The following is a 55,719-nucleotide window of genomic DNA, read 5'->3' on the forward strand; positions in this document are numbered from 1 at the left end:
GATGCACAACACGCTGGCTGCCAGCGATTACGGCCTGCTCGACGAAACAACGTTCCGGCCGCGGCCGAGCTATTGGGCCGCGCTGCTCTGGCGCCGGCTGATGGGAACGATCGTGCTCGACGCAGGCAAACCTGCTGCGCGCGATCTCCATCTTTACGCGCATTGCCACCCAGCCACGACAGGCGCGGTGTCGCTGCTCGCAATCAACACCTCGCGCGGCACATCGCGCACGCTATCGCTGCCGGATTCCGCCGAGCGGTACACGCTGCACGCAGCGCAGTTGCAGGGTACGATTGTGCAGTTGAACGGCAAGAGGCTCACGCTGACCCCTGAGGGCCAGCTGCCCCGGCTCGAGGCACGCGCAGCACCGCCGGGAGCAGTCAGGCTTGCGCCGACGACCATCACCTTCCTGGTGTTTCCGAACGCTGCAAGTCCGGCTTGCTTGTCCCGACGCTCAGGATCTTAGCGGGCCCCGCGCCGTCTCCGGCGCCAGCAGCGTCGCGACGATCGTGATGACCGACAGCGCGACGATGTAGACCGACACCGCCCAGTAGGAGCCGGCCCAAGCCAGCAGCGCAGCCGCGATCAGCGGCGAGAAGCCGCCGCTGAGCGCCGCCGCGACGTTGGCGCCGAGCGAGGCACCGCTGTAGCGCACCTGGGTGCGAAACAGCTCCGGCATGAACGCGGCCTTCGGCCCGAACAGCAGCGCATGGGTGAGCGTCATCGTGACGACGAGCGCAAGCGTGATCAGCGCCGGCTCCCTGGTATCGAGGAACCAGAACAGCGGAAACGCCAACGCCACCGAGAACACGCCGCCGGCCAGATACAGCGCCTTGCGTCCGAAGATGTCGGACAGCCAGCCGGCAAGCGGCAGCGTCGCGAACTCGACGATCGCGGCATAGACCACCGCATCCAGGATCACCTGCCGGGGCAGGCCGAGCTTGGTCGTCGCGTAAACCACCGTGAACACGGTGAGGAGATAAGCGAGCCCGACCTCCGATACCGTGATGCCGATCGCGAGCAGAAAGCTGCGCCAGTCGCGGCGCAGCACTTCGAGGGCCGGCTGCGCCAGCACCTCCTTGCGCTCGACGATCTCCTTGAAGTGAGGCGTCTCGGCGAGCTTGAGCCGCACGATGAAGCCGACGCCGACCAGCAGAATGCTGATCAGGAACGGCACGCGCCAGCCCCAGCTGAGGAAGTCCGCCTCGGGCAGCTTCGTCATCAGGGCGAAGATGCCGGTGGAGGCGGCGACGCCGACGGGAAAGCCGACCTGCACCAGGCTGCCGTAGAAGCCGCGGCGATTGCCGGCGTGCTCGATCACCATCACGACCGCGCCGCTCCACTCGCCCCCGAGCCCGATGCCCTGAACGAAACGAAGGATCACGAGCAGGATCGGGGCCCAGACGCCGATCTGATCGTAGGTCGGCAGGCAGCCGATCAGGAAGGTGCCGAGCCCCATCGCGATCATGGTCGCAACCAGCATGGTCTTGCGGCCGAGCCGGTCGCCGTAATGCCCGATGATGGCGCCGCCGATCGGCCGCGCGACGAAACCGACCGCATAGGTCGAGAATGCCGCCAGCGTGCCGACAAAGGGATCGAAGCTCGGGAAGAACAGCTTGTTGAAGACCAGCGCCGCCGCCGTGCCGTAGATCAGGAAATCGTACCACTCGATCGCGGTGCCGAGCGCACTCGCCCACACCACATGCGCCGTCGTCGATCTTTCCGCGGAAGCGGAGACCCCCGTTGCTGTCGTCATGCCCTGCCCTAAAAGGATTCCGGACGGCATCATGGCCAAACCTTGTGACGGCTGCAATCTGTGGAGGTGTTGCCTCCCACAGGATTACGGCGCGGGATTTGTGCGCAGGTCGCGCACCACCCGTCATTGCGAGGAGCCCTTGCGACGAAGCAATCCAGACCGCCTCCGCGGAAAGACTCTGGATTGCTTCGCTTCGCTCGCAATGACGGGTGTTGAGGCAGGAGCGCTCCTTAAGGGGCATCACCCGGCCATCGTGGAACCGGCCCGACAGCCGTTATTCGCCATTGACAAACTAATTCTCCATTATCTAATTTCCCTCCACAACGACCCTGCCGCACCAAGCGGCCAAAAAGAGAGGAAACGATAATGAGAGGGCTTCTGGCCTGCGCCGTGCTCGCGGCCATGACTTCGGCTGCCATGACCACAGGTGCCAGCGCGCAAGTGTCCGACGACGCGGTGCGGATCGGCGTGCTGACGGACCTGTCGAGCTGGGGCCGCGACAACTCTGGGCCGGGCTCGGTCGAGGCCGCAAAGATGGCCGTGGAGGAATTCGGGCCGACCGTGCTCGGCAAGCCGATCGAGATCATCAGCGCCGACCACCAGATGAAGACGGACGTCGGCGTTCAGATCGTCCGCGGCTGGTTCGACAACGGCAAGGTCGACGCCGTCGTCGACATCCCCAATTCCGGCATCGCGATCGCCGTGCACAACATGGTGCGCGAGCGCGGCAAAGTCGCCCTGCTCTCCGGCCCCGGCGCGAGCTCGCTGACCGACGAGCTGTGCAGCCCGAACACCGTACATTTCACCTACGACACCTATGCGCTCTCGAAGGTGACGGCTTCCGCCGTGATCAAGGAAGGCGGCAAGTCCTGGTACTTCATCACCGCGGATTATGCCTTCGGCCATCAACTCGAGAAGGACGCCACGCGCTTCGTCAACGAGATGGGCGGCAAGGTGCTCGGCGGCGTCAGGCATCCGACCAACACCGCCGACTTCTCCTCCTTCGCGCTCCAGGCGCAGAGTTCGAAATCCGACGTGGTCGCCTTCGCCAACGCCGGCCAGGACACCGACAACGCCATCAAGCAGTCCGGCGAGTTCGGCCTCGTCCAGGGTGGACAGAAGCTGGTCGGCCTGTTGATGTTCGACACCGACGTGCACGCGATCGGCCTGAAGGCCGCGCAGGGCACCTACATGACCACGGCGTCCTACTGGGCCATGGACGAGGCCACGCGCGCCTGGTCGAAGAAGTTCTACGAGCGCACCAAGGTGATGCCGACCATGATTCAGACCGGCGTCTACGGCGCGGTGCTGCACTATCTCAAGGCGATCAAGGCGGCCAGCACCGACGATTCCGCCAAGGCGATGGCGAAGATGCGCGAGCTGCCGATCGAGGATATCTTCGTCCATGGCGGCAAGTTGCGCGAGGACGGCCGCGTCATCCGCGACATGTATCTCGCCAAGGTGAAGACCCCCGCGCAGTCCAAGGAGCCGTGGGATTATCTGGACATCGTCAAGACCGTGAAGGGCGATGACGCCTTCCGTCCGGTCTCCGAGTCCAAATGTCCGCTCCTGAAGAAGTGAGGCCCGATATGGCTGGCAACGAGCATGGCACCATGGAGACGTACGAGTGCGACGTGCTCGTGGCCGGATCGGGTTGCTCCGGCATATCGGCCGCGATCACCGCGCGTTATCGCGGGCTCGACGTGCTGATCGTCGAGAAGGAGCAGCGCTTCGGCGGCACCACCGCCCGCTCCGGCGGCTGGCTGTGGATTCCCGGCACGTCGCTGGCAAAGGCATATGGCATCGAGGAGACGCCGGAGCAGGCCCGCACGTATTTGCGGCATGAGGCGGGCAACAATTACGACGCAGCACGCGTCGATGCCTTTCTGAGCGCCGGCCCCGAGGCGGTCGATTTCTTCACCACCAAGACGGCGCTGCGCTTCGACATGCCGCTGGTGTTTCCCGATTATCACGCGGAAGCGCCCGGCGGTGCCCAGGGCGGCCGCTCCATGGTGACGCGCCCGTTCGACGGCCGCGAGCTCGGCATTCTCATCAAATCGCTCGGCATGCCGCTGCCCGAGCTCACCGTGTTCGGCATGATGTTGGGAAGCGGCAAGGAGATCATCCACTTCATGCGGGTGACGAAGTCGCTGACCTCGGCGGTCTATGTCGCGAAGCGCCTGACGCGGCATTTCATGGACGTGCTGCGCTATGGCCGCGGCATGACGCTCACCAACGGCAATGCGCTCGCAGGCCGCCTCGCAAAGTCAGCGCTCGACCTGAAGATTCCGATGTGGCTGTCCTCGCCGGTGCGCGAGCTGACGGTCGAGAACGGCGCCGTGACCGGCGCCATCGTCTCGCGCGAGGGACGCGAGGTGCGCGTTCGTGCACGACAGGGCGTTGTGCTCGCCTGCGGCGGCTTTCCGCATGACGTCGGGCGGCGCAGGAAGATGTTCCCGCATGCGCCGACCGGCGTTGAGCATTATTCGCCCGGGCCTACGGGCAATACCGGCGACGGCTTGCGCCTTGCAGAAGGCGCCGGCGGCCGCATCGAGGACCGCCTGCCGAACGCGGCGGCCTGGGTGCCGGTATCGCTGACCACGCGCAAGGACGGCTCCAAGGGAGTGATGCCGCACTTCATCGATCGCGCCAAGCCCGGCGTGATCGCGGTGATGCGCGACGGCAGGCGTTTCGCCAATGAGGGCAATTCCTATCACGACTTCGTCCAGGCCATGATCAAGGCCGCCAAGCCCGGCGAGGAGATCGCCGCATTTCTCGTCTGCGATCACAAGACGCTGCGGAAATACGGCCTCGGCTGCGTGCCGCCGTTTCCGATGCCGCTGGGTCATCATTTGAAGACCGGCTATCTCATGCGCGGCGACACGTTGGAAGCGCTGGCGGCGAAAGCCGGGATCGATTCCAAGGCGTTCGCCGAGACGGTCAGGCAGTTCAATGAGACGGCGCCGCTGGGACGCGACGCCGCTTTCGGCAAGGGCTCGAAGGCCTATAACCGCTACCAGGGCGATGCGTTGCACGGCCCCAACCCCTGCGTCGCACCGATCGAGAACGGACCGTTCTACGCCATCAAGATGGTGATCGGCGATCTCGGCACCTATGCCGGCATCGTCACCGACGCGAACGCACGGGCGCTCGATGCCGAAGGACGGGTGATTCCCGGTCTCTATGCCGCCGGCAACGACATGGCGAGCATCATGGGCGGCAATTATCCGGGCGCCGGCATCACGCTTGGGCCGGCGCTGACCTTCGGCTACATTGCCGGCAGACATCTTGCCGACAGCGCCGCCAAGCGCGACGCGGCGTAGAGCATGATCCGGAAAAGTGTGCAGCGGTTTTCCGAAGAGACCATGCTCAAACAACGACCGAGGCGCATCGGAGGCGCATGAAGAGAGAGAGCCGCGGCATTCAGTCGATCGAGGTCGGCGGCGAATTGCTCCGCGCGCTCGCCCGCAGCGGCGAGCCGATGATGCTGCGCGATCTCGCCCGCGAGGCCGGCATGACACCGGCCAAGGCGCATCCCTATCTCGCCAGCTTCTCCCGCATCGGCCTGATCGAGCAGGACGAGAGCACCGGCCGTTACGAGATCGGCGCGCTGGCGCTGGAGCTCGGCCTGATCAGCCTGCGCCGCCTCTCCGGCGTGCGCATCGCGCGGCCCAAGATCGCAGGCCTTGCGAGCCAGATCGGCCACGCCGTCTCGCTCGCGGTCTGGGGCACGCACGGCCCGACCGTGGTGCAGCTCGAAGAGCCGGCCCAGCCGGTGCACATCGTGATGCGCGTCGGCTCGGTGATGGCGCTGCTGGAGACCGCGACCGGCCGCGCGTTCGCAGCCTTCCTGCCGGAAAAGACGATCAGCGCCGCGCTCGATAGCGGCCTCGATCGCCATGGTGTCGGCTACAACCCGAAGCGCGCTGTGAAAGGCACGAAGGTCGCCGAGATGCTGACCGAGGTGCGCAAGCACGGCCTCGCCCGTGCGCTCGGCGATCCCCTGCCTGGCGTCAACGCGTTCTCCGCGCCGGTGTTCGATCATTCCGGCCACGTCGCGCTGGTCATCACCGCGATGGGCCCGGAAGGCACTTTTGATGCCCGCTGGGACAGCCCGATCGCGCACGCGCTGCGCGACTGCGCGGGGGGCATCTCGAAGCGGCTGGGTTACGGGTTGACGGTCGCGGCGGAGTGAGGGCAGACTGCCCGCCTCACGACGACTGTCATTCCCCGCGAAGGCGGGGAATCCAGTACGCCGCGGCCCATCGATTCAATCACGACCGCCTCGGAATACTGGATCGCCCGGTCAAGCCGGGCGATGACAGCGAGAGTGGGGCGACAACGCCCCTACTTCTCCTTCACCGGCACCGTGTAGTTCAGGACCAGTCGGCCGCCGTCCGGATAGATCGTCTGCCCAGTGATATAGGACGCATCGTCGCTGGCAAGGAAGGCCACGACGGAGGCCACCTCGCTCGGCTCGCCGCCGCGGCCCGCCGGCGTGCGCGACAGCACGGTCTTGCGCGCATCCTCGGACGTGTAGATCGCGGAAGCCACCATGTCGGTCAGGATCGTGCCCGGCCCGACCGCGACGACACGAATGTTGTGCGGGGCCAGCGCGACGGCGGCGACCGATGTCAGCTGCTTCATGCCGCCCTTGGACATGGCGTAGGTCGCCAGCGCCGGGATCGCCAGTAGCGCGTTCACCGAGGACATGTTGATGATGACCCCGCCGCCGCCTTGCGCGATCATTTGCCTCGCCGCCGCCTGCACGCCGAAGAACGCGCCCTTCAAATTGATGCCGATGATCTCGTCGAATTCCTGCTCGGTGATATCGAGGATATCCCGGTTGCGGGCGACCCCGGCATTGTTGACCATGATGTCGAGCCGGCCGAACTCCTTCACCGCGGTCGCGACCAGCTGATCGACATCGGCACGCCTGGCGACGTTGCCCACGACGGTACGCAACGCATCCGGCCGCCCGAGCTCGGCGGCCGTCGCAGCCAAGCCTTCGGCATCGACGTCGGAGATGACGACCTTGACGCCGTCGTCCAAAAATCTCTTCGCGCAGGCCTTGCCGATGCCGCGCGCCGCGCCGGTGATGGCGGCGACCTTGCCGGATAGTTTCATGGGTTCACTCCTGGACTTGAGACAATCTCACGCAAAGACGCGCGGGCGCAGCCCGGCATGAAACCAGGTAATCATGGAATAGATGTCGTAGACCGGCAGCCCCACCTCGGCCTGAAGTGCTGCGGCATAAGGCGGCATGTTGGTGCATTCGAGCACGATGGCGCCGACATCCGGATGCTTGGCAACGAGCTCCTTGCCGGCCTCGACCACGTCGCGCTCGGCTTGCGCGATATCCATGTCGTCCTTCTCGGCCTTGATCAGGACGCGGAAGAACTCCTTGCCGCTCTCGGTGCCGACCAGCGGCGTGTCGAGCGGCACGCCGGCGCCTTCGAGATGGGCCGGTGTCAAGGTCGAGCCCGACACCGTGACGAGGCCGACGCGCTTGCCGGGCGGCAGGGTCGCCTGCACCCACGGCACCTGCATCAGCGAGGAGGTCGCGACGGGAACGCCGACGGCCGCCGCGATCTCCTTCTGGAACAGCGAGAGGAAGCCGCAATTGGTGGTGATGGCCTCCGCTCCCAGCCGCACCAGATCCTTGGCCGCATCGATGAAGTCGGGCAAGAGGCCGGCCGCGCCCTTCAGCACGACCTTTTCCGGCGAGGCGCCGCTCACCACGCGATAGAGCACCGGGAATGGCCAGGTCGTGCCGTTGCCCATGTCGCCGGGAATGCGGGGAAAGCGCGCCTCCAGCATCAGGATGCCGAGCGGCGCGCCGTAGATGGCCTTGCCGCCACGGGCGATGCGGGAGGACGAGCTGGCTGAGGTGGTCATGGGTAGGCTCTCAGAGGAAACGATCGGGCGCGAACGGCGCGAGCGGAATTTCCGGCGCCTTGCCGCTCACGAGCTGGGCGACGAGACGGCCGGTGCGGGCCGAGCCAACCAGGCCGACATGGCCGTGGCCGAAAGCATAGACGATATCGCGCGAGGCGCGCGAATAGCCGATGCAGGGCCGTCCGTCCGGCATGCTCGGGCGATGGCCGAACCACGTCTTGACGCGCGAGGCCGGAATGTCCTTCGGCAGTTTCGGAAACATGCTGACGAGGTGGTTGCGCAGGATCTCGGCGCGCTTCCAGTTCGGAGCGGCCTCGAGGCCGGCGATCTCGACCGTGCCGGCGGCACGCAGGCCCTTGTTGGTCCAGTTCACCACCAGCTTGGCGTCGGAGGCCATCATCGAGCTGCGCGGACCTGTTTCCGGATTCTCGATCACGACATGATAGCCGCGCTCGGTCTCGAGCGGCAGCGGATCGCCGACCGACGCGGCGAGCTGCTTCGAGCGGGCACCGGCCGCGACTACCGCGGCATCGCAGGCAATCTCGCCGGTCTCGGTGACGACGGCGACGAGCTTATCGCCGTTGAGCTTCAACCCGGTCGCCTTGGCGCGCACGTGCTTGGCGCCGCTGGCAATCGCATAATTGGCGAGCGCAGCAACATAAGCGCCGGGATCGCGGCAGCGTCCGGCCTCCTCCACCACGACGCCAAAGGTGTAGCGCGGATCCAGGTCCGGCTCACGCTGGCGCATTTCGTCGGCATTGAGCTCCAGCCATTCGACGCCGACCTTCTTGCGCAGGCGCCAGCCGAGATCATTGTCGAAATTGCCGCGCGAGGTGAACACGTGCATCACGCCGTTGCGCTCGATCAGGTCGGGGACGCCGGCTTCTTCCGCGAGCTTCCTGTGCAGCAGCGGCGCGTCCTTCAGGAGATCGCGCAGCGCGAACGCCGTCGTCTCGACCCGCGCCGCGGTCCAGCCCGACAGCAGATACTTGATCAACCAGGGCAGCGCCTTCGGCAGGTACGACCAGCGGATCGCGAGCGGGCCGAGCGGGTCCAAGAGATAGCCCGGCACCTTTTTCCAGACGCCCGGCTCCGCCGGCGGGATCACCGAATGCGACGACAGCCAGCCGGCATTGCCATAGCTCGCCGCCTGTTCGCCGCCAGGCTCGCCGGGATCGATCAGCGTGACGCGATGGCCCTCGCGCAGCGCCTCGATGGCGCTGATCACACCGATCGCGCCGGCTCCGATGATGGCGACGTGGCGGCCTTCAGGCATCGCCCTAAGCCTTCACCGCCGAGACAAAATCCTTGCCGACCGAGATCGCCCTGGGATCGATGATGCAATGGAGGATCGACGGCTTGCCCGAGGCGAGCGCGCGCTCGAACGCGGGGGCGAACTCCTCGGTGCGCTCGACGCGCTCGCCATGGCCGCCGAACGCCTTGGCATACATCGCAAAGTCCGGGTTCTTGAGTTGGGTGCCGACGACGCGGCCCGGATAGTCGCGCTCCTGGTGCATGCGGATGGTGCCGTATTGCGCATTGTCGATGATGATGACGATCAGCGGCGCATCGTACTGCACGGCGGTGGCGAATTCCTGGCCGTTCATCAGGAAGCAGCCGTCGCCCGCAAACGCGACGACGACGCGATCCGGGTATTGCCGCTTGGCCAGCACGCCCGCCGGCACGCCGTAACCCATCGAGCCCGAGGTCGGCGCGAGCTGGGCGGCAAAGCTGTGGAAGCGGTGATGGCGGTGGATCCAGCCGGCATAGTTGCCGGCGCCGTTGCAGACTATCGCGTCCTTCGGCAGGCGGTCACGCAGCCAGGTCATCACCTCGCCGTACTGGAACCTGCCCGGCAGCTCGCGCGCCTTCCCGGTCCAGGCCAGATAATCGGCGTGCGCCTTGGCGGCCTCGCCCTTCCAGGCCACCGCGCCCGAAGGTTTCAGCGTCTCGACGGCGGCTGCGAAGGCGGCCGGCGTCGCCTGGATCGCCAGATCAGGCTGATAGATGCGGCCGAGCTCTTCGGAGCCCGGATGGACATGGACCAGCTTCTGCTTCGGATTGGGAATGTCGAGCAGCGTGTAGGACGAGGACGGCATCTCCGACATGCGGCCGCCGATCAGCAGGAGCACGTCGGCATTGTCGATGCGCGCCTTCAGGCCGGGGCTCGGCCCGATGCCGAGGTCGCCGGCATAATGCGAATGGTCGGCGTCGATCAGCGAGGCCCGACGGAACGAGGTCGCGACCGGCAGGTCGAACCGCTCGGCGAAGCGCGCGATGCTCTTGGCCGCCTCGTCGGTCCAGCGCGAGCCGCCGAGAATGACGAGCGGCGCCTTGGCGCCGGCCAGCATGGCGCCGAGCTTTTCGATATCGGCCGGCGCCGGCCAGCTCACGGCAGGCTCGATGCGCATGGCATCGGCGACGGCCGCGGTCTCGGTCAGCATATTCTCCGGCAGCGCGATCACGACGGGGCCGGGGCGGCCCTGCATGGCGACGCGGAAGGCACGCGCCACCAGCTCCGGAATGCGGTCGGGGCGATCGATCTCGACCGCCCATTTCGCCATCGAGCCGAACACCGCCTTGTAGTCGAGCTCCTGGAACGCCTCGCGCTCGCGCATGCCGGTGTCGACCTGGCCGACGAACAGGATCATCGGGGTCGAATCCTGCATCGCGATGTGGACGCCGTGGCTGGCATTGGTGGCACCGGGGCCGCGGGTGACGAAGCAGACGCCCGGCCGCCCCGTGAGCTTGCCATAGGCTTCCGCCATCATCGCCGCGCCGCCTTCGGCGCGGCAGATCACGACGTCGATCGGGCTGTCATGCAGCGCATCGAGCGCCGCCAGATAGCTCTCGCCCGGCACGCAGGTGACGCGCTCGACGCCCTGGGCGACGAGCTGATCGATCAGGATCTGGCCCCCGGTGCGGGTGTTGCGAATGGTCATGTCGGCTCCCTCAGGACTTCGGCGATGCGCACTTGTTCGGGAACTGGCCTAGGACAGGCCGAGAGCGTGCGCAAGATCGAAAGGCTTCGAGCAGCCTGCGCAGGCGTCATGCCCGTCCCTGCCGTTTGCACTACAGGCTCTACCATGATGGCGAGGGTCGAAATCTTCGTCTACGATCCGGCCGAACCAAATCGTCGGGAGCACCGAATGCAAACCATTGGCCTGATCGGCGGCATGAGCTGGGAGAGCACCGCGCTGTACTACAAGCTCGTCAACGAGCGGGTCCGCGACCGCATGGGCAAGCTGCATTCGGCCCCGCTTCTGATGTATTCCTACGATTTCGAGCAGATCAAGCAGATGCAATATGCCGGCCGCTGGCAGGAGGCGGCGGCGAGCCTGGCGGAGGTCGCGCGGCTGCTCGAAAGTGCCGGCGCGCGGGCGATCGTGCTGTGCACCAACACGATGCATAAATTGGCGCCGGAGATCATCTCCAGCGTCAACGTTCCGTTCATCCACATCGGCGATGCGACGGCCGAGCGGATTCGCGCCAAAGGATATCGGCGGGTCGGTTTGCTCGGCACCAAGTTCACGATGGAGGAAGATTTCTACATCGACCGATTGCGCGCGCACGGTCTCGACGTCCTGGTCCCTCCCGCGGACGAGCGCGCCGAGGTGAACCGCATCATCTACGACGAGCTGTGCCTCGGGCACGTCGCCGTGCCCTCGCGCCAGCGCTACCAGGAGGTGATGGCGGCGCTCGTCGCCGGCGGCGCCGAGTGCATCATCCTCGGCTGCACCGAGATCACCATGCTGGTCGGCCCTGATGACACGTCGGTCGAGACATTCGACACCACCGCCATTCACGCCGAGACGGCCGCCGATTTCGCGATCGGGTGATTTGATCTCCTCAGCTTCAGCCCGTCCGGGATCGGGGTCCCTGGGGACGTGGGCTGTCCTCACCCGCTCCGCTTCTGTCGCGCGCTCGCCAGCAGCACCAGCATGAATGAGGCCGCCGTCATCAAGGTCGAAATCGCGGCGATGGTCGGATCGATCTCGTCGCGCAGCGCGGTGAACATGCGCTTGGTCAACGGCTGATACTGGCCGCCGGAAATGAACAGCGCGACGATGGTCTCGTCCATCGCCGAGATGAAGGCGAAGATTCCGCCCGCAACCACGCTGGACTTGATCTGCGGCAGCGTCACCGCGAAGAAGCTGCGCAGGCGGTTCATGCCGAGGCTGCGCGCCACCATCTCCTGCGCCGGATCGAAACTCTGCAGGCCCGCGAGCACCGAGATGACGACATAGGGCAGGCCCAGCATCACGTTCGCCAGCACGAGGCCGGGCATGGTCGCGACCAGACCGACTTTGGCATAGACGAAGAAGATGCCGACGGCGGTGATGATGATCGGCACCACCAGCGGCAACAGAAGCGCCAAGTGGATCAGCCTCATGATGCGTAGCTTCGACTGGCTGATGGCATAGGCAGCGGCCACCCCGAACGGGGTCGCGATCACGACGGTGAGGAGGGCGACCGTCAGCGTCACCCGCGTCGCCTGCATCCAGGCGGGATTTGAGAAATATTGCTGGTACCAGCGCAGCGAAAAGGACGGTGGCGGAAAGGTGAGAAAGCGCGCGCTGGAGAACGAGATCGGCGCGATAATCAGAACGGGGAGGATCAGATAGACCAGCACCAGCGCGCTGACCACGTAGAGGGCGATCCGTGCGGGCGAGGCGCGCATCATTTCTGCCCCAACACGCGGTCGAGCGAGATGAAGCGGCTGACGACGAAGAAGATCACGAGCACACTGATGAGCAGCACCACCGCGACCGCGCTCGCCGCCCCGAACTGGTTGTAGAGCTCGACATTGCGGCTCACCAGCATCGACACCATCACGGTGCGGCCGCCGCCGAGTAGCTCCGGCGTGATGTAGAAGCCGAGACAGAGCACGAACACCATGGTGCAGCCGGCGAGCACGCCCGGCAGCGACAGCGGCAGGAACACGCGCATGAAGGTGAGCGACGGGCTCGCGCCCAGGCTGGCGCCGGCCTGCATGAGATCGTTGGGAATCTTCTGCATGGTGGCGTAGAGCGGCAACACCATGAAGGGCAGCAGGATGTGCACGGTCGCAACCACCGTGCCAAAGGTGTTGTGGACCAGCGCGAGCGGCTCGGAGATCACATCGAGATAGCGCAGGAACTGGTTGATCACGCCGGTGCGCTGCAGCAGCGCCAGCCAGGCATAGGCGCGGACCAGCACGCTGGTCCAGAACGGCAGCACGACCAGCGAGAGGATGAGGATGCTCCACCCTTTCGGCACCGAATTGGCAAGGTAGGCCACGGGATAGCCGAGCAGCAGCGCGATTGCCGTGACCGCGAGGCTGATCTCGAAGGTCAGCGCAAAGCTGCGCCAGTAGACGTCTTCGGTGAAGACGCGGCGATAATTCTCCAGCGTGAAGCCGTCATGGTAGATCGACTGCCAGGCCAGCCAGCCCACCGGCAGCACGATCAGAGCCAGGATCACCAGCAGCGCCGGCGAGACCAGTGCCAGCATCAGGCCGTGCTCACGGCGCTGATGTTTTTGGGAGGGATCTGGCATTGAAGTCGTCAACGTTGCCTCGCTCACTTCTGCATGAAGGACGCCCAGCGCTTCTCGGCGGCTTCGCCCGCCGGCGAGGACCACCAGGCGTAGGACATCAGCGCCTGCTTGGCCGCATTGGCCGGCTCGCTCGGCAATTGCGCGGCGCGCTCGGGCTTGATCACGCTGGTCTCGAACGCCTTCGGGTTGCCCGGACCATAGTCGATGTGCAGTGGCAGATTGGCCTGGTGCACGGGATCGACGGCCTCGTTGAGGAATTTTATCGCGGTGGCGAGATTCGGCGCGCCCTTGAGGATGCAGAGCGAGGTACTCTGCAGGATGCCCTGGTTGTAGGTGAAGGCGACCTTCGCGCCTTCCTTGGCGACGGCACTGACGCGGCCATTCCAGGCCATCTCCATGTCGACCTCGCCGTCATTGAGCAACTGCGCCGACTGCGCGCCCGAGGTCCACCACACCGTGATGTGCGGTTTGATCTCTTCCAGCTTCTTGAAGGCGCGGTCGACGTCGAGCGGATAAAGCTTGTCCGGTGCGACGCCGTCGGCCATCAGCGCCGCCTCCAACGTTGCAAACGGATGGTTGCGCAGCGCGCGGCGGCCGGGGAATTTCTTCACGTCCCAGAAATCGGCCCAGCTGTTCGGCGCGTCCTTCGGGAATTTCTTCTGGCTGTAGGCAAGTACGCTCGAATAGAACTCGTAGGACACTGAATAGGGGCTGCGATAGGCCTCCGGCATCGCCGCGCCGTTTGGAATCTTCGAGAAGTCGAGCTTCTCCATCAGCCCCTGTTCGCCGCCGCGCAGGCAGTTACCGGTCGGGGTGTCGACGACGTCCCAGATCGGCTTGCCGCTGCCGACCTGCGTCTTGATCGCGGGCCAGGCATCGGGAATGGAGTCCTGGTTGATGGTGATGCCGAGCTTCTTGGCGGAGGGATCGAGGATCGCCACCGTCTGCGCCTGCTGATAGGCGCCGCCCTGCGAGACGAAGGTGATCTGCTCGGCGGCATCAGCCGCGCTGGTCAGTCCGATTGCGCCCAGCAGCGCGCAGCCCAATCCAAATTTCTGCTTCATCGTCATCCTCACCTCCTCCAAATGATCTCACTGACCGATCGCATCGAGAAACTGGTACCAGCCGGCGACCACGCGCACGGCGGGCTCCCGCAGCGGATAGAACGGAATCGCCTTCATGCGCCGGGCGTCGAGCAGGCCGACGTCGGGCGCCTCGCCGCGCACGAAGGCGGCGAGATAGCTGCCCATCAGGCTCGACATCGCAACGCCTGCGCCGTTGTAGCCGACCGAGAAGAGCGTGCGGTCATCGAGCCGGCCGATATGTGGGACCGAGTCCAGCGTCATCGCGACGAGGCCCGACCATTTGTATGCGAGCGGGACATCGGCGAGATCGGGGAAGATGCCGACCATCGCCTTGCGCAAGGCGTCGAATGCGGCCTGCGAATCCTGCTTGCCGAAGGCGCCGCGGCCGCCGAAGATGACGCGGTTGTCGACCATGCGGAACCAGCGCATCATGCGCTTGGTCTCGGTGTAGGTGCGCCCCGTCGGCATCAGTTTTCCCGCGAGATTGCCGGGAAGCCGCTCGGTTGCGACCATGGCGCTGCGGAACGGGATCAGCGTGCGCTGCAGATGCGCGGTGGCACCGGTCAGATCCGAATAGCTGTTGGTGGCAATGATCGCCTGCCTGGCGCGCACCGCGCCTTGCGGTGTCTCGGCAACGATGCCGTCCTTCTCGCGCCGGAGCTTGACGACCGGCGACTCCTGGAAAATCGGAACGCCGCGGCTTGCAACGCCATTTGCGAGGCCGCGCAGATAGTTCAGCGGATGGATCCCGCCCGAGCCGGGATTGAGCACACCGCCGACAAAGATCTCGGAGCCGGTCTCCTCACGCACCTGTCCCTTGTCGAGAATGCGGACCGCGGCGGAGCCCATCTCGCGCGTCATCCAGTTGGCTTCGTCGATCGCGGCCTTGAGCGTCGTCTCATTGTGCGCGGCCTTGACCTGGCCGGTGCGCACAAGGTTCGCGCTGGTGATGCCGAATTCGGAGACGAGCTCCTCGACCATGTCGGTCGATTCATGCGCGATCTCGTACATGCGCCGCGCCATGGCGCGGCCGTGTGCGGCATCGATCTCACGGAACGAGAGGCGGAATTTTGCGGTGATCACGCCGCCATTGCGCCCGCTCGCGCCCCAGCCGGGACGGTTGGCCTCGAGCACGACGGGGCTGAGCCCGCTCCTGGCAATGTGGTGCGCGGCGGAGAGGCCAGTGTAGCCTGCGCCGATGATCACCACATCCGCCTGTTGCTCGCCCGACAGCACGGGAAACGCGCGCGCCGGCTCCGCCGTGGCTTCCCACAGCGAATTGACGGAAGGCAGCGCGCGCCAGTCCCGTGTCATGCCACAGCTCTCCGTTACGTCGCCGGCCCGATGGCCGCGTCGGCAAGCGCCTTCAACGTCGGATAATGGAAGTCCGGCTTGGTCAGCGTCTCCACCGCCGGCGTGCCGCCGAATCCGGCGATGCCCTGGCGGCGCTCGATCCAGCACACCTTGTAGCCGAGCTTCCGCGCGATCCCGATGTCGTGATATTGGCTCTGCGCGACGTGCAGGATGTCGGACTGCTTGTACCCGAAGGCGGACTGGCGGCCCTTGTTGTAGGCGAAGAATTCCGGGTTCGGTTTTGCAACGCCGGTGTCGTCGGCGCAGACGGTGTCATCGAAGGGATTACCGAGCGCATGCGCGTAGCATGAGAGTGCCACGCGGTCGGCATTGGTCATCGCGACCAGGCGGAATTTTGTGCGCAGGCGCTTCAGCGCCTCGACCGAGTCCGAGAACGGCCCCCAGCGCAGCACGGCAAGCTGGAAGACGTCACAGGAGGCATCGTCCGCCGGCAGCCCGAGCTCCTTGGCGAGATAGCGGTAGACGTAGAACATCACCTCGCTGGAGCGCTCATAATGCTTGTCGCGGCCTCGCTTGTAGGATTCGAAGATCTGCTCGTCGCTGAGCTCGGCCGCCTTCTTGCCTCCGATCTTGCGCACCGCTTCAAGTACGCCGGTCTCGAAATCGATCAGGGTGCCGACGACGTCGAAGGTGAGGACCTTGAAATTGCTGAACGCGGCTTGGGTCGACATATCGCTTCTTCTCTCGGTTGAACAAGGCTGGATTCAGTCCACCCTGGGCACGACAATGGTGTCCTCGGGGTGGAGCGTAACGGTGAGGCTGCCGCCGAGCGGCGGGATGCGGTGATAGGCCTGGTGATAGCTCGGTTGGCGCAGGCTGAGCGCGATGCCATCGGCGAGCGCGAGGAAAATGCGCAGGCTCTCGCCCTGATAGACGATGTCGGTGACGGTCCCGGTCAGCCGGTTGCAAGCGGCATCCTGCGCGCCATCATCGATCAGCAGCTTCTCGCTGTGCACGGCCAGCATCAGGGCATCGCCATCGGGAATGGCGCGCGCGCTGCGCAGCAAGACGTTGCCGAGCGCGACGCTGGCGGCATCGACGCGGCGAACCGGCAGCATCGTGGCTTCGCCGATGAAGCTGGCGACGAAGGAATCGACGGGATGGTCATGCAGCCGCGCCGGCTCGTCGATCTGAACCAGCCGGCCGTCCTTCATGACGGCGACGCGGTCGCTCATGGTCAGCGCCTCGCGCTGGTCATGGGTGACGTAGATGATGGTCGCGCCGATCCGCTTGTGCAACGCGCGCAGCTCGATCTGCATGGATTCGCGCAGCTGCTTGTCGAGCGCGGAAAGCGGCTCGTCCATCAGGATCAGGCGCGGCTCGAAGATCATGGCGCGCGCCAACGCCACGCGCTGGCGCTGACCGCCGGAGAGCTGCGCGATGCCGCGCTCTTCATAGCCGGCAAGCCCGACCATGCTGAGCGCTGCGCGCACCATGTCCGGCCAGATGGATTTCGGCAGGCGTCGCGCGCGCAAGGGAAAGGCGACGTTCTCGCCGACGCTCATGTGCGGAAACAGCGCGTAATTCTGGAACACCACGCCGATGTCGCGCTTGTGCGGCGGCATGTAGGTGACGTCACGGCCTCCGAATAGAATCGTGCCTGAGGTCGGCAGGATGAAGCCGCCCAAAATGCCGAGCAGCGTGGTCTTGCCGGAGCCGGACGGGCCAAGCAGTGAGACGAATTCACCGGCGCTTACATTGAGCGAAACGTCGTCGAGGGCGCGAACGGCGCCATAGGCCTTGCTGGCGGACCTGATCTCGACGCTCTCCGCGCGCTTGTCCAACGATCGACCTCGCGATGTCCCTCAGCCGGCGTGCCTCACTGCGCGCCATAAGCCTGCTTTATAGACAGGGATTTGGAGCACTCACGGCAAAGCGTGCGCTGCACCAAATCCTCTCTCGAAGGGCCTGTCTTTAAGCTGTCATGCTGATGACACCAGACTTGGCAAAATCCGGCAATTGCCAAATTCTCACCGCGCCCATAACATGACGTTATGCCAGAGCTCCGTCGCATGCTGCCGTCCAGCAACGCCCTGTTCGTCTTCGACGCGGCGGCGCGCAATGGCAGCTTCACGGCTGCGGCCGCCGAGCTGAACGTCACGCAGCCGGCGGTGAGCCGGATGCTCGGCCAGTTCGAGGAGCATCTCGGCGTTCGCCTGTTCGATCGCAAGGCGGGCCGCGCGGTGCTCACCGAAGAAGGCGAGCTGCTCTATCGCCGCGTGCTCGAAGGCTTTCGCAGCATCGAGAGCGGGCTCGTCGAGATCGAGCGGCGGCGCAAGGGCACCGAGACGGTGACGCTGTCGGTCTCCTCCGCCTTCACCACGCACTGGCTGATGCCGCGCATCGACAAGCTGCAGAAGCAGTTTCCGCAAGTCGATCTGCGCTTCCAGTTGATTTCCGGCGCGCTGCGCGGGCCGGTGGAGAATGTCGATCTCGGCATGCGCTTCCGCGATCGCGACGAGCCGCCCTCCGGCGGCACGCTGGTGATGAAGGAAGTGATGCTGCCGATGTGCAGCCCCACCTATCTCGGCGAGACCGATCCCACCGAGGGCAACACCATCATTCGCCTCGCCGAGACGCCGGGCGACTGGGCCGCGGATTATGCTTCGCTCCTCACCGGCCGCCGCGGCGCGGCCAAGGCGCTGAGCTTCACCGACTATGCCGTCGTGGTGCAGGCCGCGCTGCTCGGCCAGGGCATTGCGCTCGGCTGGCTGACGGTCGCCTCGCACTGGCTGCTCACCGGCGCGCTGGTGCCGGCCTCCGACCGGCTCACCACCACGCGCCGCATCTGCGAATTCCTGCCGCCGCGCAACCGCCCGATGCGCCCGATCGCCGCCGAGATCCGCGACTGGATCATCGCGCAGATGAAAAGCGAGATCGCCGCGATCGACCGGCTCTATCCGAAGCTCGGCGCCATGGCGGCGTGCTATTGAGCCTGGAGCGAGCTTCACAAGAAGCCGTCATGCCCGGGCTTGTCCCGGGCATCCACGTTCGCCGTGCCACGTGGTAAGGCGTGGATGGCCGGGACAAGCCCGGCCATGACGCTGTGGAGGCGTCGCCCCCCTCTCTCCACGTCATTGCGAGCGCAGCGAAGCAATCCAGAATCTTTCCGCGGAGGGATTCTGGATTGCTTCGTCGCAAGAGCTCCTCGCAATGACAGTGTGGAGAGAGGTTTGCCCGCTACCGATGCTCGATCGCCCTGATGGCACCGCGCAACTCTGCGAGGCCGCGCAGGCGGCCGATGGCGGTGTAGCCGGGATTGGTGCGCTTGGTGGCGGCGAGATCGTCGAGCATGCGGTGGCCGTGATCGGGACGGAACACGATTCTCTTGTCCGGTGCGCGCCGCGCGTTCTCCTTCAACAGCGCCTTGAGCACCGCGATCATGTCGACGTCACCGTCGAGATGATCGGACTCGTAGAACGACAGGCCGTCCGCCTCGCGCTTGGTCGCGCGCAGATGGGCGAACGCGATGCGCGGGCCGAAGCGCTCGGCCATATCAGGCAGATTGTTCTCCGCGCGCACGCCGAGCGAGCCGGTGCAGAAGCAGATGCCGTTGGCCTTGGACGGCACGGCATCGAACAGCGCCTGATAATCGTCGGCGCTGGAAGCAATGCGCGGCAGGCCGAACAGCGGCCGCGGCGGATCGTCCGGATGCAGCGTCAAGGAGACATCGAGTTGCTCGGCCACCGGCGTCACGCGCGCGAGGAATTCCGCGAGATGCTGCCGCAATATCTTTGGCGTGATGTCGCGATATGTGTCCAGCCGATCGCGGAATTGCGGGATCGTCATCGGCTCGGTGGTCGAGCCCGGCAGCGCGCTGGCAATGACCATGACGAGATAGTCGATATCCGCCTGGCTCAACTGCTCGAACAGCTTTTTAGCGCGCGCCTGCTGCTCGGGGGTATACTCTTGAGCAGCCGCCGGGCGCTTCAGGATGTGCAGCTCGAATGCCGCAAAGCGGTCTTGGTCGAAGCGCATGGCACGGGCGCCGTTCGGCAGCTCCCATTCCAGATCGGTGCGGCACCAGTCCACCACGGGCATGAAGTTATAGCAGATGATCTTGATGCCGGACGCGGCGACCGCCTCCAGGCTCGCGATCCACGCCTCGATCGACTTGGTCGCTTTTCCGCCGAGGCGCTTGACGTCGTCAGGGATCGGAATCGATTCCACCACCGACCAGGTCAGCTGCGAGCGGCCGGGCTGGCCGTTCTCGATGAAGTTCTTGCGCTCCTCGACCGCCTTGCGCGTCCAGGCCTCTCCGATCGGCACCTGATGCAGCGCCGAGACGATCTGGCTCGCCCCGGCCTGCCTGACATCATCGAGCGAGACCGGATCATCCGGCCCGTACCAGCGCCATCCCTCCAGCATCATGTGCTGCCTCCCAAAGCATTTTCGAGCGAAGTGGGTACCGGTTCGCGTGAAGAAAACGCGTCAAAACAAAAGTCAGTTCGCGGTCAACACGACCTTGACGCTCTGCGAACGGTCGAGCGCCAGCCGCAGCGCGTCGGGCGCGGTCGAGAGCGGCCGCTCGGCGGTGACCAGCGACAGCACATCGACGCTGCCGTTGCCGATCAGTTCCACCGCATTCATGAACTCGAAGCCGAAGCGGAACGAGCCGCGCAGGTCGATCTCCTTGGCCATCACCGCATTCGACGGCGTCGGGATCTGGCCGCCCGGCAGGTTGCCGATCTGCACCACGACGCCGCCGCGCCTGACGATGCCGATCGCGCTGGCAAGGCCGGCAGCCGTGCCCGAGACCTCGAACGCGACGTCATAGGGGCGCGACGCAGCCTGCGCCTTCAACCCTTCCTCGCCGGCCGAGACATTCTCGACATGGGAGGCGCCGAGCTTGGTCGCAAAGGCCAGCGGCGCCGGAGCGATGTCGGCCACGGTGATGTCAGCCATGCCGGCGCGGTGCGCCGCGAGCATGGTCAAGAGCCCGATCGGGCCGGCACCGAAGATGATGCCGCGCTTGCCGTCGATCTTGCCGGCGCGCCCCACCGCGTGCAGGCACACCGCGAGCGGCTCGGCCAGCGCCGCGGCCTGGTACGAGACGTGGTCCGGGATCTTCACGCACTGCGCCGGGATCGCATCGAAACAATTGGCGAAGCCGCCCTGCATGTGCGGCGTCTTCGAAGCCGAGCCCATGAAATAGATGTTCTCGCACAGGTTCGGCCGGCCCTCGCGGCAGGCGACGCAATGGCCGCACCAGCGCGACGGGTTGACGGCGACGCGGTCGCCGACCTTCAGGTTCGCAGCCGCGCCGGAGATCTCCACGACCTCGCCCGAGATCTCGTGTCCCAGCACCAGCGGCGACTTCACCACGAAGTCTCCGGTGCGGGCATGACGAAAATAGTGCATGTCCGAGCCGCAGATGCCGCCGGCGCCGAAGCGGATGCGCACCATGCCGTCAGCGAGCCTGTCGAGCGGATGCTCGATCATGCGCAGGTCTTCGGGGCCGAACAGGGTCGCGGCGAGAGCGGTCGAGGTCATTTGGAGAGTCCCATGTATTTTGGCAGCCAGAGGGTCAGTTCGGGAATGAAGGTGATCGCGATCAGCGCCAGCATCAGCGGCACCAGCCAGGGCAGGATCGCCACCGTCGTGCGCTCGACGGAGAGCTTTGCCACGCGGGCGAGCACGAACAGCACCATGCCGAGCGGCGGATGCAGCAGGCCGATCATCAGGTTCAGCGTCATGATCAGGCCGAAATGAATGGGGTCGATGCCGAGCTTGAGCACGATCGGGAGCAGGATCGGCACCAGGATGGTGATCGCCGCCGTGGTGTCGATGAAGCATCCGACAAACAGAATCAGCACGTTGGCGAGCGCCAGGAACACCCATTTGTTCTGGGTGATGCTGAGCATCCAGTCCGAGAGCATCTGCGCCGCCTGCGACACAGTGAGCAGCCAGGCGAAGATCGAGGCCGCCGTGACAATGAACAGCACCGAGGCCGTGGTCTCGATGGTGTCGAAGGTCGCCTTGGCGACGGTCTGGAACGTCATGGTGCGGTAGCGCACGAGGCCGAGGAACAGCGACCAGATCACCGCGGCGACCGCAGCTTCCGTCGGCGTGAACCAGCCCAGCGTCATGCCGCCGATCAGGATCACCGGCGCCATCAACGCCATCACCGCCGAGAAGTCGAAATACCAGTCGATCAGGAGCAGCGTGCCGAGGCCGATGACGACGGCCATGTTGACCGAGAGGCCGGCGAGGACCATCAGCCAGATCGCCATCGGGAACGACAGCACGATCAATATTTCGAGCCCGGCCGAGCCGAGCTGCGGCCAAGAGAACGGCGTGTCGCTGCCCCATTTGTTCTTGTGCGCGAAATAGGTGACCGTCACCATCATGAACAGCGTCAGCACGACGCCGGGAATGACGCCGCCCAGGAACAGCGCGCCGATCGAGACGTTCGCCATCATGCCGTAGATCACGAACGGCAGCGACGGCGGGATGATCGGCCCGAGCGTGGCCGAGGCCGCGGTGACGCCGACCGAGAACTCGGTGGAGTAGCCGTGGTCCTTCATCGCCTTGATCTCGATGGTGCCGAGACCGGCGGCATCCGCGATCGCGGTGCCGGACATGCCGGAGAAGATCACCGAGCCGATGATGTTGACGTGGCCGAGGCCGCCGCGCATCCACCCCACCAGCGCGACGGCGAATTTGTAGATGCGCCCGGTCACGCCGGCGATGTTCATGAGATTGCCGGCCAGGATGAAGAACGGCACGGCGAGCAGCGGGAAGCTCTCGACGCCGGCGATCATGCGCTGCGCCAGCGTGACGTCGGGCGTCACCCCGCTGACCAGGATGTAGAGCAGCGACGACACGGCCATGGCGATCGCCACGGGGACGCCGAGCAGCATGAGGACGAGAAAGCCTCCGAGCAACAGCAGCATGGTCTTATCCTTCCGATCCGTCGTAGGCACCGGGACGTTCGAGGACCGAGTAGCCCTGCCGCCAGTTCTGGATTGCCACCTGCACGGAGCGTGCGAACATCAGCACGAAGCCGAGCAGCACGGCGTAATAGACGTAGTCCTTGGGAAGATTGATCGTGGTCATCTGCTCGTCGCCGATGATCTGGATGTAGACCCAGACCAGCTTGATGGCGTAGCCGAAGAAGGCGATCCGGATCAGGTCGATCGCGGTCGACAGCACGCGCCCTATGGCATGCGGCAGGTAGCGATAGACGAGGTCGACCTGGATATGCCGCGACAGCCGTACGCACATCGACGAGCCGATGAAGACCACCCCGATCAGGCAATAGGTCGCGATCTCTTCGGTCCAGGCGTAGCTGTCGTTGAGCACGTAACGGGTGAAGAACTGCAGGAAGACGGCGAGCGCCATCACCCAGAAAATCGCCAGCGCCACCCAGTCCTCGAAGGCGTAGACGCCGAGATCGACCTTCGGCGTCGCCTCCTCCTCGAAGGTGTGCGCGATCTCGTCCGCGGTGATCTGCCGGTGGATTTCGGCGGTGGACATGTTACCTCTCTCCAAATCGTCGTTCCGGGGCGACGCGTCAGCGTCGAACCCGGAATGACGTCTTTGTTCTACTGTCTCACGCTTGCTCCGCTCCTCATCCTGAGGAGCTTGCGAAGCAAGCGTCTCGAAGGATGGCCCCAGGCGAGGTCGGGGCTTCATGGTTCGAGACGCGCTTCGCGCTCCTCACCATGAGGCCCCTTACTTATTTCACCGCCTGGATCTTTTCCCAGTCGGCCTTGCGGTAGCCGAACGTCTCGAACGCGACGTTCTTCAACACGGTGTCGCGGAACTCGTTCTTGTCGACCTCGGTCACGGTCAGGCCCTTGTCCTTGAAGAAGGCGACCAGCTTGGCCTCGTTCTGCTTGATCTCTCCGGTGGCCTTGGCAGCCGCCTCCTGCGCCACATCGGTGAAGATCTTCTTGTCCTCGTCGCTGAGCTTCTTCCACAGCGCGCCGGCGATCACCGTGTTGAGATGGTCGACGATGTGGCCGGTCAGCACGATGTGCTTCTGCACCTCGTAGAACTTCTTGGCCTCGATCGTTGTCAGCGGATTTTCCTGCGCCTCCACGGTGCCGTTCTGGAGCGCGAGATAGACCTCGGCGAACGCGATCGGCGCGGTGTTGGCGCCGCAGGCGCGCGGCATCGCCAGATAGGCCGGAACGTCGGGCACGCGGATCTTCAGGCCCTTCATGTCCGCGCAGGTCTTGATCGGCTTGTTGGACGAGGTCTGGCGCACGCCGTAATAGGTCACCGCGACGATGTGGTGGCCGCTCTTGTCCTCATAGCCCTTGGCGAGCTCCTTGAAGATGTCGCTCTTGGTGTAGGCGAGCAGATGATCGGCATCGCGGAAGGTGTAGGGATAATAGGTCACGCCGATCGGCGCGAAGCTCTTGGCCGCGAAGCTCGATCCGGAGATGATGATGTCGACCGAACCGAGCGAGAGGCCCTGGTTGATGTCGGTCTCCTTGCCGAGCTGCGAGGCCGGATAGACCTCGATCTGGTAGCGCCCGTTGGTGCGCTTATTGATCTCCTGCGCGGCCCAGACCGACGCCGTGTGGAACGGCTCCGAGGGCTCGTAAACATGGGCCCATTTGAGCTTGGTCTGCGCCATGCTGGCGCTGGTCGCCGCCAACAGCGTGGCGGCGGAAATCGCTGCTGCAATCGTCATCTTCTTTAACATCGACTTTTCCTCCATCGTTCAAGTCTGCTTCTTGTTCGCCCGCCCCGGCATGGATGCGGGCCGCCCAATCTCATCGCCGCCGCGAGCTGCCGCTCTTGGCCTGTTTCTTCGATGGTCGTTTTGATTTCGCCGGCTGAACCCCGGACGGCGCCGCCCGCCTCCGTGCAGCCGGCGCCCCTGCTGATGTCTCGGCACCAAAATTCTGTGCAAAGCGCTCCTGCGAATGCGCGAGGTGATCGCGCATGGCGTCATGGGCTGTCAGCGGCCGGCGCGCAGCGATGGCGTCGCGCACGGCCCGGTGCTCATCGAGCGCGGTTCGCCACGTGGTGGGATTCTCGAAATAATGCGCTAGCTGCGCGAAATAGGGATTGAGGCGCTGGTCGAACAACTCGCCGACAACCCGCACCAGCACGGCATTGCCGAGACATCCTGCCACGGCGATATGGAAGGCGCGGTCATGAACCATCGAGGCTTCGCCAGGATGGTCGACATTCTCCATCGCGACGAGCGCGGCGTCGATGCGGTCGATGTCATCTTTGGTCGCCACGCGCGCGGCCTGTTCGGCGATGGCGCTCTCCAGGAATTCGCGGGCGCGTAAGAGTTCGAACGGGCCTTCGATGACGGCAGTAGCTGTCGGCGCGGCCACGGCGGCGGGCTCGATCACATAGATGCCGGATCCGACGCGGATGCGCAGGCGCCCTTCGACCTCGAGCGCAATCAAGGCTTCGCGCACCGTGGGCCTCGACACCTTGAGCTGTTCCGCGAGGTCGCGCTCGGTCGGCAAGCGGCTGCCGACCGCGTACTCGCCGCTGTCGATCAGGCTTCGCAATTGATCGGCGACCTGGCGATAGAGCCGTCTCGCCTCCACAGCTTCCAGCGGCACGCTGGTCCTCCCGAAAAGGTCTCGCGCGGCGCCTCCGGCGCCCGCGACCCGCCAATTTTGGAAAATTGGTCTTACCAATTGACCAGAGCATTGACCTGATACGGACGCCATGTCAAGCAGCGGCAAAGCAAGGGGAGACGTCCATGCGCCAGAGCTCGATGCGCCTTGGTCGCGCCAATCTCGACCGCCTGGCACCTGCCATCCGGCGGCCGGCCTATGACCGATCGCGCGTCACGCCCGGCATCGTGCATCTCGGGCTCGGGGCGTTTCATCGTGCCCATCAGGCCGTCGTCATCGACGATTGCCTTGCTAGGGGCAGCATGTCCTGGGGCATCATCGGCGCGAGCCTGCGCAGCCCGGAGACGCGCGACGCCCTCGCCCCGCAGGACCATCTCTACACCGTCGCTGTGCGCGCCGCCGAAGGTACCGAGCACCGCGTGATCGGCGCCCTGCTCGACAGCGTCGTGGCGCGCGAGAAGCCGGCAGCCCTGGTCGAGCGGATGGCCGATCCCGCTATCCGCATCGTCTCGCTCACGGTGACCGAGAAGGGCTATTGCCATACGCCGCAGACCGGCGATCTCGACGAGCGGCATCCTGATGTCGTGCACGACCTCAATAATTTCGACGCGCCGCGCTCGGCGCCGGGCTTCATCGTCGCCGCGCTGGCACGCCGGCGGGCGCAGGGTCTTTCGCCCTTCACCGTGCTGTGCTGCGACAACCTCGCCGCCAACGGCCACACCGTGCAGCGGATCGTCACGCAGTTCGCCGCGCTGCGTTCTAGGGAACTCGGCAAGTGGATCGCCGACACGGTTGCGTTCCCCTCGACTATGGTCGACCGCATCGTGCCGGAGACGACGGATGCCGACCGCGATGCGGTCGCATCCGCGCTGGGCATGCGCGACGCCTGGCCTGTCATGACCGAGCCGTTCACGCAATGGGTGGTCGAGGACCGCTTCACCGCGGGCCGGCCGGACCTTGCCGCAGCGGGTGTCGAGCTCGTCGGCGACGTCAAGCCGTTCGAGCTGATGAAGCTGCGGCTGCTCAACGCCAGCCATTCCGCGCTGGCCTATCTCGGCTATCTCTCCGGCTACGAGACCATCGCCGACACGATGCAGGATCCGCATTTTGCGCGCCTCGCCGCGCAGGTGATGGAAGAGGCCGCGGTGACGCTGACCATGCCATCAGGCACGGATCTCGCCGCTTATCGCGCCTCGCTGCTCAAGCGCTTCGCCAATCCGGCGCTGCACCATCGCACTTGGCAGATTGCCATGGACGGCTCGCAAAAGCTGCCGCAGCGGCTGCTCGGCGCGATGCAGGATCGCCTTGCCAGAGGCCTGCCCATCGCAACGCATGCGCTGGCGGTGGCCGGCTGGATCCGCTACGTCAGCGGCGTCGACGAGCAGGGACGGCCGATCGACGTGCGCGATCCATTCGCCGCCGAGTTCGCCGCGCTGGCGCGCGAGGCAGGACCCGTTGCCGAGCGCCTCGCGCCGGCACTGCTCGGGGTGGCGAAGGTGTTCGGGCCGCTCGGCGCCGAGCCGCGCCTGCGCGAGGCTGTCACCGCGGCGCTCGGCCGCCTCTATGCCGACGGCGCGCGGCGGGCCGTGGCAACGCACGTTTCAGCGTGACCACGACGCGGGCAGCATCCTGAATGCTGCACTGCGGCCAAAGTCGACGGAAAGTCGCGCTTGATTTTTGCCTGTCCTTGCCCCACCCGAGAGCGATGGGAAACGACACCAAGGTCATTGCCGCCAACGCGGCCTTTTACGCGGCATTCTCGACCGGCGACTTCGCCGGCATGGAACGGATGTGGGCGGATGACGACGGCATCTCCTGCATCCATCCCGGCTGGCCGGCCATCATCGGCCGCGCCACCGTGATCGGAAGCTGGCGCGACATCCTGCAAAACCCGCAGCGGCCGCAGATCGTCTGCGCCGAGCCGCAGGCCATCGTCGACGGCGACAGCGCCCGCGTGCTCTGCATCGAGATCGTCGACGGCACCGCGCTGGCTGCGGCGAACCATTTTCGCCGCGTCGGCGACGACTGGCGCCTGGTGCATCATCAGTCCAGTCCGATCGCACAGATTGTCGAGCAGGCCGAGGACGATAGAGCAAGTCACCGCGTCCACTGAGCACGGCGATCACGGCGCCGTGATCTACTGTGCATGGGGTTGTTTTTCAGCTTTTGTTTGGCGGGCCGAAAGTTCCGACAGATCGTCGAGCACGACATGCGCGCCGGTGAAGTCGTCGTCCCCGAAGAACGTGCTGCGGGTGATCAGAACCGGGACGCCGGCGCGCGAGGCCGCGATCAGACCGTTGGCGGAATCCTCAATCGCAACGCAATCGGACGCCTCGAGCTTCAGCCGCGCCAGAATCTCGAGATAGACGTCGGGCGCCGGCTTCTTGTGCCTGACGTCGTCGCCGGCGACGATCGCATCGAAATCCGCGGCCCAGCGTTTGCCCAGCGCCTGCGACAGCAGCGCATCGATATTGCCGTGCGATGTGGTGGTCGCAATCGCAAGCCGCTGGCCGCGCGCCTTCGCGGCCCTGAGCAAATCCGTCACGCCTGGCCGCAAGGGACAGCGGCCGGCCTCGACCAATTCGGCATAATGCGCGGTCTTGATGCGGTGAAGTTCTGCGATGTCCCCGTCCGACAAGGGCGCAGCGGTCACTAGCCTCTCGTGGTAGGCGCGCATGCGCTCCTTGCCGCCCGTCACCCGCAACAGGTCCTTGTAGACGGCGCGGTCCCACTGCCAGTCGAGACCGAGGCGGGCGAAGGCCAGATTGAAGGCCTGCCGATGCAGCTCCTCGGTTTCGGCCAAGGTGCCGTCGACGTCGAAGATCAGCGCGGCCGCGCCCCGGATCAGTTCGGCGGCGTCTGCTGGCGCCTGAACCAACGCTTCAGCCTGCATGATCGATGCCTCCCTTCCGGCGCTGCGTAAAGCGATCATCGGCCGAGCCGGAGGGCGAGACAAATCGCAATATCTTTTGCCGGACCCAAAAATCTCTTATGAGCGAACGGTGCGCGACGGCGCGAACGGGAACTTTCGACCTGCACGGGAGACGCATGCGGCTCTTCATCCTCGGCCTCGGCTACAGCGCCCGGCATTTCGTCCGCAAGCACGGCCGCAGCTTCTCGCATGTCGCCGGCACCGTGCGCGATCCCGCGCAGCGGAATGACCTCGCCGGGATCGAGGTGCATCCGTTTTCCGGCAGCCTTCCGTCGCCCGAGACGGTTGAACGGGTTCGCGACGCCGACGTCCTCCTGGTGTCGATTCCGCCCGGCAGCGGCGGCGATCCCGCGCTCGCAGCCTTCGCGGACGTGCTGACAGGGCGGAAACGCAAGGCCATCTATCTCTCCACCATCGGGGTGTACGGCGATCACGCAGGCAGCTGGGTCGACGAGAGCACGCCGCCGCAGGCCATCCTCGACCGCACGCGGATGCGGATCGCGGCGGAGCAAGCCTGGACGGATGCGGCGGGCGGCGATGCCGCGATCCTGCGGCTTGCGGGCATCTACGGTCCCGGCCGCAACGCGCTGGCGACACTGCGCGCGGGAACGGCGAGGCGCATCATCAAGCCGGGACAGGTGTTCAACCGCATCCACGTCGATGACATCGCGAGCGCGATCATCGCCGCTATTCATCACCAGGGCGGCGGCGTTTGGAACGTCTGCGACGACGAGCCGGCGCCGCCGCAGGACGTGATCGGCTATGCCGCGCAGCTGATGGGCGTGGCGCCGCCGCCGGAAGAAGCGTTCGCCACCGCCGAAATGTCGGCGATGGCGCGCAGCTTCTATGCCAGCAGCGCCCGCGTCTCCAACGAGAAACTGAAGCGCGAGCTCGGCGTCACGCTGGCCTGCCCCACCTATCGGCACGGCCTCGACGCTCTCTGGCGCGCAGGCGAAGGACGTTAGGGTTCCTGCGCTTCGATGCGTCCCAGACATGCCGCCCCCGCGCTTGACTTCGTCCCTGTGCGGTCATGATCTAGGCATCGAGCGAGCCACCGCACAACGAGCTCGCCTCTTGGGAGAATGCAATGAACAAGACGATCGCCATGATCGCGGCAACGATTGCTGTCGTCACGCTCGGCGCCGCGCGCGCTGCGCCGCTGCCCGAAGCCAATCCCGACGATGTCGGATTTTCGAAGCAAGGCCTTGCACGTCTCGATAATTTCTTCGCGCGCGAGATCGCGGCCAAGCGCGTTCCCGGCGCAGTGGTCGCCATCGCGCGCGACGGCAAGCTCGTCCACTACAAGGCCTATGGCCTGCTCGATCCGGCCAAGGGCACGCCGATGCCGGTCGATGCGATCTTCGCGCTGGCCTCGATGACCAAGCCGATGGCCGCGGTCGCCGGCCTGACGCTGATGGAGCAGGGACGGCTGCCGCTCCAGGCCAAGCTGTCCGAATACTACCCGGGCTTCGCCGACATGAAGGTCGGCGTGCCTCAGGCGGATGGATCACTCAAGCTCGAACCGCAGGCCTCGCCGATCTTCATCCACGATCTCTACCGGCATACGTCGGGGCTGATATATGGCGGCCGCCCCGACTCATCGAGCCCGGTGGCGCGGCAATATCCCGATGGCATTGCGCCGGCGATCGAAGGCGACACCCAGGCTTTCATCGGTCGCATCACCAAGCTGCCGCTGGCGCAGCAGCCCTCGACCGCGTTCGAATACGGCTTTTCGATCGATGTGCTCGGCGCTGTCGTCGAGAAGGTGAGCGAGCAGAAGCTTGGCGACTATCTCGCTGCCAATGTCTGGCAGCCGCTCGGCATGAAGGATGCGACTTTCCATCCGACCGAGGCGCAGCGCCCGCGCCTCGCCCGCCCCTTCCCGAACGATCCGCTGACGGGCAAGCCGCAGGCCATCAAGCTCCTGGACACTCCAACCAAGTTCGACTGCGGCGGCGCCTGCTCCTTCGCGACGGTCGGCGACTACATCCGCTTCGGACAGATGTTGCTCAACGGCGGCGAGCTCGACGGGCAGCGCATTCTCGGTCCGAAGACCGTCCGTCACATGACGGCGAACCATCTCGGCCCCGAGATCAAGAACAACGTCGCCAATGTCGAGCCGCATCGCGGCGGCTTCGGCTTCGGCCTTTCGGTGGCGGTCCGGACCAGCGAAGGATTGTCGTCGGTCCCCGGCAATCCGGGCGAGTTCACCTGGAACGGAGCCTACGGGACGCAGTTCTTCTGCGATCCCAAGGAGCGTCTCGTCGTCGTGGTGGGAACGGCGGCACCGGGTGAGCTCAGGAAGTATTATCGCGAGCAGGTCCAGGACATCGTCTACGGCGCGATGACGAAGTGAGACCGTCACATGAAAGAGAAACGGCGGCCACTTGGGCCGCCCTCTTGATTGACCGTCAGCTCAACACGCCGTATTTCCTAAACCAGGCCTCTGCCTGCTTCCAGGCATCTTCCGCGGCGTCCTTGCGGTAGCTGCCGCGATAGTCGGCATGGAAGCCGTGCGGCGCTTCGGGGTAGATCTTGAAGTCGGCCGTCTTCTTGCTCTGCTCGAGCGCGGCCTTCATCTGCTCGACCTGCGCGACGGGAATGCCGGTATCGGCGCCACCATAGAGGCCGAGCACCGGCGCCTTCATCTCGGGCGCGAGCTGCAGCGGGCTCTTCGGCCACAACGGGTTGGCTGGATCGACCAAGGTCCCGTAGAAGGCAACGCCCGCCTTGAGCGCACCGCTGTGGGCGGCATATTCCCAGACTGTGCGGCCACCCCGGCAGAAGCCGATGATGCCGAGCTTCGTCGTGTCGCCGCCTTTCGATCCTGCCCAGGCGACCGTCGCGTCCAGATCCGACAACAGCTCCGCGTCCGGCTTCGCATTCACCACCGGCAGCAGCTCCTTGATATCCGTCACCTTGGTCAGGTCGATGCCCTTGCGGAAATAATAGTCGGGCGCCACCGCGAACGCGCCGAGCTTGGCGAGGCGGCGCGTCACGTCCCGGATGTATTCGTGCAGGCCAAAGATTTCCATCGCCACGATGACCACCGGCGCCTTGGCGTTGCCGGCCGGGCGGGCGAAATAGGCGGGCATTTCCTCAGAGCCGACCTTGATCTTGGCATCGCCGGCCTGGAGGCCGCTGGTATCCGTCGTGATGATGTCGGCCCGGACCGGACCGGCCGCGAGCGTGTAGCCAGCGGCGACGGCCGCGGTCGCGCTCATGAATCCGCGGCGCGAGAGCGGGGCAACTTTCGTCAGTCCAACGACGTCGGATGTCATGGTGGTTTCAAAGCTCATCGATCTTCCATTCCTGATTCCCATGCTGATGCCCCTCGGGCGCCGCATTCGCCAGTAATTGCCGGATAAACGCAAGTCACCAGCCTGCGAGCACGCGGCTCACCACTTCATCCCTTCGTTAGCGAGCGCCGGTGTCCGCTGCCCGCCGGAGCGTGGGCCGTGTGCCGGGACTTAACCGTCTGGCTGCACTGCACCGCAACATCCATTAACCGAAAAGAATCGTTCTTTGCCTGCCGGCCAGGCCGCTTGTCGCTGCACAGAATGCGCCTGAGCGCACACCCGACAGGCTCTGCCGCAACAAATGGCAATCGCAGCGACGATGGTGACACATCATGTTGCTTACGCATCGCTCATCATCACCAAATCACGTGCGAACCGCCCTCATTTGATTGAAATTTTCGGAGGATCTTGGCCGCGCGATTTACCCGGTCTTTCTTTGTGACACCCTAGTTCCACGGCCGGAAGTTCCATCTTCGGAAACGCAGAGGCTTCTTCCCGCGACGCGCGATGCTCGCCCGCAACGGACGGCGGAGCGCGAGCGGGTCTCATTCTCGTCCGCCCCTATTGCGCTACCCGAGGCCCAATTGAATAAACGTTTATGCGACCTGGAACTGAAATGAATTTGGCTCGTGAATCGATTGAACTGTTGGAGCAGGCCGCACGCATCCTGTGGTTCGAAGGCACCAAGCACGGTTTGCGCGACCGCGAATGGATGGCGCTGCGCTTCCTCTCCCGCGCCAACCGATTTTCCCGAACCCCCTCGGCGCTGGCGAGCTACGTCGGCACCACGCGCGGCACCGCCTCGTTCATCATCGGCGAGCTCGAGCGGCTCGGCTATCTCGAGCGGAAGCGCTCGGCCACGGACAAGCGTTCGGTGACGTTGAGCGTGACCCAGCAGGGCAAGAAGTTCCTGGTGCGCGATCCCGTCAACGTCCTCCTCGAAGCGATTGCTGTTCTCGACGATGAAGTCAAAATCCGTTTCCGCGACACGTTCCGGCACGTGCTGGACCACTCCGATGCCGTCGAGCAGCGGCACCACACCGACGTCTGCAAGCGGTGCATCTTCCTGCGGGAGGATCGCGCCAATACCGACAGCAAGACGACGGCCGAGTTCAGCTGCCGCCTGTTTCGCGCACCGATCGCCGAAGCGGAGGTCGATCTGCTGTGCACCAGCTTCGAGCATCACCGCCAATAAAAGGCGGCTCGTTCAGGGCGTTGCCTTGCGCGACGAATAGATGACGCCGCCGCTTGATTCCACCACCAGGCGCCCGTTCTCGTTCCTGATCTCTTCGATGCGGCCAAGACCGGGCACCTGTTGTCCCAGCACGGCTTCGATGACACCGTTCGGGCCCTGCAGGATCGCAATTCCCTCATAGGCCTGACGGACCGACCAGCCCTTGATCGCCTTGCGCGGCGCCAATGCACGCTCGGGTGCAGGCACCGATCCCGTGAATTCGGGCGCGGCGACCGCGGCCATCATCGGCCCTTGCGCTGACACCGGCTGCGTCTGCACCGTCGCCGGCGCGGGAGCTTGGGCTTGGGCTTGCACCTGAGCGAGCTTGTCGAGCTTCACCGTAGAGGACGAGCTCACCCGCTCGATCCGGTCGAGATTCTCGGCAAACCGGCCGAAGCGATCGTTCGTGACCTTGCTGGATTGATCGACCGCGGTCCGCAAGCCATCGAGGTTTTCAGACACGCCCGACACTTGCTTGCGCAGTTGCGCGACGGTCTCGCGCAGAATCCTGATCTCCGCATTGGCCGCAACGTTGTTTGGCGCGGGCTGGGTGGTGAGATAGGCGATCACGCCGGTGCAGGCGCAGACCACCAGCATGGCAGCGACCGCCAGAGTTGCGAGCGGCGCGACCCAGGTCGGACGGGGTGGCGGCGGCTTCGCCACGATCACGGCCGGCTTGATCACGACCGGCGCCGGCTTCGGGATCGCCATCTTGTCGAGGCGGGCCTTGGCACGAATCCGCTTCAAGCCGTCGAGTGCCTCCTTTGCGAGAGCCTCGTCGCTCGCCGTCGCCGATACGCGCTTTGCACTCGCGGCAGGCTTGGTCGTCCGCGCCGCGTTGTCCATTGAATCGCTCGCCTCCGGCGCTGGCTTCGCCGCCGCGGAAGCGTCCGCGGTCGCGTTGGGACGAGCTTGTCCATCGGACAACATATGAAAATGCTCCGTTCGGTTCGGTCTGTCGAGCGACGACGTTATCTGTCGAAGCTTGCCTGAAACGTGCGGGTCGAAAGCCGTTCATCGCGCGTGATGCGACGTCGCATGAGTCGATTGCGCCATACACGTGGCGATAGTGCGACTCGAAAGACACACACTCGCCAAGATTTCATCAAGCTGGAGGCGCGGCGCAGACGTGAGTCGAACTTCCGCATGCGGAAAAGCGAGTTCCAGAGTCAATCCGGGGTTGAAAACCCATCAATGTGCGTGCCTCGGAGCACCACCCGAAATAGCTGTAATTGTACGGGGATGCGGAACTATACAACCATCACAATGCAAAACTAGTTCAGTATCAAAATCAACTGATACGTTTCGATGCATCAAGAAACAACCAGAAACAAATCAACAGCATCAAGTGCGTGTAGCAATCGCTTTCTTTCGCACGCTTGATCGGGAATCGGCAATCGCTACGGTTCTACTCAAGTGATTCTCGCCAGTTGGCGAGGAGATCGACATGGTTCAGCAGTGTTCGGACGCGATGAGCAACTTGGCGCAACTGTTCTAGGTCGTTTCTCAATCTGCTCCGCGAGGTGATCAGTAAGACACCCGCCGAGCCTCACGCAGTAAGCGTTTCAGTATCGAGTTGAAGTAACAGGCCTGCGAGACGCAGGCACTGAACGCGTAGGGCTGCCCGCGAATATCGAAACCACAACAACGGTTCGCGGGATGGAATGTCGTCAAACAGCATCGTTGCCGAGCCGGCGCATCACAACAACCAACCGGCCGCAACAAGTGCGAAACAGGGGCGAAAGACTGATGTATATTATCGTTGATGATCGTGAGAGCGTCGCGAACAGCTATGTCGGAGGGCTCGTTCGCGAAGGCGTATCGTCGATCGGCTTCTCCTCCGGAGAATTCTGGGACTGGCTGCAATCTGCGAGCGAGTCCGATCTGGCGGCGGTGGACGCTTTTCTCCTCGGCGATTGCGATGCCCGCGGAAGCCTGCCGCGGGCGATGCGCAAGCGCTCCTCGGCTCCCATCATTGCCATGAGCGGCCAGAAGATGCTCAAGAACACGCTGGAGCTGTTCGAATCGGGCGTGGACGACGTCGTGCACGTGCCGATCCACCTGCGCGAGATCCTGGCACGAACGGCCGCGATCGCGCGCCGCCGGGTGGGCGAGCTGCCGAGGCCCTGCGAGAGCAGGATCCAGGTCTTCTTCAACGGCCGTGATCCCGAAATCGCGGGCCACGCCCTCACCCTGCCCCGCCGCGAACTGCGCATTCTCGAATATATGGTGGCCAACCACGGCAAGTGGATCACCAAGACGCAGATCTTCAATGCGGTCTACGGCATCTTCGAGTCCACCTTCGACGAGAGCGTGATCGAGAGCCACGTCAGCAAGCTGCGCAAGAAGCTCCGCGACCGCCTCGGCTTCGACGCGATCGTGGCAAGGCGTTACGTCGGCTACCGCCTCAACATCCCGGCGGGCGAAACTCTCGACGAGCCGGTGCAGGAGCTCGAGGACGTCGGCATCCTACTGAACAGGACGCAGGCCGCCCCCGCGGCATACCCGGCCGGCAACTGACACGGCAGGACAGCGCCACGAACCGGCAACGGCCTCTGCGAAGCAGCTTCGCGGAGGCCGTTACACTTTTGGCGGCGAGCTGAGCGCACGCCTCGTCCTTCGAGACGGCGCTGACGCGCCTCCTCAGGATGAGGCTAATCGGCCGCGGTGCGCGCTGAGACTGGCGCCGCGCATTCCGTCCTCATCCTGAGGAGCCGCGTAGCGGCCTCTCGAAGGATGGCCGCAGAAAAGAGCTACGGCTTCTGCTGGAATTCTTCCTTGGAGACGTAGTTGAAGTCCTCGACCAGGACGTCCTGGACAATGTCACCCTGCATCCGTTCGTTGACGCGCTGCTTGATGGCCGTCGTCAGGATGGCGAGGTCGTAACGGGCGAGCTTCCTGAAGTCGAGACGATCGTCGGCATAGATCCTGCGGAAGGCCTCGTCGACGACGAACGGCTCCGGCGGGACGTTCAGCTGGTGCATGGTCCGCGCCTCCATGGTGTAGACGAAGCGCGCGACGATGTAGCCCTGGACATTGCCGTTCTCGACCATCGGCACGCTCAGCGCCCGCGTCTTGTGATATTGCAACCCTTCGAGATATTCGTCCTTCGCCGGCAGCAGGCTGCCCTTCTCCTTCCAATAGGCGACGGCATAGCTCGTGCCCGCCGTGAGGATGCATACCCAGAGCCCGGCCAGCACCAGCCTGATCATTTTCCGTCCTGCGCCGTGCGACCGGTATAGGTGCCGTCGGACTCGGCGTCCTTGACCGCCTTGACGATGATGCTCGCGACTTCGCGGACCGCGTCGTAGTGCATCTCCAGAATGGACCGATTCCGCTCGAGCTTCTCGCGCAGCCGCTGAATCTCCTCGGTGATCTCGACCTCGCCGCCGAGGTGCATCCGCGCCCGCATCAGGCGGACGAACTCGAGCATGCTCCGGCTCTTCCGCGCGCTGAAATCGTCGAAATCGATCTTTTGGCCGGTCGCGAGCGCTGTCGTCTCCTCCTCGACGATACCTGCGAGCCGGCGGATTGCGGCCAGCAGGCCACGCATCTCGTCCGATCTCACCCTGTCCGCGGCGTCGACCCTTGCCTCGTCACCCCCGATCGGCAGCAGCACGGGCAGCAGCGCATCGCTCGCTGCGGCTTCCGTCGTCACCATCTCGGTGTCCGCGACCGCCTGGTCCATCGCCACGGCCACCGCGCCTTCTTGTGCCTGCATTGGAAATTCACCTCTCAACTTCTGTCACCCGTTCGCGGATCATGATTTGGCCTTCGCTGCGTCCGGTCCAGCCGGATGCGCGGCGGCGAGCTGCCGGGCGATGCCGACACCGTTGCCCTTTGCCAGCTGACTGCCGAGCTGCTCTGCAAGCATCGACTTCCAGACGCCGCCAGCCGTGCCCTTGCCAAAGACCTCCTCCGACTCCTTCGGCAACATCGTCTCGACGAAGGTCTGGAGGATGAAGGCCTCGAACTTCCGGTAAATCTCGCCGGATGCCGGCGCCTTGATCACCTGCACCGGCGCGCCATTCACGGCACCCGACTGCGCTTCCGCGTCTTTCGCCGCGGCTTGATCGGCGGTCGCCGCTTTGGCCTTGCCGACTTCCGCCTCCATCGTGGCGGCGAAATCGGCGTCCGACGATTTCAGCGCGTCGAGCTTCGCGGTCGCGGCGCGCTGCGTCGCGGGGTCCGCGGCTTCGAGGACGTCGAGGACGAGGTCGGGCGTCGCTGTCACGATCATGTCTTGTTCCGGTTGGCTGGCTGTGGCGTCCAGGCGTGCACGGTAAGGCTCGTTCCCGTCATGTCCTCGAGCGAGCGCTTCTCGGCATCGCGGAGCTTGTCTGCGAGTGCGGCCTTGGCGACCTCCTCCAGCTGTTTCACGCGGCGGGTCTCCCGGCGAACCTGGTCGAGCTGCTGCGCGGCCTGCGCCTGCACCGCACGGGCGCCGACGCTCGCCCTGTTGAGACGCCGCGCGATCGATTCGTTCGACGATCCCGCCGGCGGCTTTCCATCGTTCAAGGCTCCGACCAGCCATTCCTGCTCGTCCTGCAGGCTGCGCTCCTGCTGCCGCAATTGCGCGAGCTGCCATTCGGAGAGCCGGAGCTGCAGCTTCACCAGCGAGACCATCCGGCCGAGCTTGTCCGCGCGCGATGTCATGACCCGGTCACTCCGCCAGCCACGACGACACGCCCAGCATGAACTGCGTCAGCAGCTCGTCGCTGGTGAGGTAGAGCAGCAGGAAGCCGCCGAACAGCACGAAGGGCACCGAGATGAAATAGACCGGAATGGCCGGCGTCAGCTTGTTGATCAGACCGACCGCCAGGTTGACGATGACCGAATAGACGATGAAAGGGCTCGAGATCCGCAGCGTCAGCACGAACGCTTCCGAAAGGCGGCCGACGAGCAGCTCGAGCGCGACGCTGCCGCCCAGCCTGCTGCCGGGCTTCCAGACGTCGTAGGAGTTCATCAGCCCGCGCAGCACCTGCCAGTGCTGGTCGGTCATGAAGAACAGCGTGGTGACGGCCGCCATGATCAGCGGCACCAGGGCCGGCGCCGGATCGGTGTCGGCGATCGGTGTGCCCGGGATGTTGCTCAGCCCGATCGCGCTCGCCATCATGGTCGCCATGGTCTGGAGGGCGAGGAAGAACACGCGCCCGCCGAGCCCGATGACGCTGCCGACCACGAGCTCGGAGCAGATCAGGAGCGCGAGCGTCAGGGGAGCCGCGTTGTCCGTGAGCGGCTTCAGGACGGCAATCAGGATCGGCGTCAGTGCAAACGTCGTGACCAGTGCGACGAACAGGCGCACCTGGGGCGGAACGTTGACGCTGGAATAGCCGGGCACCAGCATCAGGCAGGCGCCGATGCGGCAAAACACGATGAACGTCACCAGCACGCTGTCGGCGAGCCCTGAGATCACGATATGGCTCCGAGCGCCCTGATCTCGGCGCTGCGCGCGACTTCGACATGCGACAGGATCGGCAAAGTCGGGAACACCCGCTCCAGGATCATCCGGACATAGGGGCGCGCTTCCGGCGTCACTGCCAGCACCACGCTGGTGCCGCTCTCGGTGAATTTCCGGATCGCGGCGCTGGCTTCGGTCGCGAACTGCTCGATCAGGCGCGGGTCTGCGTCGAACTCGACGACGTCCCCCTTGGCATCGCGCTTCAGGCTCTGGTGGAAAGCGAGGTCCCAGCGGTTACCGAGACGAACCACGTTGAGCACGCCATTGTCGGAGAGATCGCCGCAGATCTGCTGGGCGAGCCGGGTCCGAACGTGCTCCGCCACCTGCTCGGAGCGCCGCACATGGGGCGCGATCTCGGCGATCGCCTCGAGGATCAGGTGAAGATTGCGAATGGAGACTCGCTCGGCAAGCAGGATCTTCAGGATCGCCAGCAGGCCCGAATAGGAGATCTGCGACGGGCAGAGATCCTCGACCAGGCGCTTGTATTCGGGATCGAGCCGGTCGAGCAGGGCACGCATGTCCTTGTAGGACAGCAGCTGGGCAAGGTTCGCCCTGATCACTTCGCTCAAATGCGTGAGCAGCACCGACAGATTGTCGACCGGCTTGCAGCCCTGCCGCTTGACTTCGTCGGTGAAGGCTTCCGTCACCCACAGCGCCTTCATGCCGAACGCAGGCTCGATCACCTCGTCGCCCGGCACGTCGGGCTTGCCGTCCTTATCGACCAGCACCAGCACCTCGCCGAGCCTGAGCTCGCCATGGGCAACGCGCGTGTCGTGAATCCTTATCTGGTAGCTCTTAGGATCGATCGACAGATTGTCCGTGAGCTTGATCTCGGGAATGACGAAGCCGTACTGCTTGGCGAATTTCTTGCGGATCTTGGCCACGCGGTGGGCAAGCTCGGTGCGCGAGCCCAACAGATGGATTGAAAGGTGGCCGCCGAGCGCCAGCTCGATCTCGGCGGTCTTGAGCTGCTCCTTGACGGACTCCTTGGCCTCAGCCTGCGCGCGCTCGTCGGCCTTGCGGGCCTCCTCCTTCTGCTTCAGCGCAGCCTGCCGCTTCGGCAACGAATAGCCGACGAAGGCCATGACACCCCCAAGCAGCACAAACGGCGCCATCGGCAGTCCCGGCATCAAAGCGAGCACGAACATCATCAGCGCGGCGGCCGACACCGCGCGCGGATAGCCGCCGAGCTGCCGCAGCACCGCCTGCTCCGCCGAGCCCGTGGTGCCGCCCTTGGAGACCAGGAGGCCCGCCGACAGCGACACGATCAGCGCCGGCATCTGCGACACCAGACCATCGCCGACGGAGAGCTTGGTGTAGACGTCGGCCGCGCGGGACAGAGTCAATCCGTGATGGGTGACGCCGATGACGATGCCGCCGAAGATGTTGATCGCGGTGATGATGAGACCGGCAATGGCGTCGCCACGGACGAATTTCGAGGCGCCGTCCATGGCGCCGAAGAACGCGCTCTCCTCTTCGAGCTCGCGGCGCCGTCGCTGCGCTTCCTTGTCGTCGATCAAGCCGGCGGACAGGTCCGCATCGATCGCCATCTGCTTGCCCGGGATGGCGTCCAGGGTGAAACGGGCGCCGACTTCGGCGATACGCGTCGCGCCCTTGGTGATCACGACGAAATTCACCGTCACCAGGATCGCGAAGATGATGAGACCGATCACGAAGTCGCCGCCCATGACGAACTTCGAGAAGCCTGCAACGACATGGCCCGCCGCATGTTCACCCTCCCCGCCCCGTGACAGGATCAGGCGCGTCGTCGCGATGTTCAGCGCCAGGCGCAGGATCGTCGCGATCAGCAGAACGGTCGGGAAAGCAGAGAAGTCGAGCGGGCGCTGAATCCACAGCGCCACCATCAGGATCAGGGCCGAAAGCGCGATCGAGAACGCGAGGCCGAGGTCGATCAGGATCGGAGGAATCGGCAGGAACAGGATCGTGAGCATGGTCACGATGCCGGCGGCGAAAAAGGCATCCGTTCCGAGGCGGCGCTGATTGGGCGGGCTAGCAGCTAACGTATCGGCCATTGGGTCACCGGCAGAGGGGTCCGCCCGCAATCTGCCGCGCAAAGCTTACGCGGGGATGGTGCCGGGCCGTCCGGATCAGAAGCCGCGCTCGATCCTGGAATAGACCATCTCAGTGAAGGTCGACAGATGCGCGCCGATGAAGGAGCCGGAGACGGCAACGACCAGGAGAATGACGATGATCTTCGGAACAAAGGTCAGCGTCACCTCCTGGATCTGGGTCAGCGCCTGGATCAGCGCGATGACGGTGCCGACCAGCATGGCTGCGCCGACCGCAGGCCCGGAGGCGACGATGATGGTCCAGATCGCCGCCTGGACGATATCGAGGGCGTCCCGCTCGTTCATGACTGGCTGATCGTGAGGCCCGGTCCGACCGCGACCTTGGTGCCGTCCTGAAGCGTCGCGATGGAGCCGTCGCTGTTGATGGAGACCGAGACGACCTTGCCGCTGAAGGTCGCGCCGGTCGAGTCGGTGAAGCTGACCGTCTTCCCGATCAGCCCGTTGGCCTGCGACAAGGACTGCGAGGACAGCAGCGCGTCCAGCTTCGCATTCGTCTGCATCGCCTGCTCGACCGTCGAGAGCTGGGCGAACTGGCTCATATACTGCGCGGTGTCCATGGGATTGGTCGGATCCTGGTTCTTCATCTGGGCGATGAGGAGCTGGAGAAACGTGTTGTAGTCCACGCTGTTGCTCGACGTCGTCGAGTTGGTGTCGGTCGAACTGGATCTGCTGGTGCTGTCGGTCGCGCTGGTGACGTTCATCTTGTCTCTCCGCTGTCAGGCAGCTTCGACTGGGGAAACGGCGGCGGCGCCGGCCAGGATGGCCTGCTCCACCGGAAACAACGCGCGAATCCGCTTGAGCGCCTCGAAATAGCGGGTCGCCCCAACCAGTTCGTGGATCGCGCCGAGCCCACCGAGCATCTCGCGGTTCTCGCAAACGGCACACAGGGCCGCGTGATGCTGGGCGTAGAGCGCCGCAGCGTCGCGAACGTCCGTCGGGTTCATCAGCATGAGCTGGACGATGAAATAGAGCTGCCGCAGGGCCGTGGTGGCGTCGGACGCCTGCATGACCTGCCCTTCGAGCAGGAACATCACGTCGTTGACGAGCTCGACGGAGACCTTGCGGTCGACGCGGAGCACCGCGCCGTTGATGTAGACCCGTTCGCCCGCGCGCAAGGAAATCTTCATTAAAGCGCGTCTCGGATCAGGCGGTTGATTTCGATGAGCTGCACCACGTCGCTGGACCGCTGCTCGCGGAGACGATCGGCTTCCTTGACCACCCACAGGCCGATCGAGATGATGTCGGCACGCAGCTTGTCCGGCAGGCCGTTGTCCGGGTGCGCGAGATCCTCGATGAAGATCGTCCACAGCCGCCGCACATAGAGCAGGCTCTCGACCTGATCCTCGGGGCTGAAACGTCCCTTCTGGATCCGCTCGAGCCGGTCGATGCCAAGGCTGAGTGCCTGCCGCTCACGGCTGCGCGCCTCATAGCCACTATCGTCAACGACCGCTTCATAGGCTTCAAACGTCATCAGGACCACTCTTCGCAGAAAACCGAACAACTGGACAAAGGTTACGAGCCTGACAGCGCAGCCTTGGCTCAGAGATAATTGATGAGGCTGATCTTCTGGAGCTGCGAGGTGAGCGCCAGCGCGGTCTGGATCTGTGTCTGCAGCGTATTGACGCGGACCGAGGCTTCGGTCGGGTCGACCGCTTCCATTCCGACGATCTGATTGTTCAGAATGTCCTGCTGCGTCTTGAGCTTGGCGGTTGCGGTGGTGACCCGCTGCTGGACCGTGCCGACGCTGCCGCCCAGCGCCGCGAGATCGTTGATGGCGTTGCCGACCAGCCCGATGGCCTTGTCCACCACGACCTGGAACGTCTCCTGGCTCAGCTTCACGTTGCCGAGATCGGCCATCATGGTGTAGGCCTCGGCGAGCCTGCGGAAGCCGATCTGGTTGGCGCTCACGGACGTGTCCGCGATCTCGGTGGTGGAGATGCGGCTTTGCATGGTCTGGTCAGTCGCCGACGACCAGTTGGTGTTCCAGGCCGGGCTGGCGAACCCGGCATCGAAGGTGGTGTCCAGGAAGGTCTGCATCTGGGCCGGCGTAATGGTGGCTACGGCGGGTGAGGATTGCGGAAAGCCGAAGGTCGCGAGAAAATCCGCATCGACCTGGTTCTTGCTGGCCGAGCCCGCGGCGTAAGCCGTGATGGGCGCATTCTGCGTGTTGATGCCCGAGAACAGATAGGAGCCGTTATAGGAGACGTTCAGTGCGCCGATCAGGTCTTGGAGATTGGACGCCGCAGGCGGCAGGATGACCCGCCCGCCGCCGTCGGTGCTGCGGGCCGCGATCAGATCCTTGAGGAAGTCGGTCGCGGTCTTGTTGAGCTGGGTGATCCTGTTCTGCGTCACGTCCAGGCGTCCCGAGACGAGACCGTTGGTGTCGACGAGCTGGTCGGCAAAGCTCCAGTCCGCCCGCAGCGTGAGGTCGCTTCCCGTCGTCGCACCGAGTTCCAGACCAACGTCGTAGAAGCGGCCGGTGGTCGCTTCGGTCGAGGCCTTGCTCAGCGCCGCCTGGTTGTTCGTGATCGAATACCTCAACGACGAGGACAGCATCAGGGTGGAAACGTAATTCGCGCTCATCATGGCTCAGTTCCCCACGGCGGCCAGCAGGCTCTGCAGCATTTCATCGACGGTCGAAATGATCTTCGACGAGGCCGAATAGGTTCGCTCGACCTGGAGCATCAAGGCCATTTCGTCGTCCATGTTGACGCCGTTGACGTTTGACAACGCCGTGATGCTGCGGTTGAGCAATGTGCTCTGGTACTCGGAGTTGGCGTCGGCGGTCTTGCGCTGGTTTTCGATCCAGCTCGCCGATGATGATGCGAAGTCGATCAGGCTGCCGCTCGGCTTGCCTTGCGTCGTTGCATCGAACGGCTGCGCGGCATCCATGCCGCCGATGAGCTGCTGCAGTCGGGCCGAATAGCCGCCGTTGCCGGCGGTGTTGTATTGGTAGGCGGGGTTGCCGCTGATCGCGCCGTCGCGTAGCAAATTCGGGTTGCCGCCCAGGCTCGGATCGACCGAGGCCGCGACCGAGATCGTGCCGGCGAGGCCCACCGAGACGGTCGCGCTCGCCGGCATCGCCGGCGCGCCCGGATAGGTGAAGAGACCGGGAACGTCGGGCAGCGCCGCGGCGGTCTGATCGCTTTCCCTGAACGTATTGATCAGGCCGCGCGCGATTTCGTCGAGCTGGCCCTGATAGGTGACGGTGTCCTGGTCGCGCAGCTGGGCGAGGCCTGCGAGCTTGCCCGACTTCAGCGGCATCACCGAATTGGCGCCGGTCACCGGGACCCCGTCGATGTAGACGGCGTTGCCCGTGGTGCCGGCGCTGTAGGCATTCGTCGGCGCAAAGCTCACCGTCCGCGCCGTCTTGTCGAACAGCACCACGCCGCTATCGGCGTAGAGCGCCGCGTCGCCGTTGGGGCGGATCGACATGTTGACGCCGACCTCCTGCGACAGCTGCGAGACGATGCTGTCGCGCTGATCGAGATAGTCGGTGATGTCGTCGCCGGAGATCGTGCCTTTCACGATCGCGGTGTTCACGGTCTCGAACCGGGAGAGCAACTGGTTGATATTCTGAACCGACGTCTTCATGTCGGCATCGGCGCTTTCGCGGACCGACTGCACGGTCCGGGTCGCCTGGTTGAGCGCGGTCGCCATGTCCTTGGCGGACGCGACGGCCGCCTGCGCCAGGGTGGCGTTGTCAGGGGCGTTGGCATATTTCTGCAACGCCTGCTTCAGCGCGTTGAGCTGCGCCGTCGGCGACTGGTCGAGCTCCGGATCGTCCACCGTCGCGGTGGCGATCTTCTGCAGGCCGTCATAGATCGCGGTCTGCTTGGCGGACGACGAGGTCGCGATCAGGACGTTGTTGTAGAGGCCCGAGCTGGCGGCGCGCTGGATCGCCGCGACATAGACGCCGGCGCCGGGCAGATTGTCCAGCACGGTGAGCTTGCGCGAATAGCCGGTGGCGCTGGCACCGGCGATGTTGCGCGAGATGACCGACGACTGAACGCTCGACGCCATGAGCGAGGAGCGAGCCGAGTTGAGAGCGGCGGTAAGCGACATGGCGTGCTCTTGCCCGAAACGAGCGCCTAGGAATTCAGCGCTTCAAGTTGACGACGACATCCAGCAGATCCGAGCCGGTCTGGAACGATTTCGAGTTCGCCGTGAAGCCGCGCTGGGCCTCGATCATGCCGGTGAGTTCGTCCGCGAGGTCGACGTTGGAGTCCTCCAGGGCACTGGACTGGATCGTGCCGAGCCCACCCGTGCCGGCATTTCCGACCTGCGCGTTGCCGGAATTCATGTTGGTCGAATAGACGTTGCCGGGCTCGGGCGTCAGATTGTCGGGGCTCGCGACGTCGGCGAGCATGATGGTGTAGAGCGTCAGCTGCTGCCCGTTCTTGAGGATCGCCGTCACATGGCCGGCATCGTCGATATCGACCTTGTCGATCGCCGAGGGAACGCTGCCATTGACAGTGGCCTTGAAGCTGAAGTCGGTGCCGACCTGGGTCAAGTTCGACAGGTCAAAGGTCATCGCCGCACCTCCGGGAACGGTGAAGGCGAGACCGGTCGGGCTCGCCGCGGCGAGCGCGCCCCTGCCGGCCGCCGTGGTGTCGAAGGTGAAAGTGGTGGCGGCGCCGAGCGAGGTGCCTGTCGCGGAGTCGTAGACCCCGATCTGCCAGGTATCCGAGCCGGCAGCCGTCGCCGTGTGGGACATATAGACGTCGAGCGTAACGGCCTGGCCGATATTGTTGTAGGCCACGATCGAGCTCTTCGATGAATATGACGCCGGGCCGGGCGGGCCAGCAATGACAGCCGCTTTCGGATCCAAATTGCCGGTCGTGAGCGTTCCCGCCGTTGACGGCACCGGCACCTGCGAGACCTGGGCGATGTTGACGATCTGCATCCCGGACAGGCTGTTCTGCGAGAAGTTGGTCACGTTCCCGGGCTGGCCGAGAAGATAAAAGCCGGCCCCGTTGACCAGATTGCCCTGGCTGTCGGGCACGAACGAGCCGGCCCGCGTCAGATATTGCTGCGTGTTGTTGGCGTTCGACACCACGAAGAAGCCATTGCCCTGGACGCGGAGGTCCGTGGTCGACGTGGTATACTGCGTATTGCCCCCGTCGCTGATGGCATAGCGGACCTTGGTTTCGACAGCGCCGGAATCGTAATTGCCGGAGCCGCTCTTCAGGATCAGCGAGGAGAACTCCGTCGAAGCCCGCTTGTAGCCCGTCGTGTTGACGTTGGCGATGTTGTCCGAGACCGTCGACAGCTTGTTGGACTGCGCGTTCATCCCGGAAACGCCGGTGCGCATAACACCATACAGGCTCATGAATTGGGCTCCTTTGGTAGGTTGCAGCTACAATGGGGGTTCTTGCTTGCGCGGGGCTGATGATTGGGCGCGATGCACAACTTGTCGTGGTCCGGTCAGCTCTGCTTCAGCTCGTCTTGGGCTGGCAGAACGAGCGCGCCTTGTCCGTCCACGCGCCGAAACCGCTCGAGACGAGATGCGCAACAATGTGACAGACATAGCGCTTCTGCGCCGGCTGATTGTTGGGGCCCGCGTTGTAGCGCGCGACCGCCATGGTCCAGCTGCCTTCGCGCTGCTTCAACTCCTTGAGGAAGCGCGCGGCGTACTCGACGTTCCCCGCGGGATCGAACATCGCCCGGACCGAAGCGAACTTTTCGGCGTGATAATAATGGTTGATCTGCATGCAGCCGAGATCGATCAGCTTGATGCCTTTGCTGCGCATGGCCTCGAAATTCGCGATTGCATCGTTGATGTCCTTGGCGAACACGGTCTGGCCGTCGGCCCCGAGCGCGTAAGGATGGAGCGCGCCGCGCCGGCCGGTCTCGGTGAGGCCCACCGCATAGAGAATGCCGAGCGGAATCCCATGCTGCCGGGCCGCGCGCGTCATCTCGCGCTCGCAGGGGCGCGCAGTCTCGGCGGCGGCTTCCGAAGCGCTCGCGTTACAGATAAACAGGGCCGCGACGGTGATGCGGCGCCACGTCCTGCTCATGACGCGTCTCCTGGTTGAACTGGCGCTCCTGGCGAGCCTGTTTCGCGCCGCCGTCGGATTGCCCCGACGACGTGCCGGCACCGCCGAACGCGCCTTGCGACTGCGGCGAGGATTGTTGCTGGCCCGAGAGCTGGGGCTGGGACTGGCCGGAGCCGCTCTGGAATCCGTCCAGCGAGCCGTGCTGGACCGGCGCGACGTCGGCGACGTAGCCGGCCGACTGCATGAGCTCGCGGATCTGGTCGCGCTGCTGGTCGAGCATCTGGCTCGTGTCCTTGCGCTCGGCCGCGAGCTGGACGGACACTTCGGTGCCGACGAGACGCAGGCGCACCGTGACGTTGCCGAGGGCGGGCGGTTCGAGATTGACCGTCAGGATCCTGAGCGGCTGATCCGGTGCGTTGGTCTGGGATGCGGCGAGATCGGGTGCCGCGGACGCAGCCGGTGCCGAGGACTCCTTCAGCTCGGCGACGACTGCATTGGCAACCTGCTGCGGGGCGTTGAACTGCGCCGGTGGCAGATGGGTTTCCTGCTGGACCACGGTGACCTTAGTTGTCTCGGGTAGCGCGGCGCGCGCCGAAGCCTTGGCAGCGCGCTCGACATCGGCCGTAACCGCCTCGAAGCCGGGTGATGCCGGCCTTGCGCTCGAGGCTTCCGCACCTTGCGTCAGCGCAGATTGCGACGCCGCCATCGCTTGCGAAGCCGCCGCCTGCGAGCGCGCGCCGGCCGGGGCAGGACTGGATGGACCGGCATCGCCGGTCGCCGCCTTCACCGCGCCCGGTGCCTCGTGCTTCGCCGAGGGCGACCGCTCGTCACGCGCGGGCGCGTCCTTGTCTGCGGAGGGCACTTGCATCTGCGGTTTCACGGCAGACACAGCAGCGATCTCCTGCCCGACCATCACAGCGATGCCGGATTGATCCTGGCGATCTGTCCCGGTGAAATGATCGACCGGACGTGGTTGCTCCGCCAGCTTGTCGGACTTGGTGTCGGAGGTCTCGTCCATGGACTTTGGATCAGCAATGGTCGCGACGCGTTCGCGCAGCGCCGCCTCCTTCGGCTGCTCCTGCTCGGCCGGATGGATCGGACACGTGCGCAGCGTTCTGGTCTTCGCGGCCGCCTCGCTGCCGTCTTCGCTCAGCGCCTGCTTGGCGAGGTTCGAGACGGTGTGGAGCAGATCGTTGAAGGACGAGTTCGCCTGTGGTTTGGTCGCGGCACCCATTGCCGCGCGCGACCCGCGCATGTTGAGACTCTCGGCGAGACCGTTGAAGAGCTGTCCGGAGGTTCCACTGAGCTTGGTCATGGCCGGCGATCCTTGGTCAGGAGTTCGAGCTCCCCGAGCTGCTTCTGCGCGCGTGCGAGCGTCGCGGTCGATGACGCCAAATCGAGTCGCGCCGGCGTTGCCGGAGGCTTGTCCGCTGCCGCGGCGGATCCGCCCGCGAACGGCTTGCGAACGTCGAGCGCGAGCTGCACCGTGGCATTGAGAAGGGGGACGTCGCGTTCGGGCAGCTTCGACCGGTCGAGCGCCTTCAGTTCGGCGAGACCGCCGTCATATTCGTCGGTGAGCACGCGCGAGGCGCCGCGGAGGAAATGGGCGCGCTCGCGTTCCGCCGATGCATCCGCGCTCAGGGTCAATGCCCGCTCGCCCGCAAGTCGGGTCACGGTCAGCCGTCCGCGCACCATCGCGGCGCGCGCCATCATGAGATAGAGCTTGAGGCGGCTGGCGCGATCGATCTGCTCGAGCAAGGCTGAGATCCGCGCAAAGCGGCGCTCGTCGAGTGCCAGGCTCGATTGCGTCAGCCCCGCGGAGAAGCGCTGCCAGAAATCGCCCGCATAGATCGAGTTGCGGTAATGGCGGATATAGGCCAGCGTCAGGAACTCGAACTTCTCGAAATCCTCCGCCTGCCCCACCAGCAGGATCTCGCGCCGCAGGGCCGCCTCCTCGACCAGCGTGCCGGGCAACAGCAGGCGCGCATCGTCCAGGCGCTCGATCGCGAGCGAGGCCTCGGCGCGCGCGAACAGCGCGCCCTGAACCAGCGCGACCTGTCCGCCCAGTCCCGAAGGAATCGTCCGCGGCTTGATCTCCTTGAGCAGCTCCCGTGCTTCCTCTTGGCGACCCTCGACATAGGCGAGCGCACCGTTGAACAGCCGCTCGTCGACGTTCAACTTGTCGCGCGGCAGTTTGCGGACGATTTGCGGCGCACCGCCGCTGAGCAGGTAGATAACGACCGCCTGGCCGTTCCGCGGATTGCTCCACACCGCGGGATCGGCCGCGAGAAACTTCTCGCCGATTTGCCGGATCAGCGCGATATGACTGCCATGTGCGGCGGTGTCGCCATTGGCGATGCCGTCCTGCACCGCTTGCAGCGCGCGGACGAGCTCATAGGGTTCGCTGCCCTGGGGTGCAGGCTGGGCAAGCGCATTTGCCGCGATGAACGGCAGCAGCAAGACGGCGCGGCGCAGCAGCCTGATCAAGGTCGCTTCTCCCGGATCAGGATTTCGATCCGGCGGTTCTGGGCGGCCGCCGGATCGTTCGGGAGCTTCGGCCGCCGATCGGCGTAACCTTCGATATGCTCGATCCGCCGCGCATCGACGCCGGAACGGACCAACATGTAATAGGCCATCTGCGCACGCGCGGTCGACAGCCTCCAATTGTCGTAGGTTTCCGATCGATACGGCCGATTGTCGGTATGCCCGCGGACGATGATCATGCCCTGGCGCTTCATCAGCAGCGGCCCGATCTTGTCGATCACGCGGATCAGCTCGGGCCGCGGCTCCGCCGAGCCGACCGCGAACATGCCGAAGCTCGCATCGTCGGTGAGGCTGACCAGGAGCCCTTCCTCGACCTGACGCACCTCGGCCGCCGGCCCCGCCCCTGCTTTGATGTCCGACAGCGCCTCCGCGATCGCGGACTGAAGCTGCTTGAGGGTGGGCTGCTGTGTTTGCGCCGCGTCGCGCGCCTCCGGCTCCTTCGCCGCATCGTTGGGACGAGCCTGCGGGGCGGTGCTCACCTGGACGCCAGCTTGGGCGCTGCCCTCGCGCGGCGACTGCGTCGGTGCGGCGCCCGGCGGCATCAGCGGCGACAGGCTTGCGGACGAGCTCTCCGGGCCCGGAGCCACGTTGCCGCCGGCATCATCCGTCCTGCTCCGGCGCGCCTGCACCTCGCCCGGATTTGCTCCGGCTGCGCCGTCTCGCGCGGAGGCATTCGGCTTCGGCTCGCTCTCGATGAAGCGATCGGCGTCCTTGGACGCCTGTGGCGCCAGCTTCCAATAGCCCGGATCGAATGGATCGCGATAGGCATCGCCTCCCTTGAGGCCGTCCTCTTCAGCGGAGGTCAGAGCGCCGGCGCGCCGCTGGCCCGTCGACTGGTTCGCGCTGTTGGCGATCTCGGCGAGCGTCGCATAGGGGTCACGGAACAGGACCTTCTCCTCGAAAGAGGCCGGCTTCTCAGCCGTCGGAGAATCGCCGCGCCTTTCCTCGTTCGTACCGGCCGGCTGACGCTTGCCGTCCTGGCCTTCGAACGACGACGGCTCCTTGTTGGAGAGATCCTTGAGGCCCTTTGGGGCAGGTGAGTTCTCAGCGAGCTTGATCGGATTGAAATAGCTCGCGACGACCTGCTTCTGGTCCTGGTTGAGCGCGTTGAGCAGCCACATGACCAGGAAGAACGCCATCATCGCGGTCATGAAGTCCGCATAGGCGATCTTCCAGACGCCGCCGTGATGCGCCTCCTCGGCGAAGGCGCTGCGGCGGCGGACGATCACGATCTCATGCTTGACCTCCTCCATGGCGGACTACCGGCGCGCTTCCTTGAGGCGTTCACTCCAGGCGGAGATCTGCGTCTCGATCACGGTCTGGTCGGCCACGACGCGCACCTCGAGCGTCTCGGCGGCCACGTATGCGATGCCCGTTCGCCTGGACGCCTCGAGCTGCGTCTTCACGAGGTCCAGCAGCTCGCTCGGGCCGGTGACCTTGAAGGCGGGCGCCGACGAGCTGCCGGTCAGCGCCGCGATCTGCTCGACCAGCGATCCGATCGCCTTGTCGCGCACCGCATCGGCGAGGAACGGCAGCAGGATCCGCGCCACGGAGCTTGCGATGTTGGTCTCGATCTCGCGGCAGGCCGCCTCGAAGCCGCTGACGATCGCGACCGCCTGCTGGTCGGACCATTTGGCCCGCTCTTCGCCGAGCCGGATCGCACTGCGGACGCGCTCCTCGGCCAATTTGGCGTCGCCTTCCGCGACGCCCGCGGCATGGCCGCGCCGATAGGCATCGTCCAGGAGATTGACCGGCGGCGCTTCCGTCGCGGGCGCAGGGGACTGAGCCTGAAGCTGCGTGTGGGCCTGCGGCTGCGATTGAGGCTGCGGATCGCGCCTCGCCTCCTTTGGCCTGGTCAGCACGTCCTGGATTTTCGGAGGCGGGGGCGGCGGCGACGACTTGACCCGGCCGTTCGCATCGAACTGCGTCAGGAGTTTTCCGATTGCCGCGTTCATGCCGCCTCCTCGCGTCGCATCCAGTCTTTAAGGATCGCCGCCGCCTGCGTCTGATCGAGCCGGACGATCTGCTCGAGCCGCTTCTGCGGCGTTCGCTGCATCTTGCCTTCGAGGTCTTCGACGAGGTTGAGCTCGGCCTCCTCGCCGTCGGGCAGCGCAAGGGCCGCCGAGGCCTCGAGCTGGGCGGCCTCGGCCGCCTCGGCCTGCTCCTGCTCCGCGCGATGGGTCAGGATGCCGTTGACCGCCGGCCGCAGCCCGAACCAGACCAGCATCGAAGCCACGGCCAGGATCGTGATCGCGTTGATGACGCTGCCGAGCTGCTTGTTGATCATCTCGACGAAGCTGATCGGCGGCACCGGCGCCAGCTCACGCGAGCCCTCGATGAAATCGACGGCCGTCACCTGGATCTGATCGCCGCGCGCCTTGTCCAATCCGCCCGCGGTCGCCGCGAGCTGGCTGATCTCGGCGAGCTTGCTGTCGATGATGGCCTGGTTGCTCTTGTCGCCGAGATCGGCAACCAGCCGAGCGCGATTCACCAGGACGGCGATGAACAGCTTCTTGACCGAATAGCCGTCGCTGACCGTCGTTGTGGTCTTGGAGGAGACCTCGAAATTGGTGACGTCCTCGCGGCGGGTCTTGTCCTCGCTGGAGTTCTTGCCGCCGCCCGCATTCACCTGCTGGTCGGGGAGATTCTGCTGCACCGTGGTCGGCGACGAGCGGTCGGCGTTCTGCGAGGATTCCTTCTCGCGTACGGCCCGCACCGAGCGCTCGGCGCGGTTCTCGGGATCGTAGACCGTCTCGTTGATCTGCCGCTTGTCGGTGGACAGCTGCGGAGCGACGCTCACCTCGAAGTTGTCGAGGCCCAGATACGGCGTCAGCGCCTTGCGAATGCTCTCCTGCACCATGCCGCTGACCGTCTTCTGCAGGCTCGCCATCTTGGTTGGCGCGGCGCTGGCCTCGTCCTCTTCGGCGAGCAGCATCGAGCCGTCGGCATCGAGCACCGTCACCTTGTCGCGGCTCATGCCGGGAATGGCGGCGGCGACGAGATGCCGGATCGACTGTGCCGTGCGCGCCTCGATCGCGCCGTCGGTGCGCAGCACGACCGATGCCGAAGGCGGCTGCTGCGTGGCGCGGAACGAGCCGCGCACCGGCAGCACGATATGCACGCGCGCCGCCTTCACGCCCTTCATCAGCTGGACGGTGCGGGCGATCTCGCCTTCGAGCGCGCGCAGCTTGGTGACCTCCTGCATGAACGAGGTCAGCCCGAGCGAACCGATCTTGTCGAACAGCTCGTAGCCCGAATTGGCGCTGGTCGGCAGCCCCTTCTCGGCCAGCAGCATCCGCGCCTGCATGGTCTGGCTTGGACGCACCGAGACCGCATCGCCGGCGGAATTGACGTCGAAGGTGATGTTCTGCTCGCGCAGTGCCGCGCCGATGCGCGTCACGTCTTCGCGGGTGAGGCCGGTGTAGAGCGTTTCGAACTCGGGGCGGCTGAGATAATAGGCGCCGCCGACGACGGTGACGAGAACCGCAAAACCGATCAGTCCCAAGGCCATCAGGCGTCGCGGCCCAAGCTCCAGCAGATTGTTGAGCAGTTGCTGTACCTGCGCACGACTGAGCATATGACCTCGTACCAATGCGAATGGTGACGACACTCAGCTGCCAACCTTGTCTGAAGGTTGCGCGAGGCGCGAATGTTCGGGTTCGCTGGCGAGGCGTTGCAAATATGCAAGACGGGGCGACGCAATCGGTTTGGCAGGCGCGAGCAAGCGCTCGCGCGCAGGGCAGCCCGACCGGCTGCGGCATGTCGCAAGACGTATGACGAAGGTTCGATTGCCGGCATATCGCGTGTCGGCGCCCACCATCACGGCGGGGACCGTGCTCCCTGAGAGAGCACGGTCGTTTTCGAAAGCGCCGCTTAGCCGCGGAACAGCGACAGGATGCTCTGGCTGTTCTGGTTGGCGATCGAGAGCGCCTGAACGCCGAGCTGCTGCTGGGTCTGCAGAGCCTGCAGGCGGGTCGATTCCGCATTCATGTCGGCGTCGACGAGCTGGCCGACGCCGCGATCCACGGAGTCCATCAGGGTCTTGACGAATTCCGTGTTGGTCGAGATGCGGTTCTTGACCGCGCCGAGATCGGCAGCGGCCGAGGCCACCGAGTTGATCGCCGCCGTGACCTGCGCGATGTAGCCATCGAGCGTGGTCTGATCGGCCGCCGAGTCGGTCAGCGCGGCGATGTTGATCGTGTCGACCGAGGCGCTGCCGGCCACGGTGTCCAGAATGCCGGTCTGCGTGGTCGAGTAGAGCGTGTAATTGGCGGTCGTCACCGTGATCGAGCCGATGGTGGGCGTGCCGCCGACACGCGAGTAGGACGAGACGAGGTTGAAGCTCGTCGGGGTGGTGCCCGTCGTGGTGCTCAGCCAGTTGATGCCGTTGAAGGTGGCCGAATTGGCCTTCAGCTTCATGTCCTGCTGGATCTGGGTGATGTCGGCCTGGATCTTGGTGCGGTCGATACCGGCGGTCTTGGCTTCGACCAGCAGCGCCTGGAGCTTGGTCAGACCCGAGTCCTTGTCGCCGATCACCGAGGTCAGAGCGGTGTATTCGGTGTCGACGGTCGCAGCCGACAGGCCGAGCGAGTCGGAGACCGCGGACAGCGCGGCGTTGTCGGAGCGCATCGAGGTCGCAATCGACCAATAGGCAGCGTTGTCCGAGGCGGTGGACACGCGCTGCCCGGTGGAAATCCGGTTCTGCGTGGTGGCGAGTTGCGTGCTGACAGACCGCAGGGTCTGCAGCGCGGTCATGGCGGAGGAGTTGGTGAGAAGACTAGAACCCATTTTGATGTCCCTTTGAAGATTGACTTGAGTTGGGGACATACCGGGCTTGCACCGGTACGACAGGGCGGCGTCATGCCTTTGGGCGTGCCGCAAACGCGGGTTCAAGGCCCAATCTGTCGTAGCGGCGAGGTTAGCGAGCGAAGCTTGTGCGGGGCTTGTGGCCCTGTGTTCCGGCCGCAACAGTCGGCCGGACTTGGGCGCGTGGCCATGCCCAAACGAAAGGGCCGCGCTTCGCGAGAAGCGCGGCCCTCCCCAGATGACTTCCGCCTTAGCGGAACAGCGACAGGATGCTCTGGCTGCTGTTGTTGGCGATCGAGAGCGCCTGCACGCCGAGCTGCTGCTGGACCTGAAGGGCGGCCAGGCGGGTGGATTCCGCGTTCATGTCGGCGTCGACGAGCTGACCGACACCGCGGTCAACCGAGTCCATCAGCGACTTCACGAAGTTCGTGTTGGTCGAGATACGGTTCTTGACGGCACCGAGATTGGCGGCGGCCGAGGCCACCGAGTTGATCGCAGTCGTGACCTGCGCGATGTAGGCATCGAGCGTGGTCTGGTCGGCGGCCGAGTCGGTCAGCGCGGCGATGTTGATCGTGTCGACCGACGCACTGCCGGCCACGGTGTCCAGAATGCCGGTCTGCGTGGTCGAGTAGAGCGTGTAGTTGGCCGTCGTCACCGTGATCGAGCCGATGGTGGGCGTGCCGCCGACGCGCGAGTAGGATGACACGAGGCTGAAGCTCGTCGGGGTGGTACCCGTCGTGGTGCTCAGCCAGTTGATGCCGTTGAAGGTCGCCGAGTTGGCCTTCAGCTTCATGTCTTGCTGGATCTGGGTGATGTCCGCCTGGATCTTGGTGCGATCGATACCTGCGGTCTTGGACTGGACCAGCAGCGCCTGGAGCTTGGTCAGACCCGAGTCCTTGTCGCCGATCACCGAGGTCAGAGCGGTATATTCGGTGTCGACGGTCGCGGCCGACAGGCCGAGCGAGTCGGACACCGCCGAGAGCGCAGCGTTGTCGGAGCGCATCGACGTTGCGATCGACCAATAGGCGGCGTTGTCCGACGCGGTGGACACGCGCTGGCCGGTCGAGATCCGGTTCTGCGTGGTGGAGAGTTGCGAACCCACAGACCGCAGGGTCTGGAGTGCGGTCATGGCAGTCGAGTTCGTAAGCAGGCTTGACATTGCGAATGTCCCTTTATGTACGCGTTTACATTTTCACGAGGGGACATACCGGGCTTTCACCGGTACGGAAGGGCGGCATCATGCCTTTGGACCGATCTGTGTGGGTCCAACCCGCCGTGCCGCATTGCTAGCACGCCGAATCTTGCTTCCGGATTAAGACGAGCTTGAATTCCGCAGTAGAATCATATGGTTAAAATAACGCGCCGCTAACCAAATCCAGCACCTTTCGCTTAACCATAACCGGCCGGCCAGTGCTCACGAGAACGAGCGGACCAGCCCGGAGGCCAGCAGATTCCAGCCGTCGATCAGCACGAAGAACAGCATCTTGAACGGCAGCGCGAGGATCGTCGGCGGCATCATCATCATGCCCATCGACATGGTCAGCGTCGCCACGATCATGTCGATCACCAGGAACGGCAGGATGATGAGGAATCCGATCTCGAACGAGCGCCGGAGCTCGGAAATCATGAAGGCCGGAATGATGACGCGCAGATCGACCCGCTTGTCGTCGAACTTCCTGCGGAAGCTTTCGGCGGCGAGCGCTTCGAAGGTCTGGAGATCCTTGTCGCGGACATGGGCCAGCATGAACTCGCGGAACGGGTCCGTGATCTTCAGATAGGCTTCCTCTTCCGATATCTCGTTCTTCATCAGCGGCTGGACGCCGCTCTCCCAGGCCCGGTCGAAGGTCGGCGCCATGACATAGAAGGTCATGAACAGCGCGAGGCTGATCAGCACCAGGTTGGCGGGCGTGGTCTGGAGGCCGAGACCGGCGCGCAGGAACGACAACGCCACCGCAAATCGCGTGAAGCTCGTCACCATGATGAGCAGCCCCGGCGCCACCGACAGCACCGTGATCAGCGCCATCAGCTGGATGATCCGGCCGCTGGTCGAGCCGTTTCCGGGCGGCAGCAGGGAATTCAGGTCCGGAATTTGGGCCAGCGCCGCTTCGGGCAGCACGACCAGAACCAGCGCGAGCAGCAGGAC

Annotated in this window: 54 protein-coding genes (2 of these 54 running past the window's edge); 12 read left to right on the top strand and 42 right to left on the bottom strand. The window is 65.0% G+C overall.

The genetic code is table 11. From position 1 onward, the window contains the following. On the top strand, nt 1-466 hold the 3' portion of the coding sequence (locus GA0061099_RS04380; protein WP_050996015.1) for a glycosyl hydrolase family 79 N-terminal domain-containing protein. Its footprint begins 1,097 nt before the window's first position; only the last 466 of its 1,563 coding nucleotides appear in the window; the start codon falls outside the window, past its left edge; its stop codon occupies nt 464-466. Here GA0061099_RS04380 and GA0061099_RS04385 read toward each other — a convergent pair. After that, entirely contained in the window at nt 455-1,756 is a 1,302-nt protein-coding gene (locus GA0061099_RS04385) for an MFS transporter (protein ID WP_036007173.1), read from the bottom strand. The genes GA0061099_RS04380 and GA0061099_RS04385 overlap by 12 nt on opposite strands. A 366-nt stretch (nt 1,757-2,122) precedes the next feature. On the opposite strand from GA0061099_RS04385, the gene GA0061099_RS04390 reads away from it, so the two are divergent. The 3 genes from GA0061099_RS04390 (at nt 2,123) to GA0061099_RS04400 (ending at nt 5,951) form a co-directional block, all read left to right on the top strand. Next, a complete protein-coding gene (locus GA0061099_RS04390) occupies nt 2,123-3,337 on the top strand; it encodes an ABC transporter substrate-binding protein (RefSeq protein ID WP_036027367.1) in 1,215 nt (404 codons plus the stop codon). An 8-nt stretch (nt 3,338-3,345) separates the two neighbouring features. Beyond that, the gene (locus GA0061099_RS04395) at nt 3,346-5,079 is read left to right on the top strand and encodes an FAD-dependent oxidoreductase (RefSeq protein ID WP_036027369.1); all 1,734 of its coding nucleotides are present in this window, start codon (nt 3,346-3,348) and stop codon (nt 5,077-5,079) included. A 77-nt stretch (nt 5,080-5,156) separates the two neighbouring features. Continuing rightward, complete coding sequence (locus GA0061099_RS04400; RefSeq protein WP_036027370.1) at nt 5,157-5,951, top strand: IclR family transcriptional regulator; 795 nt, start codon at nt 5,157-5,159, stop codon at nt 5,949-5,951. 152 nt (nt 5,952-6,103) lie between these two features. Here the strand turns inward: GA0061099_RS04400 and GA0061099_RS04405 are convergent, their stop codons facing one another. Genes GA0061099_RS04405 through GA0061099_RS04420 form a run of 4 tightly spaced genes read right to left on the bottom strand, consistent with a single transcriptional unit; the run spans nt 6,104 to nt 10,596 of the window. Then, nucleotides 6,104-6,883: an SDR family NAD(P)-dependent oxidoreductase gene (locus GA0061099_RS04405; RefSeq protein ID WP_036007160.1), complete on the bottom strand. Its 780-nt coding sequence runs from the start codon at nt 6,881-6,883 to the stop codon at nt 6,104-6,106. Nucleotides 6,884-6,910: 27 nt separating this feature from the next. After that, on the bottom strand, nt 6,911-7,654 hold the full coding sequence (locus GA0061099_RS04410; protein WP_036027373.1) for an aspartate/glutamate racemase family protein: 744 nt from the start codon (nt 7,652-7,654) through the stop codon (nt 6,911-6,913). A 10-nt stretch (nt 7,655-7,664) separates the two neighbouring features. Further along, a complete protein-coding gene (locus tag GA0061099_RS04415; RefSeq protein WP_036027375.1) occupies nt 7,665-8,930 on the bottom strand; it encodes an NAD(P)/FAD-dependent oxidoreductase in 1,266 nt (421 codons plus the stop codon). 4 nt (nt 8,931-8,934) lie between these two features. Then, a complete protein-coding gene (locus GA0061099_RS04420; RefSeq protein ID WP_036027376.1) occupies nt 8,935-10,596 on the bottom strand; it encodes a thiamine pyrophosphate-binding protein in 1,662 nt (553 codons plus the stop codon). A gap of 207 nt (nt 10,597-10,803) precedes the next feature. Here GA0061099_RS04420 and GA0061099_RS04425 point away from each other — a divergent pair, with 207 nt between their 5' ends. Further along, the gene (locus GA0061099_RS04425) at nt 10,804-11,493 is read left to right on the top strand and encodes an aspartate/glutamate racemase family protein (protein ID WP_036027392.1); all 690 of its coding nucleotides are present in this window, start codon (nt 10,804-10,806) and stop codon (nt 11,491-11,493) included. Nucleotides 11,494-11,552: 59 nt separating this feature from the next. Here the strand turns inward: GA0061099_RS04425 and GA0061099_RS04430 are convergent, their stop codons facing one another. Genes GA0061099_RS04430 through GA0061099_RS04455 form a run of 6 tightly spaced genes read right to left on the bottom strand, consistent with a single transcriptional unit; the run spans nt 11,553 to nt 17,435 of the window. Then, nucleotides 11,553-12,338, bottom strand: a complete 786-nt coding sequence (locus GA0061099_RS04430) for an ABC transporter permease (RefSeq protein WP_036027377.1) — start codon at nt 12,336-12,338, stop codon at nt 11,553-11,555. Continuing rightward, nucleotides 12,335-13,192 (bottom strand): ABC transporter permease, encoded by an 858-nt coding sequence (locus GA0061099_RS04435; protein ID WP_193375196.1) that lies wholly within the window; start codon nt 13,190-13,192, stop codon nt 12,335-12,337. The genes GA0061099_RS04430 and GA0061099_RS04435 overlap by 4 nt, the downstream gene beginning before the upstream one ends. A gap of 23 nt (nt 13,193-13,215) precedes the next feature. Further along, on the bottom strand, nt 13,216-14,262 hold the full coding sequence (locus tag GA0061099_RS04440) for an ABC transporter substrate-binding protein (protein ID WP_036027380.1): 1,047 nt from the start codon (nt 14,260-14,262) through the stop codon (nt 13,216-13,218). 21 nt (nt 14,263-14,283) lie between these two features. Next, nucleotides 14,284-15,591: an NAD(P)/FAD-dependent oxidoreductase gene (locus GA0061099_RS04445; protein WP_036027382.1), complete on the bottom strand. Its 1,308-nt coding sequence runs from the start codon at nt 15,589-15,591 to the stop codon at nt 14,284-14,286. Nucleotides 15,592-15,605: 14 nt separating this feature from the next. Next, on the bottom strand, nt 15,606-16,322 hold the full coding sequence (locus GA0061099_RS04450) for an HAD family hydrolase (protein ID WP_036027384.1): 717 nt from the start codon (nt 16,320-16,322) through the stop codon (nt 15,606-15,608). Between the two features lie 33 nt (nt 16,323-16,355). After that, on the bottom strand, nt 16,356-17,435 hold the full coding sequence (locus GA0061099_RS04455; RefSeq protein ID WP_036027385.1) for an ABC transporter ATP-binding protein: 1,080 nt from the start codon (nt 17,433-17,435) through the stop codon (nt 16,356-16,358). Between the two features lie 210 nt (nt 17,436-17,645). On the opposite strand from GA0061099_RS04455, the gene GA0061099_RS04460 reads away from it, so the two are divergent. Further along, nucleotides 17,646-18,584, top strand: a complete 939-nt coding sequence (locus GA0061099_RS04460; protein WP_036027386.1) for a LysR family transcriptional regulator — start codon at nt 17,646-17,648, stop codon at nt 18,582-18,584. A 247-nt stretch (nt 18,585-18,831) separates the two neighbouring features. Here the strand turns inward: GA0061099_RS04460 and uxuA are convergent, their stop codons facing one another. From uxuA to GA0061099_RS04490, 6 genes are all read right to left on the bottom strand, one after another. Beyond that, entirely contained in the window at nt 18,832-20,022 is a 1,191-nt protein-coding gene (gene uxuA / locus GA0061099_RS04465; protein WP_074447552.1) for a mannonate dehydratase, read from the bottom strand. 72 nt (nt 20,023-20,094) lie between these two features. After that, a complete protein-coding gene (locus tag GA0061099_RS04470) occupies nt 20,095-21,144 on the bottom strand; it encodes an L-idonate 5-dehydrogenase (protein ID WP_036027396.1) in 1,050 nt (349 codons plus the stop codon). After that, complete coding sequence (locus GA0061099_RS04475; RefSeq protein WP_036027397.1) at nt 21,141-22,547, bottom strand: TRAP transporter large permease; 1,407 nt, start codon at nt 22,545-22,547, stop codon at nt 21,141-21,143. Before GA0061099_RS04475 ends, GA0061099_RS04470 begins: the two co-directional genes overlap by 4 nt. A gap of 4 nt (nt 22,548-22,551) precedes the next feature. Beyond that, on the bottom strand, nt 22,552-23,130 hold the full coding sequence (locus tag GA0061099_RS04480) for a TRAP transporter small permease (RefSeq protein ID WP_036027398.1): 579 nt from the start codon (nt 23,128-23,130) through the stop codon (nt 22,552-22,554). Nucleotides 23,131-23,332: 202 nt separating this feature from the next. Then, nucleotides 23,333-24,298 (bottom strand): sialic acid TRAP transporter substrate-binding protein SiaP, encoded by a 966-nt coding sequence (locus tag GA0061099_RS04485; protein WP_370111903.1) that lies wholly within the window; start codon nt 24,296-24,298, stop codon nt 23,333-23,335. 82 nt (nt 24,299-24,380) lie between these two features. Continuing rightward, nucleotides 24,381-25,193 carry a FadR/GntR family transcriptional regulator gene (locus GA0061099_RS04490; protein ID WP_036007117.1) on the bottom strand — a complete coding sequence of 271 codons (813 nt, stop codon included), beginning with the start codon at nt 25,191-25,193 and terminating at the stop codon, nt 24,381-24,383. A gap of 143 nt (nt 25,194-25,336) precedes the next feature. On the opposite strand from GA0061099_RS04490, the gene GA0061099_RS04495 reads away from it, so the two are divergent. Further along, on the top strand, nt 25,337-26,821 hold the full coding sequence (locus tag GA0061099_RS04495; RefSeq protein WP_199751051.1) for a mannitol dehydrogenase family protein: 1,485 nt from the start codon (nt 25,337-25,339) through the stop codon (nt 26,819-26,821). Nucleotides 26,822-26,916: 95 nt separating this feature from the next. Further along, nucleotides 26,917-27,324, top strand: a complete 408-nt coding sequence (locus tag GA0061099_RS04500; RefSeq protein WP_036007097.1) for a nuclear transport factor 2 family protein — start codon at nt 26,917-26,919, stop codon at nt 27,322-27,324. A 24-nt stretch (nt 27,325-27,348) separates the two neighbouring features. On the opposite strand, the gene GA0061099_RS04505 is transcribed toward GA0061099_RS04500, so the two are convergent. Beyond that, nucleotides 27,349-28,104, bottom strand: a complete 756-nt coding sequence (locus GA0061099_RS04505) for an HAD family hydrolase (RefSeq protein WP_036027478.1) — start codon at nt 28,102-28,104, stop codon at nt 27,349-27,351. A 155-nt stretch (nt 28,105-28,259) separates the two neighbouring features. Here GA0061099_RS04505 and GA0061099_RS04510 point away from each other — a divergent pair, with 155 nt between their 5' ends. Both GA0061099_RS04510 and GA0061099_RS04515 read left to right on the top strand, forming a co-directional pair. Further along, a complete protein-coding gene (locus GA0061099_RS04510) occupies nt 28,260-29,108 on the top strand; it encodes an SDR family oxidoreductase (protein WP_036027399.1) in 849 nt (282 codons plus the stop codon). Nucleotides 29,109-29,230: 122 nt separating this feature from the next. Continuing rightward, nucleotides 29,231-30,499 carry a serine hydrolase domain-containing protein gene (locus tag GA0061099_RS04515; RefSeq protein ID WP_036027400.1) on the top strand — a complete coding sequence of 423 codons (1,269 nt, stop codon included), beginning with the start codon at nt 29,231-29,233 and terminating at the stop codon, nt 30,497-30,499. A 55-nt stretch (nt 30,500-30,554) separates the two neighbouring features. Here GA0061099_RS04515 and GA0061099_RS04520 read toward each other — a convergent pair whose 3' ends face one another. Next, complete coding sequence (locus tag GA0061099_RS04520) at nt 30,555-31,442, bottom strand: dienelactone hydrolase family protein (protein ID WP_036027402.1); 888 nt, start codon at nt 31,440-31,442, stop codon at nt 30,555-30,557. Nucleotides 31,443-32,058: 616 nt separating this feature from the next. Between GA0061099_RS04520 and GA0061099_RS04525 the strand changes: the two genes are divergently transcribed. Next, nucleotides 32,059-32,637 carry a MarR family winged helix-turn-helix transcriptional regulator gene (locus GA0061099_RS04525; RefSeq protein WP_036027404.1) on the top strand — a complete coding sequence of 193 codons (579 nt, stop codon included), beginning with the start codon at nt 32,059-32,061 and terminating at the stop codon, nt 32,635-32,637. 12 nt (nt 32,638-32,649) lie between these two features. Here the strand turns inward: GA0061099_RS04525 and GA0061099_RS04530 are convergent, their stop codons facing one another. Further along, nucleotides 32,650-33,606 (bottom strand): hypothetical protein, encoded by a 957-nt coding sequence (locus tag GA0061099_RS04530; RefSeq protein WP_036027405.1) that lies wholly within the window; start codon nt 33,604-33,606, stop codon nt 32,650-32,652. An 819-nt stretch (nt 33,607-34,425) separates the two neighbouring features. On the opposite strand from GA0061099_RS04530, the gene GA0061099_RS04535 reads away from it, so the two are divergent. Next, nucleotides 34,426-35,196: a response regulator transcription factor gene (locus GA0061099_RS04535; protein ID WP_036027407.1), complete on the top strand. Its 771-nt coding sequence runs from the start codon at nt 34,426-34,428 to the stop codon at nt 35,194-35,196. Nucleotides 35,197-35,429: 233 nt separating this feature from the next. Here GA0061099_RS04535 and GA0061099_RS04540 read toward each other — a convergent pair whose 3' ends face one another. From GA0061099_RS04540 to fliP, 22 genes are all read right to left on the bottom strand, one after another. Continuing rightward, nucleotides 35,430-35,888: a hypothetical protein gene (locus tag GA0061099_RS04540; protein ID WP_036007081.1), complete on the bottom strand. Its 459-nt coding sequence runs from the start codon at nt 35,886-35,888 to the stop codon at nt 35,430-35,432. Continuing rightward, a complete protein-coding gene (locus GA0061099_RS04545; protein WP_036027408.1) occupies nt 35,885-36,397 on the bottom strand; it encodes a hypothetical protein in 513 nt (170 codons plus the stop codon). The genes GA0061099_RS04540 and GA0061099_RS04545 overlap by 4 nt, the downstream gene beginning before the upstream one ends. A gap of 39 nt (nt 36,398-36,436) precedes the next feature. Then, the gene (locus GA0061099_RS04550; RefSeq protein WP_036027409.1) at nt 36,437-36,916 is read right to left on the bottom strand and encodes a rod-binding protein; all 480 of its coding nucleotides are present in this window, start codon (nt 36,914-36,916) and stop codon (nt 36,437-36,439) included. After that, complete coding sequence (locus GA0061099_RS04555; protein ID WP_036007058.1) at nt 36,913-37,332, bottom strand: hypothetical protein; 420 nt, start codon at nt 37,330-37,332, stop codon at nt 36,913-36,915. The genes GA0061099_RS04550 and GA0061099_RS04555 overlap by 4 nt, the downstream gene beginning before the upstream one ends. A gap of 7 nt (nt 37,333-37,339) precedes the next feature. Next, nucleotides 37,340-38,092, bottom strand: coding sequence for a flagellar biosynthesis protein FliR (gene fliR / locus GA0061099_RS04560; RefSeq protein ID WP_036007054.1), 753 nt, complete (start codon nt 38,090-38,092; stop codon nt 37,340-37,342). Then, a complete protein-coding gene (gene flhA, locus GA0061099_RS04565) occupies nt 38,089-40,170 on the bottom strand; it encodes a flagellar biosynthesis protein FlhA (RefSeq protein ID WP_036027411.1) in 2,082 nt (693 codons plus the stop codon). The genes fliR and flhA overlap by 4 nt, the downstream gene beginning before the upstream one ends. 75 nt (nt 40,171-40,245) lie before the next feature. Beyond that, nucleotides 40,246-40,512, bottom strand: coding sequence for a flagellar biosynthesis protein FliQ (fliQ, locus tag GA0061099_RS04570; protein WP_025034323.1), 267 nt, complete (start codon nt 40,510-40,512; stop codon nt 40,246-40,248). Then, nucleotides 40,509-40,928, bottom strand: a complete 420-nt coding sequence (flgD, locus tag GA0061099_RS04575) for a flagellar hook assembly protein FlgD (RefSeq protein WP_036007048.1) — start codon at nt 40,926-40,928, stop codon at nt 40,509-40,511. Before flgD ends, fliQ begins: the two co-directional genes overlap by 4 nt. Before the next feature lie 15 nt (nt 40,929-40,943). Then, the gene (gene flbT / locus GA0061099_RS04580; protein ID WP_036027412.1) at nt 40,944-41,354 is read right to left on the bottom strand and encodes a flagellar biosynthesis repressor FlbT; all 411 of its coding nucleotides are present in this window, start codon (nt 41,352-41,354) and stop codon (nt 40,944-40,946) included. Next, nucleotides 41,354-41,698 (bottom strand): flagellar biosynthesis regulator FlaF, encoded by a 345-nt coding sequence (flaF, locus tag GA0061099_RS04585; protein WP_036007043.1) that lies wholly within the window; start codon nt 41,696-41,698, stop codon nt 41,354-41,356. Before flaF ends, flbT begins: the two co-directional genes overlap by 1 nt. 68 nt (nt 41,699-41,766) lie before the next feature. After that, nucleotides 41,767-42,813, bottom strand: coding sequence for a flagellar hook-associated family protein (locus tag GA0061099_RS04590; RefSeq protein WP_036027413.1), 1,047 nt, complete (start codon nt 42,811-42,813; stop codon nt 41,767-41,769). A gap of 3 nt (nt 42,814-42,816) precedes the next feature. After that, nucleotides 42,817-44,292 (bottom strand): flagellar hook-associated protein FlgK, encoded by a 1,476-nt coding sequence (flgK, locus tag GA0061099_RS04595; protein ID WP_036027415.1) that lies wholly within the window; start codon nt 44,290-44,292, stop codon nt 42,817-42,819. 34 nt (nt 44,293-44,326) lie between these two features. Further along, nucleotides 44,327-45,559 carry a flagellar hook protein FlgE gene (locus GA0061099_RS04600; protein ID WP_025034317.1) on the bottom strand — a complete coding sequence of 411 codons (1,233 nt, stop codon included), beginning with the start codon at nt 45,557-45,559 and terminating at the stop codon, nt 44,327-44,329. A 106-nt stretch (nt 45,560-45,665) separates the two neighbouring features. Further along, the gene (locus GA0061099_RS04605) at nt 45,666-46,247 is read right to left on the bottom strand and encodes a transglycosylase SLT domain-containing protein (RefSeq protein ID WP_036027417.1); all 582 of its coding nucleotides are present in this window, start codon (nt 46,245-46,247) and stop codon (nt 45,666-45,668) included. Beyond that, nucleotides 46,198-47,541: a flagellar hook-length control protein FliK gene (gene fliK, locus GA0061099_RS04610; RefSeq protein WP_036027418.1), complete on the bottom strand. Its 1,344-nt coding sequence runs from the start codon at nt 47,539-47,541 to the stop codon at nt 46,198-46,200. The genes GA0061099_RS04605 and fliK overlap by 50 nt, the downstream gene beginning before the upstream one ends. Further along, nucleotides 47,538-48,713, bottom strand: coding sequence for a chemotaxis protein (locus GA0061099_RS04615; RefSeq protein ID WP_036027420.1), 1,176 nt, complete (start codon nt 48,711-48,713; stop codon nt 47,538-47,540). The genes fliK and GA0061099_RS04615 overlap by 4 nt, the downstream gene beginning before the upstream one ends. Then, nucleotides 48,710-50,023 (bottom strand): MotB family protein, encoded by a 1,314-nt coding sequence (locus tag GA0061099_RS04620; RefSeq protein ID WP_036027421.1) that lies wholly within the window; start codon nt 50,021-50,023, stop codon nt 48,710-48,712. Before GA0061099_RS04620 ends, GA0061099_RS04615 begins: the two co-directional genes overlap by 4 nt. A 6-nt stretch (nt 50,024-50,029) precedes the next feature. After that, nucleotides 50,030-50,725: a FliH/SctL family protein gene (locus GA0061099_RS04625; protein WP_036027422.1), complete on the bottom strand. Its 696-nt coding sequence runs from the start codon at nt 50,723-50,725 to the stop codon at nt 50,030-50,032. Continuing rightward, the gene (fliF, locus tag GA0061099_RS04630; RefSeq protein ID WP_036007021.1) at nt 50,722-52,347 is read right to left on the bottom strand and encodes a flagellar basal-body MS-ring/collar protein FliF; all 1,626 of its coding nucleotides are present in this window, start codon (nt 52,345-52,347) and stop codon (nt 50,722-50,724) included. Before fliF ends, GA0061099_RS04625 begins: the two co-directional genes overlap by 4 nt. 296 nt (nt 52,348-52,643) lie before the next feature. Next, a complete protein-coding gene (locus tag GA0061099_RS04635; protein ID WP_036007019.1) occupies nt 52,644-53,558 on the bottom strand; it encodes a flagellin N-terminal helical domain-containing protein in 915 nt (304 codons plus the stop codon). Between the two features lie 268 nt (nt 53,559-53,826). After that, nucleotides 53,827-54,735, bottom strand: coding sequence for a flagellin N-terminal helical domain-containing protein (locus GA0061099_RS04640; protein WP_036007017.1), 909 nt, complete (start codon nt 54,733-54,735; stop codon nt 53,827-53,829). 255 nt (nt 54,736-54,990) lie between these two features. After that, nucleotides 54,991-55,719, bottom strand: the 3' portion of a protein-coding gene (fliP, locus tag GA0061099_RS04645) for a flagellar type III secretion system pore protein FliP (protein WP_036007014.1). 12 nt of this gene lie beyond the right edge of the window; 729 of the gene's 741 nt are visible here — the last part of the coding sequence; the start codon falls outside the window, past its right edge; its stop codon occupies nt 54,991-54,993.

This window comes from Bradyrhizobium yuanmingense (genome assembly GCF_900094575.1).
Lineage (GTDB): Bacteria > Pseudomonadota > Alphaproteobacteria > Rhizobiales > Xanthobacteraceae > Bradyrhizobium > Bradyrhizobium yuanmingense.

What these genes read in the sequence shown, in the direction of transcription:
- flgK (WP_036027415.1), bottom strand. Translation starts at nt 44,292, where the DNA reads ATGTCGCTTACCGCCGCTCTCAACTCGGCTCGCTCCTCGCTCATGGCG.
- GA0061099_RS04445 (WP_036027382.1), bottom strand. Translation starts at nt 15,591, where the DNA reads ATGACACGGGACTGGCGCGCGCTGCCTTCCGTCAATTCGCTGTGGGAA.
- GA0061099_RS04390 (WP_036027367.1), top strand. Translation starts at nt 2,123, where the DNA reads ATGAGAGGGCTTCTGGCCTGCGCCGTGCTCGCGGCCATGACTTCGGCT.
- flgD (WP_036007048.1), bottom strand. Translation starts at nt 40,928, where the DNA reads ATGAACGTCACCAGCGCGACCGACAGCACCAGCAGATCCAGTTCGACC.
- GA0061099_RS04640 (WP_036007017.1), bottom strand. Translation starts at nt 54,735, where the DNA reads ATGTCAAGCCTGCTTACGAACTCGACTGCCATGACCGCACTCCAGACC.
- GA0061099_RS04590 (WP_036027413.1), bottom strand. Translation starts at nt 42,813, where the DNA reads ATGATGAGCGCGAATTACGTTTCCACCCTGATGCTGTCCTCGTCGTTG.
- GA0061099_RS04515 (WP_036027400.1), top strand. Translation starts at nt 29,231, where the DNA reads ATGAACAAGACGATCGCCATGATCGCGGCAACGATTGCTGTCGTCACG.
- flaF (WP_036007043.1), bottom strand. Translation starts at nt 41,698, where the DNA reads ATGACGTTTGAAGCCTATGAAGCGGTCGTTGACGATAGTGGCTATGAG.
- GA0061099_RS04550 (WP_036027409.1), bottom strand. Translation starts at nt 36,916, where the DNA reads ATGATCGTGACAGCGACGCCCGACCTCGTCCTCGACGTCCTCGAAGCC.
- GA0061099_RS04395 (WP_036027369.1), top strand. Translation starts at nt 3,346, where the DNA reads ATGGCTGGCAACGAGCATGGCACCATGGAGACGTACGAGTGCGACGTG.
- GA0061099_RS04535 (WP_036027407.1), top strand. Translation starts at nt 34,426, where the DNA reads ATGTATATTATCGTTGATGATCGTGAGAGCGTCGCGAACAGCTATGTC.
- fliQ (WP_025034323.1), bottom strand. Translation starts at nt 40,512, where the DNA reads ATGAACGAGCGGGACGCCCTCGATATCGTCCAGGCGGCGATCTGGACC.
- GA0061099_RS04435 (WP_193375196.1), bottom strand. Translation starts at nt 13,192, where the DNA reads ATGCCAGATCCCTCCCAAAAACATCAGCGCCGTGAGCACGGCCTGATG.
- GA0061099_RS04450 (WP_036027384.1), bottom strand. Translation starts at nt 16,322, where the DNA reads ATGTCGACCCAAGCCGCGTTCAGCAATTTCAAGGTCCTCACCTTCGAC.
- GA0061099_RS04385 (WP_036007173.1), bottom strand. Translation starts at nt 1,756, where the DNA reads ATGACGACAGCAACGGGGGTCTCCGCTTCCGCGGAAAGATCGACGACG.
- GA0061099_RS04480 (WP_036027398.1), bottom strand. Translation starts at nt 23,130, where the DNA reads ATGTCCACCGCCGAAATCCACCGGCAGATCACCGCGGACGAGATCGCG.
- GA0061099_RS04510 (WP_036027399.1), top strand. Translation starts at nt 28,260, where the DNA reads ATGCGGCTCTTCATCCTCGGCCTCGGCTACAGCGCCCGGCATTTCGTC.
- GA0061099_RS04635 (WP_036007019.1), bottom strand. Translation starts at nt 53,558, where the DNA reads ATGGGTTCTAGTCTTCTCACCAACTCCTCCGCCATGACCGCGCTGCAG.
- GA0061099_RS04525 (WP_036027404.1), top strand. Translation starts at nt 32,059, where the DNA reads ATGAATTTGGCTCGTGAATCGATTGAACTGTTGGAGCAGGCCGCACGC.
- flbT (WP_036027412.1), bottom strand. Translation starts at nt 41,354, where the DNA reads ATGAAGATTTCCTTGCGCGCGGGCGAACGGGTCTACATCAACGGCGCG.
- GA0061099_RS04505 (WP_036027478.1), bottom strand. Translation starts at nt 28,104, where the DNA reads ATGCAGGCTGAAGCGTTGGTTCAGGCGCCAGCAGACGCCGCCGAACTG.
- GA0061099_RS04485 (WP_370111903.1), bottom strand. Translation starts at nt 24,298, where the DNA reads ATGACGATTGCAGCAGCGATTTCCGCCGCCACGCTGTTGGCGGCGACC.
- GA0061099_RS04530 (WP_036027405.1), bottom strand. Translation starts at nt 33,606, where the DNA reads ATGTTGTCCGATGGACAAGCTCGTCCCAACGCGACCGCGGACGCTTCC.
- GA0061099_RS04425 (WP_036027392.1), top strand. Translation starts at nt 10,804, where the DNA reads ATGCAAACCATTGGCCTGATCGGCGGCATGAGCTGGGAGAGCACCGCG.
- GA0061099_RS04475 (WP_036027397.1), bottom strand. Translation starts at nt 22,547, where the DNA reads ATGCTGCTGTTGCTCGGAGGCTTTCTCGTCCTCATGCTGCTCGGCGTC.
- flhA (WP_036027411.1), bottom strand. Translation starts at nt 40,170, where the DNA reads ATGGCCGATACGTTAGCTGCTAGCCCGCCCAATCAGCGCCGCCTCGGA.
- GA0061099_RS04495 (WP_199751051.1), top strand. Translation starts at nt 25,337, where the DNA reads ATGCGCCAGAGCTCGATGCGCCTTGGTCGCGCCAATCTCGACCGCCTG.
- GA0061099_RS04520 (WP_036027402.1), bottom strand. Translation starts at nt 31,442, where the DNA reads ATGAGCTTTGAAACCACCATGACATCCGACGTCGTTGGACTGACGAAA.
- GA0061099_RS04440 (WP_036027380.1), bottom strand. Translation starts at nt 14,262, where the DNA reads ATGACGATGAAGCAGAAATTTGGATTGGGCTGCGCGCTGCTGGGCGCA.
- GA0061099_RS04600 (WP_025034317.1), bottom strand. Translation starts at nt 45,559, where the DNA reads ATGAGCCTGTATGGTGTTATGCGCACCGGCGTTTCCGGGATGAACGCG.
- GA0061099_RS04500 (WP_036007097.1), top strand. Translation starts at nt 26,917, where the DNA reads ATGGGAAACGACACCAAGGTCATTGCCGCCAACGCGGCCTTTTACGCG.
- GA0061099_RS04415 (WP_036027375.1), bottom strand. Translation starts at nt 8,930, where the DNA reads ATGCCTGAAGGCCGCCACGTCGCCATCATCGGAGCCGGCGCGATCGGT.
- GA0061099_RS04400 (WP_036027370.1), top strand. Translation starts at nt 5,157, where the DNA reads ATGAAGAGAGAGAGCCGCGGCATTCAGTCGATCGAGGTCGGCGGCGAA.
- GA0061099_RS04460 (WP_036027386.1), top strand. Translation starts at nt 17,646, where the DNA reads ATGCCAGAGCTCCGTCGCATGCTGCCGTCCAGCAACGCCCTGTTCGTC.
- GA0061099_RS04430 (WP_036027377.1), bottom strand. Translation starts at nt 12,338, where the DNA reads ATGATGCGCGCCTCGCCCGCACGGATCGCCCTCTACGTGGTCAGCGCG.
- fliF (WP_036007021.1), bottom strand. Translation starts at nt 52,347, where the DNA reads ATGCTCAGTCGTGCGCAGGTACAGCAACTGCTCAACAATCTGCTGGAG.
- GA0061099_RS04420 (WP_036027376.1), bottom strand. Translation starts at nt 10,596, where the DNA reads ATGACCATTCGCAACACCCGCACCGGGGGCCAGATCCTGATCGATCAG.
- GA0061099_RS04470 (WP_036027396.1), bottom strand. Translation starts at nt 21,144, where the DNA reads ATGACCTCGACCGCTCTCGCCGCGACCCTGTTCGGCCCCGAAGACCTG.
- GA0061099_RS04620 (WP_036027421.1), bottom strand. Translation starts at nt 50,023, where the DNA reads ATGGAGGAGGTCAAGCATGAGATCGTGATCGTCCGCCGCCGCAGCGCC.
- uxuA (WP_074447552.1), bottom strand. Translation starts at nt 20,022, where the DNA reads ATGATGCTGGAGGGATGGCGCTGGTACGGGCCGGATGATCCGGTCTCG.
- GA0061099_RS04545 (WP_036027408.1), bottom strand. Translation starts at nt 36,397, where the DNA reads ATGCAGGCACAAGAAGGCGCGGTGGCCGTGGCGATGGACCAGGCGGTC.
- GA0061099_RS04405 (WP_036007160.1), bottom strand. Translation starts at nt 6,883, where the DNA reads ATGAAACTATCCGGCAAGGTCGCCGCCATCACCGGCGCGGCGCGCGGC.
- GA0061099_RS04540 (WP_036007081.1), bottom strand. Translation starts at nt 35,888, where the DNA reads ATGATCAGGCTGGTGCTGGCCGGGCTCTGGGTATGCATCCTCACGGCG.
- GA0061099_RS04410 (WP_036027373.1), bottom strand. Translation starts at nt 7,654, where the DNA reads ATGACCACCTCAGCCAGCTCGTCCTCCCGCATCGCCCGTGGCGGCAAG.
- GA0061099_RS04625 (WP_036027422.1), bottom strand. Translation starts at nt 50,725, where the DNA reads ATGAACGCGGCAATCGGAAAACTCCTGACGCAGTTCGATGCGAACGGC.
- GA0061099_RS04555 (WP_036007058.1), bottom strand. Translation starts at nt 37,332, where the DNA reads ATGACATCGCGCGCGGACAAGCTCGGCCGGATGGTCTCGCTGGTGAAG.
- fliK (WP_036027418.1), bottom strand. Translation starts at nt 47,541, where the DNA reads ATGACCAAGCTCAGTGGAACCTCCGGACAGCTCTTCAACGGTCTCGCC.
- GA0061099_RS04605 (WP_036027417.1), bottom strand. Translation starts at nt 46,247, where the DNA reads ATGAGCAGGACGTGGCGCCGCATCACCGTCGCGGCCCTGTTTATCTGT.